Source organism: Halomonas sp. 72 (assembly GCF_052379785.1).
GTDB lineage: Bacteria > Pseudomonadota > Gammaproteobacteria > Pseudomonadales > Halomonadaceae > Vreelandella > Vreelandella citrativorans.
Map to the genome: position 1 here is coordinate 1 of NZ_JBQSYY010000024.1, position 48,304 is coordinate 48,304.

37 protein-coding genes are annotated in these 48,304 nt (G+C 56.7%); 21 read left to right on the forward strand and 16 right to left on the reverse strand.

Annotation, left to right across the window (positions count from 1 at the left end; translation table 11 throughout):
* From ACT3T6_RS16095 to ACT3T6_RS16105, 3 genes are all read right to left on the reverse strand, one after another.
* Window positions 1-146, reverse strand: a 146-nt coding sequence (locus tag ACT3T6_RS16095) for an urease subunit gamma (protein WP_444625961.1), incomplete at its 3' end; no start/stop codon positions are given.
* A 22-nt stretch (window positions 147-168) separates the two neighbouring features.
* Entirely contained in the window at window positions 169-1,053 is an 885-nt protein-coding gene (locus ACT3T6_RS16100) for an urease accessory protein UreD (protein ID WP_087110721.1), read from the reverse strand.
* Between the two features lie 403 nt (window positions 1,054-1,456).
* A complete protein-coding gene (locus ACT3T6_RS16105) occupies window positions 1,457-1,663 on the reverse strand; it encodes a hypothetical protein (RefSeq protein ID WP_225733841.1) in 207 nt (68 codons plus the stop codon).
* Between the two features lie 213 nt (window positions 1,664-1,876).
* Here ACT3T6_RS16105 and ACT3T6_RS16110 point away from each other — a divergent pair, with 213 nt between their 5' ends.
* The 6 genes from ACT3T6_RS16110 (at window position 1,877) to ACT3T6_RS16135 (ending at window position 9,687) form a co-directional block, all read left to right on the forward strand.
* Window positions 1,877-4,048 carry a TonB-dependent receptor domain-containing protein gene (locus ACT3T6_RS16110; RefSeq protein ID WP_087110717.1) on the forward strand — a complete coding sequence of 724 codons (2,172 nt, stop codon included), beginning with the start codon at window positions 1,877-1,879 and terminating at the stop codon, window positions 4,046-4,048.
* 67 nt (window positions 4,049-4,115) lie between these two features.
* Entirely contained in the window at window positions 4,116-5,504 is a 1,389-nt protein-coding gene (locus ACT3T6_RS16115) for a PepSY-associated TM helix domain-containing protein (protein ID WP_287078315.1), read from the forward strand.
* 398 nt (window positions 5,505-5,902) lie between these two features.
* Complete coding sequence (locus ACT3T6_RS16120; RefSeq protein ID WP_087110713.1) at window positions 5,903-6,877, forward strand: metal ABC transporter solute-binding protein, Zn/Mn family; 975 nt, start codon at window positions 5,903-5,905, stop codon at window positions 6,875-6,877.
* Window positions 6,878-6,892: 15 nt separating this feature from the next.
* Complete coding sequence (locus tag ACT3T6_RS16125; protein ID WP_087110711.1) at window positions 6,893-7,675, forward strand: metal ABC transporter ATP-binding protein; 783 nt, start codon at window positions 6,893-6,895, stop codon at window positions 7,673-7,675.
* Window positions 7,676-7,678: 3 nt separating this feature from the next.
* A complete protein-coding gene (locus ACT3T6_RS16130; protein WP_087110709.1) occupies window positions 7,679-8,770 on the forward strand; it encodes a metal ABC transporter permease in 1,092 nt (363 codons plus the stop codon).
* On the forward strand, window positions 8,767-9,687 hold the full coding sequence (locus ACT3T6_RS16135) for a metal ABC transporter permease (protein WP_087110707.1): 921 nt from the start codon (window positions 8,767-8,769) through the stop codon (window positions 9,685-9,687). The genes ACT3T6_RS16130 and ACT3T6_RS16135 overlap by 4 nt, the downstream gene beginning before the upstream one ends.
* A 63-nt stretch (window positions 9,688-9,750) precedes the next feature.
* Here the strand turns inward: ACT3T6_RS16135 and ACT3T6_RS16140 are convergent, their stop codons facing one another.
* On the reverse strand, window positions 9,751-10,368 hold the full coding sequence (locus ACT3T6_RS16140) for a TetR/AcrR family transcriptional regulator (protein ID WP_087110705.1): 618 nt from the start codon (window positions 10,366-10,368) through the stop codon (window positions 9,751-9,753).
* Between the two features lie 252 nt (window positions 10,369-10,620).
* Here ACT3T6_RS16140 and ACT3T6_RS16145 point away from each other — a divergent pair, with 252 nt between their 5' ends.
* From ACT3T6_RS16145 to ACT3T6_RS16175, 7 genes are all read left to right on the forward strand, one after another.
* A complete protein-coding gene (locus ACT3T6_RS16145; RefSeq protein WP_287076712.1) occupies window positions 10,621-12,372 on the forward strand; it encodes an ABC transporter ATP-binding protein in 1,752 nt (583 codons plus the stop codon).
* Window positions 12,373-12,374: 2 nt separating this feature from the next.
* Window positions 12,375-14,135, forward strand: coding sequence for an ABC transporter ATP-binding protein (locus ACT3T6_RS16150; RefSeq protein WP_225733845.1), 1,761 nt, complete (start codon window positions 12,375-12,377; stop codon window positions 14,133-14,135).
* Window positions 14,135-15,076, forward strand: a complete 942-nt coding sequence (locus ACT3T6_RS16155; RefSeq protein WP_087110699.1) for an ABC transporter permease — start codon at window positions 14,135-14,137, stop codon at window positions 15,074-15,076. Before ACT3T6_RS16150 ends, ACT3T6_RS16155 begins: the two co-directional genes overlap by 1 nt.
* Window positions 15,076-16,023: an iron chelate uptake ABC transporter family permease subunit gene (locus tag ACT3T6_RS16160; RefSeq protein ID WP_087110697.1), complete on the forward strand. Its 948-nt coding sequence runs from the start codon at window positions 15,076-15,078 to the stop codon at window positions 16,021-16,023. The genes ACT3T6_RS16155 and ACT3T6_RS16160 overlap by 1 nt, the downstream gene beginning before the upstream one ends.
* Window positions 16,020-16,796 (forward strand): iron ABC transporter ATP-binding protein, encoded by a 777-nt coding sequence (locus ACT3T6_RS16165; protein ID WP_087110694.1) that lies wholly within the window; start codon window positions 16,020-16,022, stop codon window positions 16,794-16,796. The genes ACT3T6_RS16160 and ACT3T6_RS16165 overlap by 4 nt, the downstream gene beginning before the upstream one ends.
* Entirely contained in the window at window positions 16,793-17,764 is a 972-nt protein-coding gene (locus ACT3T6_RS16170; protein WP_172116955.1) for a siderophore ABC transporter substrate-binding protein, read from the forward strand. Before ACT3T6_RS16165 ends, ACT3T6_RS16170 begins: the two co-directional genes overlap by 4 nt.
* Before the next feature lie 248 nt (window positions 17,765-18,012).
* Window positions 18,013-20,115 carry a TonB-dependent receptor gene (locus ACT3T6_RS16175; RefSeq protein ID WP_287076716.1) on the forward strand — a complete coding sequence of 701 codons (2,103 nt, stop codon included), beginning with the start codon at window positions 18,013-18,015 and terminating at the stop codon, window positions 20,113-20,115.
* 107 nt (window positions 20,116-20,222) lie between these two features.
* On the opposite strand, the gene urtE is transcribed toward ACT3T6_RS16175, so the two are convergent.
* The 5 genes from urtE to urtA all read right to left on the reverse strand — a co-directional run bounded on the left by urtE (window position 20,223) and on the right by urtA (window position 25,929).
* The gene (gene urtE / locus ACT3T6_RS16180) at window positions 20,223-20,930 is read right to left on the reverse strand and encodes an urea ABC transporter ATP-binding subunit UrtE (protein WP_087110689.1); all 708 of its coding nucleotides are present in this window, start codon (window positions 20,928-20,930) and stop codon (window positions 20,223-20,225) included.
* On the reverse strand, window positions 20,930-21,766 hold the full coding sequence (gene urtD, locus ACT3T6_RS16185; protein ID WP_087110687.1) for an urea ABC transporter ATP-binding protein UrtD: 837 nt from the start codon (window positions 21,764-21,766) through the stop codon (window positions 20,930-20,932). Before urtD ends, urtE begins: the two co-directional genes overlap by 1 nt.
* Window positions 21,763-22,911, reverse strand: a complete 1,149-nt coding sequence (urtC, locus tag ACT3T6_RS16190) for an urea ABC transporter permease subunit UrtC (protein ID WP_087110685.1) — start codon at window positions 22,909-22,911, stop codon at window positions 21,763-21,765. The genes urtD and urtC overlap by 4 nt, the downstream gene beginning before the upstream one ends.
* Window positions 22,912-22,914: 3 nt before the next feature.
* Window positions 22,915-24,525 (reverse strand): urea ABC transporter permease subunit UrtB, encoded by a 1,611-nt coding sequence (urtB, locus tag ACT3T6_RS16195; protein WP_087110683.1) that lies wholly within the window; start codon window positions 24,523-24,525, stop codon window positions 22,915-22,917.
* An 84-nt stretch (window positions 24,526-24,609) separates the two neighbouring features.
* On the reverse strand, window positions 24,610-25,929 hold the full coding sequence (urtA, locus tag ACT3T6_RS16200) for an urea ABC transporter substrate-binding protein (protein ID WP_140398999.1): 1,320 nt from the start codon (window positions 25,927-25,929) through the stop codon (window positions 24,610-24,612).
* A gap of 371 nt (window positions 25,930-26,300) precedes the next feature.
* Here urtA and atzF point away from each other — a divergent pair, with 371 nt between their 5' ends.
* From atzF to ACT3T6_RS16215, 3 genes are all read left to right on the forward strand, one after another.
* Window positions 26,301-28,142 (forward strand): allophanate hydrolase, encoded by a 1,842-nt coding sequence (gene atzF, locus ACT3T6_RS16205; protein WP_087110679.1) that lies wholly within the window; start codon window positions 26,301-26,303, stop codon window positions 28,140-28,142.
* Between the two features lie 14 nt (window positions 28,143-28,156).
* On the forward strand, window positions 28,157-31,789 hold the full coding sequence (uca, locus tag ACT3T6_RS16210; RefSeq protein WP_087110677.1) for an urea carboxylase: 3,633 nt from the start codon (window positions 28,157-28,159) through the stop codon (window positions 31,787-31,789).
* Window positions 31,790-31,856: 67 nt separating this feature from the next.
* Window positions 31,857-32,552: a GntR family transcriptional regulator gene (locus ACT3T6_RS16215; protein WP_087110675.1), complete on the forward strand. Its 696-nt coding sequence runs from the start codon at window positions 31,857-31,859 to the stop codon at window positions 32,550-32,552.
* A 65-nt stretch (window positions 32,553-32,617) separates the two neighbouring features.
* Here ACT3T6_RS16215 and ACT3T6_RS16220 read toward each other — a convergent pair whose 3' ends face one another.
* From ACT3T6_RS16220 to ACT3T6_RS16240, 5 genes are all read right to left on the reverse strand, one after another.
* A complete protein-coding gene (locus tag ACT3T6_RS16220) occupies window positions 32,618-34,111 on the reverse strand; it encodes a tripartite tricarboxylate transporter permease (protein ID WP_087110673.1) in 1,494 nt (497 codons plus the stop codon).
* Window positions 34,112-34,195: 84 nt separating this feature from the next.
* A complete protein-coding gene (locus ACT3T6_RS16225) occupies window positions 34,196-34,678 on the reverse strand; it encodes a tripartite tricarboxylate transporter TctB family protein (RefSeq protein WP_087110671.1) in 483 nt (160 codons plus the stop codon).
* 100 nt (window positions 34,679-34,778) lie between these two features.
* Complete coding sequence (locus ACT3T6_RS16230) at window positions 34,779-35,777, reverse strand: Bug family tripartite tricarboxylate transporter substrate binding protein (RefSeq protein ID WP_087110669.1); 999 nt, start codon at window positions 35,775-35,777, stop codon at window positions 34,779-34,781.
* Window positions 35,778-35,950: 173 nt separating this feature from the next.
* Entirely contained in the window at window positions 35,951-36,682 is a 732-nt protein-coding gene (locus ACT3T6_RS16235) for a response regulator (RefSeq protein ID WP_087110667.1), read from the reverse strand.
* Between the two features lie 26 nt (window positions 36,683-36,708).
* On the reverse strand, window positions 36,709-38,400 hold the full coding sequence (locus ACT3T6_RS16240; protein ID WP_193054193.1) for an ATP-binding protein: 1,692 nt from the start codon (window positions 38,398-38,400) through the stop codon (window positions 36,709-36,711).
* A 134-nt stretch (window positions 38,401-38,534) separates the two neighbouring features.
* On the opposite strand from ACT3T6_RS16240, the gene ACT3T6_RS16245 reads away from it, so the two are divergent.
* The 5 genes from ACT3T6_RS16245 to ACT3T6_RS16265 all read left to right on the forward strand — a co-directional run bounded on the left by ACT3T6_RS16245 (window position 38,535) and on the right by ACT3T6_RS16265 (window position 45,484).
* Window positions 38,535-39,269 carry a DUF481 domain-containing protein gene (locus ACT3T6_RS16245; protein ID WP_193054195.1) on the forward strand — a complete coding sequence of 245 codons (735 nt, stop codon included), beginning with the start codon at window positions 38,535-38,537 and terminating at the stop codon, window positions 39,267-39,269.
* A 260-nt stretch (window positions 39,270-39,529) separates the two neighbouring features.
* On the forward strand, window positions 39,530-41,086 hold the full coding sequence (locus tag ACT3T6_RS16250) for a BCCT family transporter (protein ID WP_287076724.1): 1,557 nt from the start codon (window positions 39,530-39,532) through the stop codon (window positions 41,084-41,086).
* A 395-nt stretch (window positions 41,087-41,481) separates the two neighbouring features.
* Window positions 41,482-42,477, forward strand: coding sequence for a TAXI family TRAP transporter solute-binding subunit (locus ACT3T6_RS16255; RefSeq protein ID WP_193054983.1), 996 nt, complete (start codon window positions 41,482-41,484; stop codon window positions 42,475-42,477).
* A 160-nt stretch (window positions 42,478-42,637) separates the two neighbouring features.
* Window positions 42,638-44,494 (forward strand): TRAP transporter permease, encoded by a 1,857-nt coding sequence (locus tag ACT3T6_RS16260; RefSeq protein ID WP_287076734.1) that lies wholly within the window; start codon window positions 42,638-42,640, stop codon window positions 44,492-44,494.
* A 72-nt stretch (window positions 44,495-44,566) separates the two neighbouring features.
* Window positions 44,567-45,484: a LysR substrate-binding domain-containing protein gene (locus ACT3T6_RS16265; RefSeq protein WP_193054982.1), complete on the forward strand. Its 918-nt coding sequence runs from the start codon at window positions 44,567-44,569 to the stop codon at window positions 45,482-45,484.
* A 34-nt stretch (window positions 45,485-45,518) separates the two neighbouring features.
* On the opposite strand, the gene hglS is transcribed toward ACT3T6_RS16265, so the two are convergent.
* Window positions 45,519-46,880 carry a 2-oxoadipate dioxygenase/decarboxylase HglS gene (hglS, locus tag ACT3T6_RS16270; protein ID WP_193054981.1) on the reverse strand — a complete coding sequence of 454 codons (1,362 nt, stop codon included), beginning with the start codon at window positions 46,878-46,880 and terminating at the stop codon, window positions 45,519-45,521.
* Window position 46,881: 1 nt separating this feature from the next.
* Window positions 46,882-48,304, reverse strand: a 1,423-nt coding sequence (locus ACT3T6_RS16275) for a (Fe-S)-binding protein (RefSeq protein ID WP_444625960.1), incomplete at its 5' end; no start/stop codon positions are given.

Genomic DNA, 48,304 nt, shown 5'->3' on the forward strand with positions numbered 1-48,304 from the left:
GGTATGCGTAGCCTGCATAGAGCGTTGCTTGCGAGCCAACTTTTCGTACAAAGCCTAAGCTTCAACCCTCGCGCTTTGCGCCGCTCGGCAAGCTGGGCGGCGGAAAACAGCAGCAGCTTGTCTTTATCTCTTGGGGTTAATTCCATAGGGCGCCTCCATCAGAATCGATTAAGTTAACCAAATACGTGGAATATGGGCCTCGCGCTCAATCCAGCGCGGGCGCAGCAATTGCCAGGCCTGTTCGCACAGCGCCCAGGCTTCATTTCGTGAGTCACCCAGATAGCGCAGCAATAAAACGTCCTGGCGCACCGTTACCGCCCAGCGTGGGTTATCCGGCAGGGCATTACGCAGCTCCTCAATCGCCGCTGGCGCATCACTCATTCCCACCGCCCAAAGCGTGGCCTGCACCGTAGCGCCGCCCTGCCCCCAGCGCCCCATAAAGCGCGGGTGTAACGGGTCTAACGGCTGGCGTTCTAGCCACAGCGGCTTGCCATCCAGCGTCAAACGAAAATACTGCTCAATGCGTCCTGATAAGTATGGCAACTCGCTCGCCGGGCGGCCCAAGGCCATGACTTCCCAGCCTAAACAGCGAGCACTGCCGTGAAGATCAATATGGGTACGCTGTTCGCCTTTAGAGCCATCAAAGGCAATGGTTTCCTGAGGTAGCCACTCAAGCGTTGCGCCATCGGCGACCTCAAGTTCAGTGCGCTGGCTCCAGGCCACGCCTTGGCTATCGGCCTTATAAAGCTTATTCGCCGCCGGGGTGGTCAACAGGGCATGTGCGCCCTGCTCGACGTGAGCCTTGATGGTGAGCGCGTCGCCGCTGACCAATCCGCCGGGTGGGTGCAGTACGTAGATATGGCACGCCTCCTGGCTGCCTTCAGGATAAAACGGCCGCTGGACCCGAAGTGGCCCTTGGTGGCGTGCCTGGATTAACCGCGTGGCGCCATCGCGCTTGGCAAAACGCAGCGCCAGTGAGGCCGCCCAGTGGCGTTCCTGGTCAAAGCGGTGGCCGGAGCCCGCAAGCGGTGGGGCGAGTTCGCGCAAGGTCATGGAAGACAGTCGCATCCTTTTGAATAGGTCATAGCCTTTCAAATGCAAGGAATGCGCCAAAATGGGGAAAAGTGGACTTTTACTATCGCTGCAAAGTTTTAGCCGTCATAACCCATCAGCACTAACGGCTTTTTGCACCAAAAAAGATCATTAAAAGGGTCGGCCGCACCAAAAATAACAAGTAGTTAACCGCCCCTTGTGTGGCAAAAGACCACACGCCCAACACTTCTTATTTGGGAACTTTCCGATACTATTGGGCCATCCTCCGTCAACAGCTTGTCTGTTGCCCACCAAGGTAGATGGCTTCGTGCAGTTACAATGCTCAGCAAACAAGCTCTGGTATCGCATTGCGCTTTGTATGGCGTTTGTGGCGATGCAGCTGCTGTTAGTTGGGCCGCTGATTTCACAGTATCAGTCCGATGGGCAACATCACGCGCATCACGAAGCTAGTCATCACTCTAGCCATCAAGGCGGCGGTCATCATCAACATACTGCCCCTCAAGCAAGCCACCATCATCATGCGGGCCATGCTGAAGAAGTAGAACCGATATTCAACTGGTTCCACCAATGTGGTTACTGTGCCATCTGGCAACAGTTTCCAACGGCGCATACCTCTCTCCCTCCGATCAGCTTGCAAGCGTTTATTACGCATGACCAGCTGCTGACGCAACCGACACAGGCTATAAAGTCCTGTGATAACTACCCCCACGCGCTAACGCGCGCCCCGCCCTTTTTTCGGATCGTATAACGCCACATCGTCAGCCTTTTTAGCCTGAAGTTTGCTTCTGGCTGGCGGCTGTCTACACCAAAAAAAGGGATCATCATGCCGCATCTAACTATTGGGCATGGCGTCGTTACGCCTGCCCGCTTAAAAAACCGTTTTCAACGACACGTACTGACATTAAGCGTCGCTGCCGCATCGAGCGTTGTTGCTCAAGGCGTATGGGCACAGGCGCCTGCCGCTCACCACGAGCATCATCATGCGTTAAACACGATGGTCGTGACCGCTGTACCGCTAAGCTCACCGCTCACGGTGGAAACCGACCCGCGTATACCGCGGCAACCGGCCCCTGCCAGCGACGGCGCCGACTACCTTCAGACCATCCCCGGGTTCTCTGCCATTCGTAACGGTGGCACCAACGGTGATCCGGTGTTCCGTGGCATGTTTGGCTCACGTCTTCGCGTGCTGACCAATGGCAGCCAAATGCTAGGCGCCTGCCCGGCAAGAATGGATGCGCCTACGTCTTATATCTCACCTGAAAATTACGACAGCCTCACCGTCACCAAAGGGCCGCAGTCCGTTCTGTGGGGCCCCGGCGCTTCAGCGGCAACGGTGCGCTTTGACCGCGGCCCGGAGGAGTTCGATGAAGCCGGTGTGCGAGTGGATGGCAGCGTCATGCTGGGTACCTATGGGCGCTTTGATCGCCGCATTGATGCCGCTTTAGGCAATAAAGACGGCTACCTGCGCATTACCGGCAATCAATCCGAAGCTAATGACTATCAGGATGGCGATGGCAACGCCGTGCCCTCGTTATGGGATAAGTGGAACGGTGACATAGCGCTTGGATGGACACCCGACAACGATACCTGGCTTGAAGTCACCGCAGGCCGAGGAAACGGCGAAGCGCGCTATGCCGGGCGAGGTATGGATGGCAGCAAATTTCTGCGCGAAACCGTGGGCATCCGTTTTCAGCGCGAGAATTTAGGTGAACACTGGAAACGTCTGGAAATGCAGGCCAACTATGCCTATGCCGACCATATTATGGATAACTTCACGCTGCGCTCACCGGGCAGCATGGACATGGGTGGTGGCATGGACATGGGCAGCGGCATGGACATGGGTGGTGGCATGGACATGGGCGGCGGCATGGACATGGGCAGCGGCATGGATATGGATGGCGGTATGGACATGAGTGACGGCATGGCCATGCGGCTAGACCGTCGCACCCGCAGCGCGCGCGTCGCATCAACGTGGGAGTGGGAAAACACCACGTGGACGGCCGGTGTCGATGTCGAGCATCAGGTACATCGCAATCTGGATGGCGAACACTGGCAGCCCGACTACGAGCAGACCCAGTTTGGCGCCTTCAGCGAAGTCACCCGTTTTATCGATGAACGTGACCGTCTTATTGGCGGCGCCCGCGTAGACCGCTACCGCGTCAGTGACGAAAGCCTGGACACAGCTACCACAGGCCTCACCCGCCGCGACACTCTGCCCAGCGCTTTTATCCGCTATGAGCAGGATTTAGCCTCAGCACCGGTCACCTGGTATGCCGGGGTCGGGCATGTGGAGCGCTTTCCCGATTACTGGGAATTGAGCTCTAGTCAGGCAGGCCCGGCCGGTAGTTTGAATGCCTTTGACGGTGTTCAACCCGAAAAAACCACCCAGTTGGATATAGGCGCGCAGTATAACGACCAGCGCTTAAGCGCATGGGTGTCCGGGTATGCAGGATACGTTAACGATTTCATCTTGTTTGATTACAACACCGCGGGCATGGGCGGTACTCAGATCGATAACATTGATGCTCAGATTGCGGGTGCCGAAGTGGGCGCTAGCTATCAACTAACCGACAACTGGGTAAGCAATGCCTCGCTGGCCTATGCCTGGGGGCGAAATGCCAACGACGATGAGGCATTACCACAGATCCCACCGCTGGAAGCCAAGGTCGGCCTGACCTATGCACACGATGACTACTCTGTGGGTGGCCTATGGCGTGGTGTTGCGGCACAAAACCGTATTGCGCTCGAAAAAGGCAATGTCGTCGGCCAGGATCTGGAATCGTCGTCAGGCTTCGGGGTGTTCTCGCTTAACGGTGCCTATCAAGCAAGCAACCACCTAACGCTAAGTGTGGGGGTGGATAACGTTTTCGATACCACCTACACCGAACACTTGAATCTGGCGGGTAATGCAGCCTTTGGCTATCCCGCTGATTTGGATCGCGGCATTAATGAGCCTGGCCGCATGGTGTGGGCACGGGCCGACTTCAGCTTCTGATTCATTCAGGTGCTCAGTAGAGCACCTGTTTACCCTTACCGCTTAAAACCACCAGGCTAGATGCCTGGTGGTCTGGAGAGACTTCATATCGACCACGTCACCCCCACAAGAAGGTAAACGCAAGACCTTCGACCTGTATCGCGCCGTTTGGCGCTGGCACTTTTACGCCGGCCTTTTGGTTCTGCCGTTCATGATCACCCTGGCAATTACTGGGGGCCTTTATCTTTTCAAGGACGAACTGGATGCACTCATACACGCTGATGTGAAGCGCGTAGCCGTTCAAGAGGCGACGCTCCCTCCCTCTACGCTGGTAAGCGCAGCCCTTACGGCTCACCCTGGCACTGCCGTAAAATTCACCGACCCCGCCACGCCGAAAAGCTCGGCGGAGATCACAGTGAATACTGCCTCGGGCGAGCGGTTAGCCGTTTACGTCAATCCGTATACTGCCAATGTGCTGGGGGCGCTGGATGACCGCGGCACGGTGATGTGGACCGTTCGCTATCTGCACAGTTTGAAATACTTTGGACCTACAGCGCGCAAACTGATTGAAATAGCCGGCGGCTGGGCAACCCTGCTAGTGCTCACCGGCATTTACCTCTGGTGGCCACGGCGTAAAGGCAAAGGCGGCGTGATTAGCGTGCGCGGCAAGCCAAAAAGCCGCGTGTTCTGGCGTGATCTGCATGCCGTGCTGGGTATTTTTGTCGGTGGGTTTATCGTCTTTCTGGCGATCACCGGAATGCCTTGGTCGGGCGTGTGGGGCGCGCAGGTTAATCAGTGGGCTAACGGTAACAATTTCGGCTACCCCTCTGGTGTGCGCGTTGAAGTGCCCATGTCGGAAGCGCGTTTAAACGCGCAAAGCCCGACAAACTGGTCACTCGAACAGGCACAAATTCCAGAATCCACACAGGGACCAGGCCAGGCAACGAGCATTGGCCTTGACGGCGCTGTCGCCATCTTCGATGAGCTGGGATTGCATCATGGCTATGCGGTCAGCCTGCCCACCACAGAGACCGGCGTGTACACCGGATCAGTCTATCCTAATGACCTTAGCCAACAGCGCGTGGTGCATCTTGATCAGTACAGCGGCGAGCGCTTGATCGACATGAGCTACTCCGATTACGGGCCCCTGGGTCGCTGGTTGGAATTTGGTATCAACGTGCATATGGGCCAGCAGTTTGGTCTGGCCAACCAACTGCTCTTTTTGACCGTGTGCGTGGCGATTATCCTGCTGGCGGTATCGGCCGCAGTAATGTGGTGGAAGCGCCGCCCCTCACGCGCAATGGGCGTACCGCCACTACCGGCAGACAAACGCGTTTTCCGGGGTCTGATTGCCATTCTGGCGATAGGCGGATTGATTTTCCCGCTGGTAGGCGCGTCGTTGATCGTCATGCTGCTGCTTGATTGGCTGATTGTGCGCCCGCTCCAGGAGCGGAGGCTGGTTAACCAGCCAAGGTAACACCTCAGTTTCTATCACTCCCTCTTTCTGGCCCCCTTGGGGCCAGAAGCTCAGGTTTATCTAAATCTCAATTTACGCCTCTCGCTCTATCTTTCCCGCTACTCACACGCGCCACAGAATAGCCACTATCGGTATGCCTTCAAGTATCGAACGATGCCAGCGCAAGACCCGTTGATGCCTTGGCCAACTAAAGCGATACATTAATAGCGCATTTGCGCTTATTGCCTCATAAACTCATGCCTATTTCAGTCTACCTCAGCACGTTTATCCGCTTGACATTAAATTATTTGCGCCACAAACTTAGCCGAGGCTATACTTGTTTCCACAGCGCAAAATGATTACACGGAGTAACACTGCTTCGTCTACTATCTACCTCATGTCGAGTCTGGAGCTTAATAATGGCAACAAAACATGCTGTGATTCTATTGGGAATGCTGCCTTTCAGTACCTTGGCAGCGGCTGATGAAACGCCCCTCAACGTGGTGGCAACCATTGGCATGATTGCCGATGTGGCACAGGAGGTAGGCGGCGAATGCGTTAGCGTCCAGGCCATGATGGGCCCCGGGATCGACCCGCATCTTTTCCAGGCCAGCGCCAGCGATGTTTCGCTGTTGCGCGGCGCCGAACAGATTCTTTACTCGGGCTACGCCCTGGAAGGCCAGCTGGGTTCGGTGCTGGAAAATTTCTCTTCGCGCACCCCGACGCTTGCTGTCGCGCCCTCTTCGATCGACCCTTCATCGCTGATTACCGCGCAGGATATCTACGGCATCGATCCGCACCTGTGGATGGATGTTTCGCTTTGGGCGCAAACGCTGCCGACGCTAAGCGATACCTTTATTGAAGCGCGCCCCGACTGCGCGGATACTATTGAGGCCAACACCGAACGATACCAGACCGAACTGTTGGCGCTCCACAAGTGGGTCAAGGAGAGTATCGCGACCATTCCCGAGAGTCAGCGCGTGCTGGTGACCGCCCACGATGCGTTTAGCTACTATGGGCGCGCCTACGATATCGACGTTGAAGGTATTCAAGGCATCAGCACCGAAACCGAAACCGGCATTGCCGATATCCGCAACATGGCGACGAGTGTGGTAGAGCGCGACGTACCGGCGGTGTTCGTTGAAAGCACCATCAATCCGCGCACCGTCCAGGCGGTGATCGACGCGGCCAAGCAGCGTGGCCATGACGTTGTGGTTGGCGGCGAGCTTTATTCCGACGCCATGGGCGATGACGGTACCGTCGACGGCACCTATATGGGTATGATCTACCGTAATACCCAGCATATCGTTAACGCACTCGGCGGCACACTTTCCCCACTGCCCGATGAGCTCAACGACTGGGCAAGCGAGTGGCAGCTCGACCAACAGGGATAAAAGGGCATACTCTCGATGGTAACATCTGCAAGTGCCGAGCCCGCTCTCAGCATCAACAATTTGACCGTGAGCTATCACAACCAGCCCGTGCTTTGGGATATCAATCTCGATATCCCGGCGGGCGTGATGGCGGGAATTGTCGGCCCCAACGGCGCAGGCAAAAGCACGCTGATCAAAAGCCTTTTAGGGCTGGTGCCATCGCTTTCCGGCGAGGTGCTGGTGCACGGCAAGCCTTATGCCGCCCAGCGCAAGCGAGTGGGCTACGTGCCCCAGCGCTCGAGCGTGGATTGGGACTTTCCCACCACCGCGCTCGATGTGGTGACCATGGGCCTTTACGGGCGCCTTGGCTGGTTCAAGCGCCCCGGGCGCCGAGAACGTAAAGAGGCGATGGACGCGCTCGACATGGTCAGCATGAGCGAGCTTGCCCACCGCCAGATCAGCCAGCTTTCCGGCGGCCAGCAACAACGCGTGTTTCTGGCCCGCGCACTGGTGCAACAGGCCGACGTTTACTTTCTGGACGAACCCATGGCCGGGGTCGATGCCACCACCGAACGGGCGATCATCGATATACTGCGCCGCCTGCGTGATGCGGGAAAGACGCTTATCGTCGTCCACCACGATCTGCAAACTGTCGGTACCTACTTCGACTGGCTATTGCTACTGAACGTGCGCGTGATTGCCAGTGGCGACGCCAAAGACGTTTTCAAGATCGACAACCTCCGCCAGGCCTACGGCGGCCAGATCGCGCTGCTGGGTGACCACGAGTCATTAACGTTTCCCGCCTCAAAAGTGACCTGACCCATGCAGTGGCTCGAACTTCTATCGGATTATACCTTTCAAAACGTGGTGATCGGCGCCTCGCTTCTGGGCCTGATCAGCGGCCCCTTGGGCTGCTTTGCGGTGCTGCGCCGTCAAAGCCTGCTGGGCGACGCCATCTCCCACGCGGCTCTTCCGGGAATATGCCTGAGCTTCATCATTACCGGCAGCCGCGATATTGGCGGCATCATGATCGGCTCGCTTGCTACCGGCTCTCTTGCCGCGCTGATCATGCTGCTGCTCACCCGCAAAAGCCGCCTGAAAACCGATGCGGGGCTAGGCGTTTGCCTGAGCCTCTTCTTTGCCGTTGGTATCGTGCTGCTCACCTACATTCAAGGCACCAGCAACGCCGCCCAGGGCGGGCTTGAGGCCTTTTTATTCGGCCAGGCCGCCGCCACGCTGCGCTCGGATCTGTGGGTGATGGGTGGCGTGACGCTGGTAACGCTTTCGCTGCTCGCCGCCTTCTGGAAGCAGGCCAAGCTGGTCACGTTCGACGCCGAGTACGCCCGAACGCTTGGCATGCCCGCCACGGCCATCGAGGCGACACTGACCGCCATGGTCGCACTGGCGGTGGTGGTCGGCTTGCAGATGGTCGGCGTCATTTTGATGGCGGCGATGATCGTTGCCCCGGCGGCGGCCGCGCGCCAGTGGAGCCGCCACCTGGGCACCATGCTTGCCATCGCGGCGGGCGTGGGTATCGTCAGCGGAGTCTCCGGCGCGACGATCAGCACGCTGTCGCGCGGGCTTGCTACCGGCCCGCTGATCGTACTAACCGCCACGGCCATCGTGCTGCTGTCGCTGGCGCTGGCGCCAGGGCGCGGGCTTTTATGGGGCATCATGAAACACTACCTCCAGAAAGCCGAGCTTCAAAAACGCCAGCTTCTCTACACGCTATATAAACACCCGGCCCGGCCTGCATCACGGCGTTTATCGCTGAGCGCACGGCTCACCCTTGCCCTGTTAAAACGCCAAGGCTACCTGACCCGCTCACAAGGTGAAGCGGACTGGGGGCTGACGACAACAGGGCAGGCAAAAGCGCGCCAGGTGGTCGCCACGTTCGAGGAGGTCGCGCCATGATCGCAGAGCTTCTCAACAGTACCGCGCTTCCCATCATTCTGGTCGGCGCCATGGTGGGTATCGCCTCATCAGCGGTGGGCACGTTTTTGGTGCTGCGCGGCAACAGCATGCTGTCGGATGCCATCAGCCATTCGATCGTGTTCGGCATCGTGATCGTCTGGATACTGACCAAGCAGCAGAGCGGGCCGGTGCAGCTCATCGGCGCCGCGCTGACCGGGCTTTTGACAGTATTTCTCACCGAGGCGCTGGCCAATACCAAGCGGGTGAAGCAGGACGCCGCCATCGGACTGGTGTTCCCAGCACTCTTCTCCATTGGCGTGTTACTACTCAATATCTACGCCCACGACGTGCATATCGACACCCACACCGTGCTGTTGGGTGAAATCGGGTTTGTCTGGCTGGATACCGTCGAGCTTTTCGGCCTGCCGATTCCCCAGGCGCTGGTCTCGATGAGCGTAATGACGCTGCTCAACTACGCGTTTATCGGGCTCTTCTATAAAGAGCTGAAGCTCGCCACCTTCGATCCCGCGCTGGCCAAAACCTTTGGCTTCATGCCGACGATCCTGTTCTATGTACTTTTGATGCTGACCAGCTCCACCGCCGTGGCGGCCTTCGACGCCGTGGGGGCGGTGCTGTTCATCGCCTTTGCCATTGTTCCCGCCTCCGCCGCCTATTTGCTGACTGACCGCCTGTGGATGATGTTCATTTTCGGCGCGCTGATCTCGATCGCCTCGAGCATTTCCGGCTATTTCCTCGCGGTGCATTTCAACGTCTCCATCGGTGGCATGATGGCGGTAATGACCGGCGTATTTCTGATACTGGCCTTTTTGGGCGGGCCGCGCTACGGGCTGATTACCCAAATGCTGAAGCGCCGCCGGGCGCGGCAGGCGCCGATGGAGCCGCCTTCATTGTTTTGAAAGGCTAAACGCCAGACCAGGGCGCCACTTGCAACGACGAAGACGCACGCTTTTATAAAGGCCCTATCCACGTGAGCGCTCGTTCAGTATTACTAGCGCACCAGTAATAAGCGCTCGCATACCTTCCTCTAATTCCGCCTCCATTTCGGCCTCCTCCAGGCCGCGGCTCGCCCCCTCGACAGGCTCTTTCCCCACTACCGAATAAATCGTATCGGCGACGGAAAAGCATTGAAAAGCTATAGTCGCCAGAAGCCAGCGAGCTTGCTCCTGGGAGATATCATAAACCTCAGCAATATGGTTTTGATGTGCACGAATTTTTTCAATCATGGGCTGAGTGGCAGCCAAGCGACGGATCACATAGGGCGTTAATCCTGGGTGAGCTTTGACAAACTCGCTTATCGATGCGGCAAAAGTGGATAGATACTCTTTCAATTCCCCGGGCGCATCATTGGAAGCTCGTGGAATATTCCAACGTTGAAATATTTCTTCGGCCACTAAGCATTTCAGCGCCTTTAAATTGGGCACATGCTTATAAAGCGCCATATGGCTGATGCCTAGCGCGCTGGCCACCCCGACAAAGGTGATGTTGGGTAGGCCGATTTCGATACCCGCATTCGCAATACGCTCAAGCGTGATGGTAGGCGGCCGCCCGCGTGCTTTAACTGGCTGTTGCGTGGTCATATTGCATCCTTAATCGCTGACGTTCCTTATCTAGCCACTCACTCACTTTAGGGTCAATTAGTTGATTGGCATGCAATTATATTAATTAGTTTATTGCCATGAAACTAATTATCTATTAGCCTATTTAAACGCGACTAATTCTCGTTACAAACTACTGCTATGAAGGTTCGATAATCCCCTATGGCCGAGTCATAACGCTTCATGAGCACGCACGATACATCGAGATCCCAAGGTAAGAGCCCCATCAGCCAAGTGTTGGCCCCTATACGCACACGGCTTTTTGCCGCGGCAATGCTGGCGGGCATCGGCACGATATTAACGATGGTGCCGCTTGCCGGTATGGCACATATCGCCAAGATTCTTGTGTCTGATCCAGGCGCCGCCTGGGAGTTATCAACCGCCAGCATGCGTGAAATCGGCTGGGTGGTAGCAGCCAGCATCGTGAGCCTCTTTGTCGGCATGGGGTGCATGTTTCTCGGCGAGCTGGTAGCGCACCTGGCGGATAACAAACTCACCTACCAGCTACGCTTGGCTGTTATGCGACGCTTGTCCCAAGCACCGCTTGGCTGGTTTACCAGCCGCGCATCCGGCGACGTAAAACAGGCGATGCAAGACGATATTGCGACGCTGCACAGCCTGACCGCGCACTTTTACACGGCGGTAGGACGCGCGTTTGGCGCCTTACTGATCTCGGTGGTCTACCTGATCATGCTGGATTGGAAAATCGCCGTTATTACGTTACTGCCTCTTCCCGGTTTCTTTCTTTTCCTGCGCCGACTCATGCAAGCCAGCAAAGCCAATATGGGTGAGTTTATTGCCCAGCTTGAGCGCATGAATAACGCCATTAATGAATTTGTCTGCGGCATTCCCGTCGTCAAGGCCTTCGGTACGACCGGACAAGCCTATCGTGGCTACCAAGCAGCAGTGGATAGCTTTGCCCATGCATTTGAGCAATTTACCCGCCCTCTGGTCGCTTCTATGGCACATGTTCATGCGATGGTGACAACGGTGACGATATTGGGACTGGCGCTCACGGTTGGCATATTTTGCGTCGCCAACGGCTGGTCAGAACCGGTCGATCTGTTGCCATTCATTCTAGTAGCCCCCGGTATCTGTGCTCCGTTACTGCTGCTGCATACCTTGCTGCACGACTTAGGCAGTGCCGTTGGCGCCGCCCAACGCGTCATGGCACTGCTTGAAACGCCGGTATTGCCATCAATCCCCTCCAGTGAGTGCCAGCTCCCCAACGATCATGAAGTTCGCTTTGAAAATGTCAGTTACGTCTATAACAATGCCCAAAACGGGCTATCGAACCTGCACTTTACTCTTGCACCTGGCAGCGTTACGGCGATTGTTGGCCCTTCGGGGGCAGGCAAATCCACCCTGGCACGCCTGATGCTGCGCTTTTTTGACCCCACCCATGGGCGCATTACGTTAGGCGGGGTGGATCTGCGCCATCTTGAGATGTCAACGCTCTACCAGCGGATTGGTTTTGTTCTGCAGGACGTGCGTCTGATCCATGCCAGCATTCGAGACAACATTGCGTTGGGCCGCCCTTCGGCCAGCCAACAGGAAATCGAGGATGCCGCTCGCGCGGCGAATATTCACGAACGTATCGCCGCACTCCCTAACGGCTATCGATCGATGGTTGGCGAGGATATTCAACTGTCAGGTGGCGAGCAACAGCGCGTCAGTATTGCCCGCGCCATGTTACTTGATCCGCCTCTATTGGTGCTGGACGAGCCGACAGCAGCGGTTGACGCCAGCAATGAGCTGGCCATCCAGCAGGCTCTGTCGCGTTTAACCCGGGGGCGGACGCTTGTGATTATTTCGCATCACCTAAAGTCGATCATCCACGCCGACCATATTCTGGTACTCGATGGCGGCACGGTTGCTGAGCAAGGCAATCACGACCAGCTACTGGCCAGCAATGACCTTTATGCTCGCCTTTGGGCACTGGAAGAGAAAACAAACTCACTGGAATCGAAGGTGGCAGCGTGCTGAAAATGCTCAATCAACTGCTTGGCGAAGACACCGCGCTCTTGCGTCGCTATCTCGGTCTGGTCACTGTCTATGGTGTGCTAAGCGGTCTGACCATCTTGGCCCTTATCCCTCTTCTCTATTACCTCCTGATTGGCCAACTCAGTGTGGCCACCACATGGCTAGTAGTGCTGCTTTTCGGCATCCTAATCTGTTGGGGAGTGCGATGGCACGTGGAGCAGGCAGGCGTCCGTGTCGGCGTCGCCATCTTGCAGTCGGGCCGCCATCGCCTTGGCGAACACGTGATCCATCTGCCGGTTGGCTGGTTTACCGCGACAAATACCGCGCGCCTTAGCCATGTAACCACGCAGGGTATGATGGCGGTGGCCCAGCTTCCTGCTCACGTCTTTACACCGGTGATCAGCGGGCTTGTCACGCCTATCGTTCTCCTTGCCGCGCTATTGGTGTTGCATGCACCGCTGGGCATTGCGGCGCTGGTCGCGCTGCCGCTACTTTTGGGGGTTTTATTACTCACCGCCAAGCTTGCCCAGCATGCCGACAGGGCCTTCCAGCAACACTTTTCTGATACCAGTCAGCGCATGGTCGAGTTCGCCAGTGCCCAGACAGTCTTACGCGCCTTTAGTGGGAACAACCACAGCACACGCTTCTTAGAACAGGCCATGGAACAACAGCACCGCTCGGGAACAAGGCTGGCTTGCCTATCGGCACTTTCGGCGCTGCTCAATGCCTGGGCAGTGCAGACAGTCTTTGCCGTGCTGCTGATCGTCACAACCCTGTGGATCAATACGCTTTTGGAAGGATCACTGACGGCAGCGAGCATTATAAGCGTCATCATTGCGCTGGTACTGGTAAGCCGGTTCGTCGAACCGCTGCTGGACATCGCTCAACACAGCGACATTTTGCGTAGTGCAAGGGGGCAACTCGAAGAGATCCAGGCGATTTTCGACGCTGCCCCCCTAACCGAGCCAACGGTCCCTCAGCCACCGCGCGATGCCTCCATCGAATTGAGAGCCGTCCGCTTTCGCTATGCGCCGCATGAGCCCGACGTGCTCAACGGGGTTAGCCTATCTATCACGCCCGGTAGCATGACCGCATTGATCGGTGAGTCAGGTTCAGGCAAGACCACTCTGGCGCGCCTGGTCGCGAGATTTTTCGATGCAGATCACGGTAGTGTGCTCGTCGGCGGCGTGGACGTCCGCGATATGTCTAGTACCCAGCTGGCGGATCACGTCAGCCAGATCTTCCAGGAGAGCTACCTGTTTGCCGGCAGCATTGCTGACAATATTCGCTTTGGCCATCCCGACGCCAGCGATGCCGACCTGATGGACGCCGTGCGTCTGGCCGGTGTCATCGAGATCGTCGAACGCCTGCCCCAAGGATTGGACACACCAGTGGGCGAGGGAGGCGCCCGCCTTTCCGGCGGCGAACGGCAGCGTATCGCCATCGCCCGAGCACTCATTAAGAATGCGCCCATTCTGCTGGTGGATGAAGCGACTGCCGCACTGGATGCGGAAAATCAAGCCATCATTACCCAGGCGCTGGTGCGACTGAGAGGCCAACGTACGCTATTGGTGATCGCCCACCAACTCTCTACGGTGAGCATGGCTGATCAGATCATCGTGCTAGATGACGGACGCATCATTGAGCAAGGCGCGCCCGATGAACTGCTCGCTCAGCAGGGGCGATACGCCACGTTTCTTGACCAACGCCAAACCACCAAAGGGTGGCGCATCACCCCGGATAAAACGGGAGAAACCTCACAGTGATGCGCGTGTATCTGCCTCTCCTGTTTGTATTGCTGTGCGGGATGTCATTACTGACAGGCGCGCGGCAGATAAGCGGGTACCAACTTATCACCCTGTCAGATGATGCTTGGTTGACGTTGACGGCCAGCCGACTGCCGCGCCTGATCACGGTGTCCTTGACCGGAGTGGGCCTCGCGATTTGCGGTGTGATTTTGCAGCATATCGTGCGCAATAAGTTCGTGGAGCCCGCCACCTCGGGTGGGCTTGATGCCGCCAAACTGGGCATTCTCGTATCGCTGTCTCTAATGCCTACGGCTGGCGCTGGATCACGAATGCTTGCAGCCCTGCTCTTCTGCTTCGCTGCGAATGTTGTCTTTATCGCTATCGTTCGCCGCATCAAGTTCACCAACACGGTACTGGTTCCCGTCATCGGTTTGATGTACGGCGGCGTGCTAAGCGCCCTAGCCGAGTTCTACGCCTACCGCCATAACATCCTGCAAAGCATGCAGGGCTGGCTGCTGGGAGATTTTTCAAAGATCGTCCAGGGCCATTACGAAATCATCTACCTAATCCTGCCGGTCGTTGTGCTCGCCTACGTCTACGCTCATCGCTTCACGGTGCTGGGCATGGGCGAAGACATGGCGACGAGTTTAGGCGTGAACTATCTCGTCACCTCCGCCATTGGGCTGATGCTGGTGGCCATTACTGTCTCGGTCACGGTCATCGCGGTGGGCGCCATCCCCTTTGTCGGATTAGTGGTTCCCAATCTGGTAGCGCTCTACTACGGCGATAACCTGGCTCGCACCCTACCCGCCGTAGCACTGTCGGGGGCAACACTGCTGCTGGTCTGCGACATTGCGGGACGCCTGCTGATCTATCCCTTTGAAGTGCCCATCGGCTTAACGTCGGCTTGTGTCGGAGGCGTGCTGTTTCTGATCCTGATTGTCAGGAGGGCACAGTGATGACTATCAAAGCTCGCCACACCGTTTGGGCGGCCGTGATCGCTCTTGCGCTCGCTTTTGTCTTTGTACGCTCCGGTTTCGACTTCGAGTATGTGATACCGAAACGACTTGAGCGCTTGGCCACCATGGTGATCGGTGGCATTTGTGTCGCCTGGTCCGCCATTACGTTTCAGAGCCTTACCGGTAACCGGATATTAACGCCTGCCATCATGGGCTATGAGGCCGTCTATCTGCTGTTTCAGGCCCTGTTGATGCTGGTGCTGGGCACCCACAGTCTGATGGTGCTCGGCGAGCATGGCAACGCCGCACTCTCGGTCCTGCTGATGCTTGGCTACTCCTGGACGCTGCATCGATGGCTGTTTAGAGACGGCAGAGACAATGTCTATTTCCTGCTGCTGGTAGGACTGGTACTGACAATGGTCATTACCACTTTCACACAGTTCGTTCAGCTCAAAATGAGTCCAGGCGAGTTTTCCATTCTGATGGGTTACAGCCAAGCCGCTTTCGGTAACGCCAGCACCACACAACTGCTATACGCCACACTGATCGTGGCCGCGATTTGTCTGGTGGGACTGAAAAGCCTCCCAATGCTAGATGTGCTCTTGCTGGGCAGAGAGCAGGCCATGTCACTTGGCATCGATTATCGACGCTGCGTGCAACACCAGCTCTTTCTGATCGCCTCGCTGGTGGCTGTATCGACCAGCCTGCTTGGCCCCACGGCGTTCATGGGCATTTTCGTGGCCAATACGGCCTATGCGCTTGCAGGCACTTACCGTCATCGGGTCACGCTACCGGTGGGTTGTGCCCTCGCCATCGCCCTTTTCATCCTCGCCCAACTGCTGGTCGAACATCTCTTCAACTACACAACCACCGTCGGCATCCTCGTCAACCTCGTATGTGGGGCTTACTTCCTGTCGCTGATGGTGCGTACGCGAGGCGCAGCATGATCACGGTTCAAGACCTTCATAAAACCTACGGCGACCGTTCGGTGCTATCGGCGATCAATCTCTGCTTTCCATCAGGTCAGTTGACGTCCCTGGTGGGCCCCAACGGCGCGGGTAAGACGACGCTTCTGATGATGCTCGCGAGACTACTTAAGCCCTCTCGGGGGGATATTCGACTCGACGGCTCCCAGGTAACGCGCATTCCCATCAGCGAGTATGCCAGGCAGGTGGCCACGCTACGCCAGACGCCTGAGTTCAACCTACGCCTGACCGTCGAGGAGTTGGTCGCCTTTGGCCGCTTTCCCTATAGCCGTGGCACACTCACTCGGCACGACCATCGTGTGATTGACGACGCCCTGTCGTTTCTATCGCTGACGGCACTACGCGGTGCTTATCTGAACGAGCTCAGCGGCGGCCAACGCCAGATGGCGTTCCTGGCCATGACCATTGCACAGCAAACCGATTACCTGCTGCTCGACGAGCCACTGAATAACCTCGATATCAAACATGCCGTTCAGATCATGCAGGCTCTTCGCCGTCTCTGCGACGAGCATGGACGAACGGTCATCCTGGTCGTTCATGACATCAACTTTGCCGCCAACTACTCCGATTACATCGTCGCCATGAAGGATGGGGAAGTGCACTGCGATGGCAACGTCACCGACGTCATCACCGAACGGCGCTTGAGTGAGCTTTACGGACTGAAGTTCGACATCGCCCATAACGAACGCGGTTATCTATGTAATTACTTCAAGCCCTCAGGAAACCTGGAATGAAACGATCTCTAAACAACCGCTTGGCACGCCTTCTCCCACTCGCCTTGGTGGCGTTGCTACAAGGGTGCGATCAGCCCTCAGCCAACAATATGTCCGCACAGGAGGCCATAACACCGATCACGATTCACCACGCGCTGGGAAGCACCGTGATCGATCACCGTCCACACCGGGTAGCGGCATTAGACATGAATGAAGTCGATTTTCTGGATCAGTTGGACGTTCCGGTGGTGGGCATGCCAAAGGACTTTATTCCCCATTTTCTGGAGAAGTATCGAGACGACCCGACGATTGAAGATCTGGGCGCTATCGTACGCCCTAACCTTGAGCGAGTGCATCGCGCTAACCCTGACCTCATTCTTATGACGTCGTTACAGGCCAACGACTATAACGAGCTGACTCAGATCGCACCCACGCTGCACTTTGACGTGGATTACCGCAACAGTCAGACCAACCACATTGACGTTGTCATGGATCATCTCATGGATCTTGGGCAGATCTTTGGCAAACAGAAATTGGCCCGTCAGCGGGCAGCCGAGCTGGTTCATACCGTCGAGGAGGTCCGGCGTGTTACCCAAGGCCGCCCTGAGAAAGCCCTTATCCTGCTGCATAATAATGGGGCCTTCCACTCCTTTGGCGTGCAGTCACGCTACGGCTTCATCTTCACTGAATTCGGCGTTGCCCCCGCCGCTCCCGACATCGATACCGGCCTGCACGGCCAGCCGGTTTCTAGCGAATTCATCCAGCAGGCCGACCCCGACATCATCTATGTCGTGGATCGTACTGCCGTAATGGAGCACCGGCCCACCATGAGTACCGACAGCCTGGCCAACCCCCTATTACGCCAAACTAACGCCTGGCGAAATGACCGGGTGGTCTTTGTCGACCCCGAAGCCTGGTATGTCACCGCCGCCAGCGTCAGCGCTCTGGCGATCATCGCGGATGACATTATCGACGGCTACCGGCACTAGCAGACCATAGCACTAAAGCACTAAAGCACCTAAAAAAACGCTTTCATCGACTGCTTCAATGCGCCTTTTAACAGGCGCTCAATTGAAGCGGTGTAGTTCCTCTGTGTTTAAAAATGGAGATCGACATGCCCTTACATTGCCACCACCGTCCCCTACAGCCGACGAGAGCACTACATTGCGCCTCTTGCTCAAACCCTTTATCGCTCGTCAGGAGCGCATTTCTGCTCGCTCTGAGCGCGAGTGCTGTCATGCTGCTGTCTTCACAAGCTCTCGCACAGGCCCAGGAGACCGAGACCCGCAGTACTACTGCCCTAGCACCCATCACCGTACACGGAGAAGCGACATCCGTTAACGATACGTATGCCGGCGGCCAAGTCACCTACAGCAACCGGGCGGGCTTCCTGGGGAAAAGAGACTTCATGGAGACGCCTTTCAATGCCATCAGCTATACGGATCGCTTTATCCAGGATCAACGAGCTCAGAGTATTACCGATGTAATTGCAGCGACGGATCCGAGTGTCTTCAGCAACGGCGTCACCAGTGCCTGGAGCGAAACCTATTCGATCCGTGGTTTTGACGCCAGCACACGTGACGTCACGTTCGGTGGTCTGGCCGGGATGGCCCCCTACTACCGTACGTCTCCAGAAATGTTCGAGCGTATCGAGGTGCTCAAGGGGCCTTCGGCACTACTCAACGGGATGCCGCCAGGTGGCTCCGTTGGCGGTGCCATTAACCTGGTTCCCAAACGGGCTGGCGATGAACCGTTGACGCGTTTCACCACCACGTATATGTCCGACGCCCAGATTGGCGGGCACCTTGATGTCGGCCGACGCCTGGGTGACGACCAGCAGTTTGGCGTTCGCGTTAACGGCGTATACCGCGACGGCGAGGGGGCTGTGGATAACCAGACACCAAAGGTTCAAATGGGCTCTCTGGGGTTGGACTGGCGCGGTGATCACGCTCGACTATCAGCCGACTTGTACAGTGCGGACGACCATATTGATGGACCCGCTCGAGGTATCAACCTGGCCCCCGGCCTGGCAGTTCCGACGCCTCCCGCCCCCGATACACTGATCAACCCGGACTGGGCCTTTGCCGACACGCGCGACAAGGGGGCCATATTGCGTGGCGAATTCGACTTTACCGACGAGATCATGGGGTACGCGTCAATAGGTCAAAGCGAAACCAATTACACCTACAACGGTGCCATGTCAGCCCAGGTGCTTGATGATCAAGGCAACTATCGCACAAGCGTTGGTCAGCTTGCCTTCGATGTCGAAAAAACATCGGCGGAAGTCGGGGTTCGCGGTCACTTCCAGACCGGCGCTGTCAGTCACGACATCAGCGTCAATGCCACCCATTATGAGCACGAGCAGCACGATTACGGGCGCAGAAGCGTTCCCGATGCGGACTGGATCACCAACCTATACAATCCGCAATGGGGCCCCGCCGCTGATTTCATTACACCGCACATCATGCATACAGAGCTACGCTTGAACAGCTACGGTTTGGCAGACACGCTCTCGTTTGCCGATGATCGCATACAGCTGACGCTCGGCGCCCGACGCCAGGAAGTGGTGAGCGACACCTACAGCGTGATGACCGGCACACGTATCTCCCGCTATGATGAAAGCGCGGTCACACCCGCCGCAGCACTACTTTTCAAAGCGACCGACCAGGTATCGCTCTACGCCAACTATATCGAGGGGCTCAGCCAGGGGGCCACGGCACCTATGACTGCCGCCAACGCTGGTGAGGTGTTCGAGCCTTACAAGACCAAACAGAGCGAGGTTGGCGTGAAACTTGATCTGGGTGATTTTTCACACACGCTTAGCCTGTATGAAATAAAGCGGCCCAGCAGCTACACCGACCTGGCAACCAATATCTTCTCGGTTGGGGGCGAGCAGCGGAACCGAGGAGTGGAGTGGAGTTTCTTCGGCAGTCCTCTCAGCAACCTGCGCCTGATGGGGGGCATCGCTTATGTAAACCCAGAAATCACGCGCGCCGCGAGCGATGAAGAACAAGGCAATCAGGCAACCGGCGTACCAGACCTGCAAGCCAAGCTAGGCACTGAATGGGATCTATCCGTAGCACCAGGGCTGACACTGACCGCTAATGCCACCGCGATGTCAGAGCAGTACATTAATAGTGACAACTCCCTATCAGTACCCGGACACACTATTTATGACGTTGGAGCACGCTACGCCTCTAACCTTTCCGGCTATCCACTCACACTGCGTGCCACTGTTAACAATGTGACCGATAAAACGTACTGGGCAATGCCACAACTCTCAAGCCTCGCATTAGGCGCCCCCCGCACCTTTATGTTTTCGGCCTCACTGGACTTCTAGACGACTGTAACAAGCGGTGCTAATGCCATAACACCGAATATTTTTCACTACTAACTCCGTAAAACCTCCCCACCTACGCTCGCCGAGCGGGCGTAGGTGTGGATAACTTAAACCGTTAGGTGCTGCTTGATCAGCTCGTTGGAAAGCTCGCTGATATCACCTTTGGCCACCGGGCGGCCGCGGTCCATTATCACAAAGCGGTCGGCGTATTTGCGCGCAAAGGGCAGCTTCTGCTCGACCAGCAGCACCGTTAGGGCGTCTTCGGCAATCAGCTGGCGAATCACCTGGCCAATTTGCGCGACGATATTGGGCTGAATGCCCTCCCCCGGCTCATCCAGAATCAAGAGTTTGGGCTCGATTACCAGCGCTCGGCCAATGGCAAGCTGCTGCTGTTGCCCGCCGGATAAGTCACCGCCGCGGCGGTGCTTCATCTCCTTGAGCACTGGAAACAGTTCATAGATACGCTCGGGGATTTTTTTCAGCTTGTCACTGCGTGCAGCAAGGCCGGTACGCAGATTCTCTTCTACGGTGAGTAGCGGGAAAATCTGCCGCCCTTGCGGTACAAAGCCAATGCCCAGCCGTGAACGTGCTTCCACGGCTTTTTGGGTTAACTCAACCGCTTCGCTGCTCGACTGGTAGCGCAACTGGCCACTTTTTACCGCCACTTCACCCATGATGGCTTTCATCAGCGTGGTTTTACCCACTCCGTTGCGGCCCATCACGCAGGTGCACTGGCCAGCGGGTACGTCCAGGTCCAGATCCCAAAGTGTATGGCTTTCCCCATAAAACTGGTTGAGCTTTTCAATTGCCAGCATCAGGCAGCCTCCTCATCGTCAGCACCCAGGTACACTTCGACTACGTTGGGGTCGCTTGAGACCTGATCCATGCTGCCTTCGGCCAACACACTGCCTTGGTGAAGCACGGTCACTTTGCGGGCAATTGAGCGCACAAAGCCCATATCGTGTTCCACGACGACCACCGACTGCTTACCCGCCAAACCGGTCAGCAGTTCGGCTGTACGCTCCATTTCCTGCTCGGTCATACCGGCGACCGGCTCATCCACCAGCAGTAACCGTGGGCGCTGCATTAACAGCATGCCGATTTCCAACCACTGTTTCTGACCATGAGAGAGAATGCCCGCAGGCTGAAAGCGCAACTGAGTCAAACCAATGGTCTCCAGCACTTCGTCGATGCGGTCTTTGATCTCACCGGTCATACGCGCAGTCAGGGTGGGAAAGATCCGTTTGTCGGCGGCCATGGCCAGCTCCAGGTTTTCGAACACGCTCAGTACTTCAAACACCGTGGGCTTTTGAAACTTGCGCCCGATCCCGAGGCTGGCAATTTCCGGCTCGTTCATATTGAGCAGGTTATGACGGCTGCCAAACCATACGCTGCCCTCAGTGGGCCGCGTCTTGCCGGTGATAATATCCATCATGGTGGTCTTTCCCGCCCCGTTGGGGCCAATAATGCAACGCAGCTCGCCGTCGTCGATGGTCAAATTCAGCTTGTTGATCGCTTTAAAGCCATCAAAGCTCACCGTGACGTCTTCCATATACAGAATCGGGCCGTGGCGTACGTCCACCGGGGAGGCGGCTGGCGCTATAAAGTCAAATACCCGGTCGCGGGTTTTGAATGACTGCAGCAAGCTCATGCAATAGCCTCCTTGGTGCCTGCGTTATCGGATTCAACAGCGCGACGGCGCTTGCGCAACAGCCCCGCCACGCCCTTGGGCAGCAGTACCGTGACGAGTACAAACATTGCGCCCAAAGCAAACAGCCACGCATCAGGCATGACACCGGTGAAAATAGTTTTGGCATAGTTGACTAGAATTGCGCCGATCACCGCGCCGTACAGCGTGGCCCGACCACCCAGCGCCACCCATAGCACGATCTCAATCGAGAACAGCGGCGAGAATTCGCTAGGGTTGATGATGCCCACCTGAGGTACGTAAAGCGCGCCTGCCAGGCCCGCGAGCATCGCGGACACCACAAACACGAAGAGTTGAAAGCGCTCTACCCGGTAGCCGATAAAGCGCGTGCGCGCCTCGGCGTCGCGAGTGGCCACGCACACACGCCCCAGCTTGCTGGTCACGATCGCCCGACAGAGGATATAACCCAGCGCCAGCGCCACGCCGGTGGCCAGAAAAAGTCCCAGACGAGTATCGTTGCTGCGCAGGTTGAAGCCCAAAAGTTCGCGGAAGTCGGTCAGCCCGTTATTGCCGCCAAAGCCCATCTCATTGCGGAAAAATGCCAGCATCAGCGCAAAGGTCAACGCCTGGGTAATGATCGAGAGATAAACCCCCGTCACCCGCGAGCGAAACGCCAAAAAGCCGAACACCAGCGCCAGCATACCCGGCGCCAGCAGCACCATGGCAAAGGCGAACCAAGCCATATCAAAGCCCTGCCAGTACCAGGGCAGACTTTCCCAGTTTAGGAACACCATGAAGTCCGGCAGCACCGGGTGGCCGTAAGTGCCCCGGTCACCAATCTGGCGCATCAGGTACATGCCCATGGCGTAACCGCCAATCGCAAAAAACGCCCCGTGGCCCAGGCTAAGAATGCCGAGATATCCCCACACCAGATCAACCGCCACGGCCAGCAGCGCGTAGCTTAGGTACTTGCCAAACAGGTTCACCGTGTAGGCGTTCACATGCAGCGGGCTGCCTTGAGGCAGTGCCACGTGGAGTACCGTCACGACCAGCAGCGCGGTGAACAGTACTCCTAAAAAGACCTGTGTGGCACGCTCACCAAACGGGCGGGTTAGCCAAAACTGGCTTGAAGGTAGTTGTGACATCATGGGTTAGCCCTCCGCAGCCCGGCCCTTCTGCGGGAAGAGTCCACGCGGGCGTTTTTGAATAAACAGAATGATAAAGACCAGCACGATAATCTTGGCGAGTACCGCGCCCGCCCAGGGTTCCAGCACCTGATTGATCACCCCCAATGACAGCCCGGCCACGAGCGTCCCCCAGAGATTGCCCACACCGCCGAACACCACCACCATGAACGAGTCGATGATGTAGTTCTGGCCGAGGTTCGGGCCGACATTGGTAAGCTGGGAAAGCGCCACGCCGGCAAGGCCGGCTACACCAGAGCCGAGTGCAAAGGTCAGGATATCCACACGGGTCGCGCGAATTCCCATGGAGCGTGCCATAGCGCGGTTCTGGGTCACGGCACGTACTTCAAGGCCCAGGCGGGTGCGGCGCATGATCAGCATCAAACCGGCAAACACCACCAGCGCAAAACCCAGTACCACCATGCGGTTTATGGTCAGCGACAGCGCGTCATTGATAATGAGCGACCCGCTCATCCACTCCGGAGTAATTACCGTGCGGTTGAGCGGCGAGATCACCGTACGCACCAGCTGCTGCAGGATCAGACTGATACCGAAGGTGGCGAGGAGCGTCTCCAGCGGGCGGCCTTTCAAAAACTGAATCACGCTGCGCTCAATGGCAACCCCCACCAATGCGGCGACCAGAAAACCTGCCGGAATAGAGAGAATCAACGCCAGCCCCGGCTGGCCGGGCAACAGCTGTTGCATCATCCAGGTAGTGTAGGCGCCCAGCATCATCAGCTCACCGTGGGCCATGTTGATGACGCCCATCACGCCAAAGGTAATCGCAAGACCAATGGCGGCCAGTACCAGCACTGACCCCAGGCTCAAGCCAAAGTAGAGCGTTTCAACCCCACGGTTGATTTTCAGGTTCTGTTCCACGCTGGCAAGCGCGGCGCGGGCGGCATCCGCAGCTACGGTGTCGTCGCCATTGGCCGCACGACTTAGCGCAACTCTAGCGCGTGGATGAAGGCTTCCGGTTAGCGCTTCGATACCCGCCATTTCACCCTGCTCAGCACGGTAAATGGCGACCGCTTGGCTCAGCCGATAACGTACCTGGCTATCCTTTTCTTCCAGAATGAGCGCATTGATGGGTTCAAGCAGCTCACCATCGACTTCACCCAGCAAACGTTCGGCAGAGATACGGCGGCGATCCAGATTGGGCGAGTAAAGGTCCACCACAGCAATCGCGCTGCGCAGCTGGTTTCGCAGGGCGTTATTGATGCCCACGCGGTCCAGGTCGCGGCGTGACATCTCACCCAGCGGTTCATTCGTCAAGGCGTCGGCCACCGGCCACTCTCGGCCACTGTTATCGAGTACGACAACAAACTGACCATCGTCGGCACGCTGCAAGCGGCCATCCAGCAGAGCCTGCAGCCAATCACGGGCGCGCTCGTCGTCGCTTTGCAATATGGCGGTAATCGCCTCGCCTTTATCGCGGTAGGAATCGACATCCAGCGCCTCAAGAAGCTCAAGCGCGGCGTCATTATCAGAAGTATCGGGGCCTGTCTGTGCCTGTACGTTGAGTGTTATGCCCAACAACACAGCGCACAAAAACCCCCAGGAAAGGAAACGCCTCATGGGGTTGTTCCTTTGGTGGTCAAGGTGGAGAGTTAGCGTGCTCCCTTGCCGCCCGATCAGGCGGGCGGCAAGGGGTGGCCAGTATTATTCGGCGAGCGCCGCTTCGGCTTCTTCAGTAGCGGTGCTGCCACCGCATGAGCCGTTCACAACGTTGAAGTTGCCGCACTCCATGGGCTTGCGCCAATCGGCAATCAGGTCGCGCGAGCCGGGCAAGTAGTCGGACCAGGCATCGCCGGCAACGGTTGAGGGCGTTTGCCAGACGATATCGAACTGGCCATTGTCCTGCACTTCGCCAATCAGTACCGGCTTAGTGATGTGGTGGTTGGGCATCATCGCCGCATAGCCACCCGAGAGATTGGGCACACTCACGCCGATAATGGCATCCTTCACCGCGCCTACATCGGTGGTACCCGCTTTACGCACCGCCTCGGCCCACATGTTGAAACCGATGTAATGGGCTTCCATTGGGTCGTTGGTGACCGCTTCTTCATTACCGGTGTGCTCAATCCAGGCGTCGATAAAGTCGTAGTTGTCATCGGTATCCACGCTCATGAAGTAGTTCCAGGCAGCCAGATGGCCAACGAGCGGCGCAGTGTCGATACCGGAAAGCTCCTGCTCACCTACCGAAAACGCAATCACTGGAATATCAGCGGCATCAATACCCTGGTTGGCAAGCTCGCGGTAGAACGGCACGTTGGCGTCGCCGTTGATGGTCGAGATCACCGCGGTAGACTTGCCCTCTTCACCGAAGCGACGAATCTCGGAGACGATGTTCTGCCAGTCGGAGTGGCCGAAGGGCGTGTAGTTGACCATGATGTCGTCGCCTGCCACGCCGTGCTCATCTTTCAGAAACGCTTCGAGAATGCGGTTGGTGGTGCGCGGATAGACATAGTCGGTACCCACCAGAGCAAAGCGCTCAATGCCGACTTCGTTAATCAAATACTCGACAGCGGGAATCGCCTGTTGGTTGGGCGCGGCACCGGTATAGAAGACGTTTGCAGACGACTCTTCTCCCTCGTACTGCACCGGGTAGAACAACAGACCATTGAGTTCTTCAAACACCGGCAGCACCGCTTTACGTGATACCGATGTCCAGTTGCCGAACACCACGTCTACCTCATACTGGGCCAGCAGCTCGCGGGCGCGTTCGGCAAACAGCGGCCAGTTGGAGGCCGGGTCCACTACCACGGCTTCCAGCTGACGACCCAGCAGACCACCGGCTTCGTTCTGCTGCTGGATCAGCATTTCAACAGTGTCTTTTAACGTCGACTCACTGATAGCCATGGTGCCAGAAAGGGAGTGAAGGATACCCACTTTGATAGGGTCATCATTGGCTGACGCATGAAACGATACCGAAAGGGCCAGTGCAGAAAGACCCAGCAGTGCCTGTTTTTTCAAGTTCATGTTTCGCATCCCCAAGCTGCAAGCGGGCAGCTAGATATTTGTCATTAATCAGGTGTACTCAATTGCCTGAAAGCGCCTGTAACTCGTCCTGCACATTGCACGATGCGTTCCACACTTTAAAAAAACATAAAAAATTCAACCATATAAAAAGTATACAAGTTGTTTTACAGGAGTTTTCCATCTTTGATTCAGGGTCTTAAAGCACTTCATTGGTGCTAAAGCGGTCTGATTCGCACGATAAAAGTGCATAAAAACTGTCCATTTTTATCCTTTTATCGCCAAGCTTCTGTTTTTAAAACATTTAGCATTTTCTTGGCCTGTGGTTTGCAAAATGACTTGTATACAAGACCATGGATAACCAAGGGCCAAACATGATGACCACACGCGGCTGGACACTCGAACAATGGCGGCAGGCATATAACGAGGGCGCAACCCCGGGAGCCTTACTCGGTGAATTGATCACGCAACTGGCCAAACTTGATAGTGCCGACAATACCTGGATTTCACTTCTCGACCAGGAGGGGCTGGCTCATGCCCTGGCAGCACTTCAAACACGTCTGGACGAGGCAGACGGCAAGATAGACAAGTTGCCGCTTTACGGCATTCCGTTTGCGGCGAAAGACAACATTGATGCCACCGGGTTTGCCACCACGGCGGGCTGCCCGGCCTACGCCTATCAACCCACCCGTGACGCTGCTCTGATTGACAAGCTGCGCGCCGCGGGCGCAGTACTCATCGGCAAGACCAATCTGGATCAGTTTGCCACCGGCCTGGTGGGTACCCGCTCGCCGTTTGGTGCCGTGGCCAATAGCTTCAATCCTGAAGTGGTGAGCGGCGGCTCGAGTTCTGGGTCGGCGTCCGTGGTGGCACGCGGGCTAGTGCCATTCTCACTGGGTACCGACACGGCAGGCTCCGGTCGCGTGCCCGCTGGCTTAAATAACCTGGTCGGGCTTAAACCCACCAAAGGCCTGTTCAGCATTGATGGTGTAGTACCGGCGTGCCGCTCGCTGGACTGCGTCTCCATCTTCTCGTTGACTGTCAATGATGCCGGGCAGATCGCCGAGCTAATGGCCGGCTTCGAGCCTGCCGACGCTTTCTCACGCAAGGCGCCAAGCGCCCTCCCCCTGGATGCCCCGGCCATACGCCGTCCTGGCCCGCTAGCCAGGCTTGCCATTCCCCAGTCGCCCCAGTTCTTCGGCGACGTGGTGGCTGAAAAGGCATGGCAAACGGCCGTGGAAAAATGGCAAAAGCTTGAAGGGGTAACGCTCGTCGAACTTGATTTTGCCCCCATGCTTGAACTGGCCGCCCTGCTTTATGAAGGGCCGTGGGTAGCAGAGCGCCACGCCGCCGTGGAAACCTTCATGGCCGAACATGCCCAGAACATGAATGACGTGGTGCGCGGCATTATTAGTAACGCGGGTAAATACAGCGCCACCGATACGTTCAAGGCGCAATACCGCAAGGAAGAGCTGGTTAGGGTGATCGATAATCTTTTGGATGATATCGATGGCCTGTTAGTCCCCACCGCCCCTACCGCGCCCACTATCGAAGCGGTTAATGCTGACCCGTTAACGCTCAATAGCCAGCTCGGCACCTATACCAACTTCGTTAACCTGGCCGATTTTTGCGCATTGGCGGTACCCGCCGGGTTCCGCGACGATGGACTGCCTTTTGGCGTTACCCTGGTGAGCGGCGCCTGGAAGGATCGGGAACTGCAGACCCTGGCCAGCCGCTGGCTAAATGCCCACCCGACGCCGCTGGGTGCCACTGACCAGGCACGCCCGCCGGAAACCGTTCATACCACCCTTGCCGTCCCCACCGTTCAGGTCGCTGTGGTAGGCGCTCATCTTTCCGGCATGCCGCTGAATACCCAACTGACCGAGCGCCATGCCTGGCGCGTGGCGTCCACGACAACGTCCGCCAATTACCGCTTGTTTGCCCTGCCCAACACCGTACCGCCCAAGCCCGGCCTGCAGCGCGTTCACGAAAACGGTGCCGCCATCATTGTTGAAGTATGGGAAATGGCCGCGTCGGAATTTGGCTCGTTTGTCGACCTGATCCCCGCGCCGCTGGGTATCGGCAGTGTCGAGCTTGCCGACGGCCGCTGGATCAACGGCTTTATCTGCGAAGGGCATGGAATCACAGATGCTCAGGATGTCACCGAGTTTGGTGGCTGGCGTGCCTACATCAAGGCGCAAACCTCCCACGCATAACGAGGCTACGACCCATGTTCAATAAAGTATTAGTTGCCAATCGCGGTGAAATCGCCGTACGTACCAACCGCACCTTAAAGGCGCTCAGTGTCGGCAGCGTTGCTGTCTATTCCCATGAAGACCGCCACAGCCTGCATGTGGAAAGCGCCAGCGAAGCCGTGACCCTTACAGGCAATGGCGCCAGCGAAACTTACCTGGATAAACGCCAGATTCTGGATGCCGCCCGAAAGACCGGTGCGCAGGCCATTATCCCCGGCTACGGCTTTCTGTCTGAAAATGCCGACTTCGCCGAAACCTGTGAGCGTGAGGGCATCGTCTTTATCGGCCCCACGCCCACACAGATGCGCGAGTTCGGGTTAAAGCACCGTGCCCGTGAGCTGGCCGAAGCAGCAGGCGTGCCGCTAGCCCCAGGCAGTGGGCTGCTCGACAGCGTGGAAGAGGCACTGACCACCGCTGAACGCCTGGGTTACCCGGTCATGCTCAAAAGCACCGCAGGCGGCGGCGGAATCGGACTGACCCGCTGCAATAGTGCCAAAGAGCTGCAAGACGCCTTTGAAACCGTTCAACGCCAGGGCAAAAATTTCTTTAACGACAGCGGCGTCTTTCTTGAGCGCTTTATCGCCCGTGCCCGCCACGTGGAAGTCCAGATTATCGGCGATGGCCACGGCAACGTAGTGGCATTAGGTGAGCGTGACTGCTCACTGCAACGCCGCAATCAGAAAGTCGTGGAAGAGACGCCGGCCCCCAGCCTGCCCACGGCCACCCGTCAAAGGATGCTGGATGCGGCCGTGGCGCTGGGTGAATCGGTCAACTACCGTTCAGCGGGTACCGTTGAGTACATCTACGACGCCGAGCGTGATGAGTTCTACTTTCTGGAGGTCAACACCCGACTGCAGGTAGAGCACCCAATCACCGAAGCCGTGACCGGCCTTGACCTGATCGAATGGATGCTCAAGATCGCCGCGGGCGACCACCTGGACCTGGCTAATTTTACGCTCAGCTTGAGCGGTGCGGCCATGGAAGTGCGCATCTATGCCGAAAACCCGTTAAAGGATTTTCAGCCCTCGCCCGGTGAATTAACCGACGTACACTGGCCCGGTGATGGCGTGCGTATCGACACCTGGGTCGAAAATGGCAGCCAGGTATCCGCTCACTACGACCCCATGATCGCCAAGCTGATCGTGCATGGTAACGACCGCGCGGATGCTCTGGCCAAGCTGCGTAAAGCACTGGATGAAACCCGCCTGATGGGTATTGCCACCAACCTTGACTACTTGCGTCAGGTGGTCGCCCAAGCGAGTTTTGCCGAAGGCAAGGTCTCGACCCGCGCTTTGGAAAGCTTTCACTTTCAACCCTGCGTTGCCGAGGTAGTCTATCCAGGTACTTACACCACGGTGCAAGACTTCCCGGGACGGGTCGGCTACTGGAACATCGGCGTGCCGCCCAGCGGCCCGATGGATGACTTCGCCTTTCGCATCGCCAACCGGATTGTCGGCAACCACCCAGAGGCTGCCGGGCTGGAAGCCACGCTGATAGGTCCAAGCCTTACGTTTCATCAGGCGACCGTCGTGGCGCTGACCGGCGCCGTCACCGACGCCACACTCGACGATACTCCGGTGGATTTCTGGACGCCTATCCACGTCACCGCCGGCCAAACGCTCGTGGTGGGCAAAGCCAACCGAGGGTGTCGCACTTACCTTGCTGTGCGTGGTGGATTTGATGTACCAGTGTATCTTGGCAGCCGCGCTACCTTTGCCCTTGGCCAGTTTGGCGGTCACGGCGGGCGACCGCTGCGCCCAGGCGATCTGCTCGGCATCAGCCAGCCGGGGTTACCTGCCTGCACCACGCCAGCGCCCACCCACGACCCTGCCCCCGTTGACCCGGCGCTCATCCCGAATTACCCGAGCCACTGGGAAATAGGCGTGCTCTACGGCCCGCACGGCGCGCCCGACTTCTTTACCGAAGACTCCATCGAGCACTTCTTTCAACAGGACTGGGAAGTCCATTACAACTCCAACCGGTTGGGCATTCGCCTGAATGGCCCTAAACCTGAATTCAGCCGGGCAGATGGCGGTGAAGCGGGGCTACACCCTTCAAATATTCATGACTGCGAATATGCGATCGGCTCGATTAACTTCACGGGTGATATGCCAGTTATTCTGACCCGAGATGGCCCCAGCTTGGGTGGGTTTGTCTGCCCGGTTACCATCGCCAAGGCCGAGCTGTGGAAAGTGGGTCAGGTCAAACCCGGCGATACTATCCGCTTTGTCGCCATCGACAACGCCACCGCCGTCAAGCTCGCAGAACGCCAGGAGCTGGCCGTCAAGTACCTGTCCGCGCCACCTGCCGTGACCCTAAACAGCGCCGACCTGGCGCCGTTCAACGGCCTCTCCGCCACTGTGTTGGCCCACCTTGAGGCGATGCAGGAGCGCCCGGAAGTTACCTACCGTCAGGCAGGCGATCAGTACATTTTGCTGGAATACGGTCCTAATGTGCTGGATTTAGGCGCGCGTATGCGCCTCCACGCACTGATGGAGGCGATTGCCGATATCCAGCCGCGTGGTCTGCTTGAGCTTTCCCCCGGCGTGCGTTCGCTTCAACTGCGCTACGACCCGCTGACGCTGACCCAGCAGGCATTGATGACCTACCTGCTCGACCTGGAAGCCACCCTGCCACCGACCGACGAGCTGAAGGTGCGCAGCCGGGTGATTCATCTTCCCATGGCGTTTGAAGATAGCGCGACGCTGGAAGCGGTGGAAAAGTATCGTCAATCGGTGCGCGACACCGCCCCTTGGCTGCCTAACAACGTCGATTTCATGCAGCGCATCAATGGCCTCGCCAACCGTGACGAGGTCAAGGATGTGCTCTATTCGGCGCGTTATTTAGTGTTGGGGCTAGGCGATGTGTATTTGGGAGCGCCCTGCGCCGTGCCCTTGGACCCTCGACATCGGCTGCTGACCTCCAAATACAACCCGGCGCGCACCTATACTGCCGAAGGCACCGTCGGCATCGGCGGCATTTATATGTGTATTTACGGCATGGACTCGCCCGGTGGCTATCAGCTGGTGGGGCGCACTCTGCCCATCTGGAACAAGCATCTAAAAAACAAACAGTTTTCAGAAGGCGCTCCCTGGCTACTGCGCTTTTTCGATCAAGTGTGCTACTACCCGGTCAGCGAGGATGAACTGGATAACCTGCGCGATCAGTTTAGGGCGGGTAAGCTAGCTATCGAGATCGAGGAAGATACGTTTGACCTGAAATCACACCAGGCATTTTTAGATGTCAACCAGCAGGCCATCGCCGAATTTCGCGCCCTTCAACAGGATGCCTACGCGAAAGAGGTGGCGCTATGGCGTGAAAGCGAAGAGAAGGCTCTGGACCGTTTGGCCAAAGCACCGCCCCCCGCAGAGGCGGATGACCTGGCTGGCTATGGCGAGCTGATCAGTGCCGAGATTGCGGGCAATATCTGGAAGTGCCTTGTGCAACCCGGCGATAACGTCATCAAAGGCGATCCGTTAGTGATTGTTGAAGCCATGAAGATGGAATTTGAAGTCATGGCGACACACTCTGGCACAATAAGCGCTATGCACGTCACCACGGGCCGAGCGGTAACGCCAGGGGAGCCGCTGCTGAGTATTGAAGTTTAAGGCATTCACATTGCTGCTGGCGTGCCGCCGCATCATGCGGCGGCCTCTCTCAATAAGGCCTATTGCCATGGCGTTGCGTAAATCATCCATCGCTGACCGTGTCTACGATGCGTTGAAAGACGATATTTTCGAGTTTCGCCTTCTTCCCGGCGATAAATTTAGCGAAGGCGATATCGGTGACCGGCTGGAGGCAAGCCGAACCCCGGTGCGCCAAGCGCTTTTTCAGCTCCAGCGAGAGGGGTATGTCGATGTGCTCTTTCGCAGCGGCTGGCAGGTGAAGCCGCTGGACTTCCAGAAGATCGCTGAACTCTACGACCTACGCATTACTCTGGAACAGGCGGCCGTTCACAAGCTTTGTGCCCTGCCTGAAAAGCCGCTGGTGCTGCGAACTTTACGCGATATCTGGAATCCCGCCAGCCACGCTGATCGGGCGGTGGGCAGTACGGTTCGTGCACTGGATGAAAGTTTCCATGGCGATTTAGTGGTGGCCGCTGGCAATCAGGAGATGAGCCGTATTCATCGTGAAATTACCGAGCGCCTGCGCGTCATTCGACGCTTGGACTTCACCCGCGATGACCGGGTTGATGCCACCTATCGCGAACACGCCGCCATTCTGACGGCTCTTGACGAAAACGATGCTCAGCTCGCCGCCCAACGCCTGGGGTCGCATATCCGAAGCAGCCATGGCGCCGTTCAGGAAATCACCATGGAGCGCCTTCGTGAAGCTGCCGAAGAGCAGCGCCAACGCAGCGCTAGCGCTTAAAAAAAGCGCCCTAGGTTAACCCAGGGCGCTTATCAGCCACGCGTCCAATGTTGAGACGATACCGTCTACTCGGCAATAGCGCGCTTGCGACGCTTCTTCAGCAGCGGCAGACCCAGCGACAGCAGGGCAATCAGCAGCAGAGAGAGCGAGATTGGCTTATCAATAAACGTCATCCAGTCACCGCCAGAGATCTGCAGCGCACGGCGCATGGATTCTTCCATGATATTGCCCAGAATCAACGCCAGGATCAGCGGCGCCGCCGGGAAGCCAAACAGACGCATGCCCAAGCCCAACAGGCCAAAGCCCAACAGCAGCAACAGATCAAACACGCTAAAGCTCATGCCATACACGCCGATCATGCAGAAAATCAGAATCAGTGAGAGCAGCAGCGGCTTGGGCAGGTCGAGGATTTTGGCAATCAGCGGGATCAGCGGCAGGTTCAAGACCAGCAGGAAGATGTTGCCGATATACATACTGGCTACCACACCCCAGAACACATCCGGGCGTTGCTCAAGCATCATCGGGCCTGGTGTAACGCCCATCACCAGTAGCGCACCCAGCAGTACCGCCGTGGTGCCCGAGCCCGGTACACCCAAGGTTAAAAGCGGTACAAACGAGCCGGTACACGCCGCGTTGTTGGCTGCTTCCGGCGCCGCAACGCCTTTAATATTACCCTTACCGAAGGTGTCACCGTCTTTGGCAAGACGCTTTTCCATGCTGTAGCCCAGAAACGAGCCAATCGTCGCCCCCGCGCCCGGCAGTACGCCAGTAAAGAACCCAAGTACAGAGCTACGGCTGACAGGGCCTGCAATCTCTTTTACTTCACTTCGAGTGAGTTTTAACGAACCAATGGCATTACGCGGGGCTTCTTTACCGCCACCGCCGCGCAGCAGCATGTAGAACACTTCGGCTAACGCAAAGATACCCAATGCCACGACCAGGAAGTCGATGCCATCCAGCAGTTGAATAGAGCCAAAGGTAAAGCGCTCGGTACCGGTTTGCAGGTCGATGCCCACAATCGAGATGATCACCCCGACCACAGCGGCGATGAGGCCTTTGATCAGCGACTTATCCGACAATGAGACCACGGCGGTTAAGCCCAGCACCATTAATGCAAAGTACTCAGCAGGGCCAAAGCTGACCGCTACCTTGGAGAGCAAGGGCGCGACCAGCATCAAGAAGATAACCGAGATGGTCCCCCCCACAAACGAGGAGTAGGCGGCAATGGCCAGCGCTTTACCCGCCATGCCTTTTTTGGCCATTGGGTAGCCATCAAAAGACGTGGCGACCGTACCTGCAACGCCCGGGGCATTGAGCAGGATAGAGGAGGTGGAACCACCGAAAATGGCGCCATAGTACACCCCTGCCATTAGGATCAAGCCGGATGAAGGCTCCATGGCAAAGGTGATAGGAATCATTAAAGCCAGCGCGCTGATCGGCCCAAGGCCGGGCAGCATGCCGATAATCGTACCGGCAAACACACCGGCAAATACGTAAGCGATATTGATAGGCTCAAGCGCGATGCCGAAGCCGTACATCAAATTATTTAAGGCATCCATGGGATCTACTCTCTTAAAAACTAGCTTAAAAACCAGCTTAAAAACCAGCCCAGAAACGGCGCAGGAGGCATTAGCAAGTCGGCGTTAGAAAGGGATAACACCGGTCGGCAAGTAAACGTCCATCACCTGTGTCATCGTCAGATACAGCGCCAGCACCACCCCTAGCGATGTCACCAGATTGACCACATGACGACGATAGCCGTAGTAAGCCGTTAACCCCGTGCACAAAAGCGTTGAGGCCAGTACAAACCCCAATGGCACCAGCAGTAGCGCATACGCGGCAATGGCCAGTGACGTAACAATCACGCGTCCCCATGGCGTCATCAGCAGCGGGCCTTGTTGCGCGTCGTGATCAATCTCATCGGCACCGGCAAGCGGTGAGGGTTTCTCGAAAAACAGAAACACGGAGAGAATCAGCAGCGAAAAGCCGAGCACTTTAGGGAACAGGTCAGAGTCGACCGGCCGCGGCAAGGGAAAGGTAGGGATTTGCCATGCCATGGCGATATACGCAGCCGCCACTAATGCCAACACCAGCGCTAACCACTGATTGGTATTTAATTTCGTCATTGGAGTTTCTCCGAGGAGCACGTACCTAATCGTCACGAACAGGCATTCCCGGCGGCACAACGAGGCCACCGGGATAACACGCTATAGCACTATAGGTTATTTATTGACGCAGTAGGCCCAATTCGCTTAACACGCCGCTGAACTGCGCTTGCTGCTCATCAAGGAAGACACCGGACTCTTCACTGTTCTGGTAGGCATCGATCCAGCCCAACTGGTCGCGAGCTTCCTGCCAACCATCAGTTTCGAGCATTTCGGCAAACAGGTCCTGATAGTAGGTCACTGCTTCTTCCGGCATATCCGGGGTGCCCATTATGCCGCGCCAAATATCGAAAGTGTAATCCACACCCTGCTCTTGATAAGTCGGCACTTCGGCCAGACCGCCACCCAGGCGCTCCGGTGAAGAGACACCTAGCGCACGGATCTGGCTGCCTTCACCCAGCTGCCCCACCGACTCACCGGCACCGGTAATCACCGCTTCAATATGACCGCCCATCAGGTTGGTCATGGCATCGCCGCCGCCGGAGAACGGAATGTAGTTGACACTTGAAGCCTCAAGGCCCGCTGCGGATGCCAGACCCGCAATAGAGATATGGTCCATGGAGCCAGGCGCACTGCCGCCGCCTACACTTAAGCCAGGATTTTCCTTGAGTGCATCAAACAGGTCGTTGATCGTCTCGTACTCAGAGTCTGCCGACACCAGTACAATGGAGTAGTCAGTAATCAGGCGAGCAACCGGCGTGAAATCAGTGTGGTCATAGCGTGAGGCACCGGCCAGAGGCACCAGAATGATCGGCGGGCTGGTGGCAAACAGCTTGTGCGGATTGCCGCTATCACGAGCGATTTGCGCCCAAGCCACGGCACCGCCGCCGCCTGGTACGTTGATAGCAGCATAGTTCTCGTCAGCAAGCCCTTCTTGCTGAATAACGCGCGATACAGTGCGTACCAGCGTATCCCAGCCGCCACCCGGATTGGCGGGTGCCACGAACTCAACCGATTTGCTCGGTGTCCACTCTTGTGCCTGAACAGAGGTCGTCATGCCTGCCAGGGCAGCCATCGGTAGAGCGATCACGGCTAAGCGCTTCAAGGAAAGTACGGTCATTTGGCGTTCTCCACATATAAATGTTGTTGTGTGGTCCACTGTTATTATGTCGTGGTTACGCCGCGAACGTTAGAAGCGCCGGGCCTTTACGACAAGCTTGTGAACATAAAAAACAAAATGTTCTTTGTGGGCATTTTGTTCATTTTGTTCACAGAGCACGCCAACCAGCTAACCTAAAGCGACTTGAGCCAGCTATGGGCTGCCTCAAGCAGTTGATAGCGCCGCTCTGGCCGCCCCACATCGCCGTAGCCAAGTTCAGCACTGACTCTTTGTTCAGCCACCAAAAACTCCAGGTAACGTCGAGCGGTTGAGCGGCTAGCACCCATAATGCGGGCAACCTGCATGGCGGTTAGCGGCGCCGCCTCGGCGGCCATGGCCTCCCCCACTCGGCGCAGCGTTAGCCGGTCGATGCCTTTGGGCAGCGCGCTGGACGTCGGGCGCGGCGCCTCGCCTGGCTGCAGTCTTTTAAACACGTGATCCAGCTCGTCCTGGTTCATCTCATTACGCCCTGAAAGCGCCTCGCGCTCACGACGAAAACGCGCCAGCATCTGCCCCATGCGGGCAGCTTCAATCGGTTTGATCAGATAATCAAATACGCCCCCACGCAGCGCCTCGCTGATGGTTTCTACCTCACGGGCAGCGGTGACCATCACAATATCCACATGGGTATAGTCACGCCTGATCGCCCATAGAAGCTCCAGCCCTTCCACATCAGGCAGATAGGCGTCCAGCAATACCAGGTGGATAGCGGCAGCCTGTTCCGCCATTAACGCCTTGGCTTCGCTACCGTTACGGGCAACGCCTGCGATATAAAAGCCTTCGTCCTGTTCAACAAACGCTTTATGAATATCGGCAATGCGAAAATCATCTTCGACAATCAGAATGCCGTATTGAGCTGCAGGCATGCTCACTCCTCTTACGGTCGTCATTATTATGGTGAGTCGTGCGTATCAGGTTCAGCGCATAGCGAGCGGTCCAGCACCGCAATAAAGCAGGCTCCGCCCAGTTCGCTCTCCTCAAGCGTGATGGCTCCGCCATGCTGGCGACACAACCTTGCCACCAGCGCCAGGCCGATACCGCTGTGCTTGCCCGTTTTGGTAGAAAAGCCTTCCTCGAATATCGATTCAGCATGTTCAGGGAGCACGCCTGGGCCATTATCCTCTACTTCGAGCAGCAATTGCTCCCCCAGGTCGGTGAAAAACAGCCGCACGCTGGGCATACTGCTATTGGGGCCATTAAGCGCGGCATGGCAGGCATTATCCAGTAGATTACCGACCACGCTCATCATGACTTCTTGTCCAGTGGGCGTTAGTGGGCAGGAGAGCGAGCTCTGCTCGTCGATCTCAAGCGTTACGCCCAGCTCGCGCGCCCTGGTAAGCTTACCCAGCAACGTGCCGCTGAGCACTGTGTCGGCAACATGGCGCATCAAAAAACTCATTTGCGCCTGAGTCCGCTCGGTTTCCTGATGAATCAGCGCCAGCGCTTCATCGATGCGCTCAAGCTGGAGAAGCCCTGAAATGGTATAGAGCTTATTGGAGAACTCATGCGCCTGGGCGCGCAGCATATCCACATCGCGGCTTGCCTGGGTAAGCGCTTGGGAAAGGTCGACAATTTCGCGGCGGCTACGAAACGTGGCCACTGCCCCTTCGATTTCACCCTCATGCAGAATGGGCACCCGATTGACGATGGCCGGGTGATCGCCCAGCCACATCTGCTGGTCAAACTCCTGCTCACCGTGCTTCAGCACTTCCAGTAAACGGGTATTAGGCACCACGTCCTGAATCGGCAGCCCCAGTATGACGTGCTCATCGGGCAGGTTAAGAAAGCGTTTGGCCTGCTGGTTGACCAGCGTGATGTGGCCATCCCGATTAACCGCCAGAATACCCTCGTGAATGGACTGCAGAATCGCTTCTTTTTCCATCGCCAAGCGGGCGATTTCATAAGGTTCCAGACCCAGAATGACCTTTTTAAGGTGCTGGGAAAGCCAGTATGCCCCGGCAAACCCCAGCACAATCATCAGCCCGACCAGTGCCCAACCAAAGCTTGTGTAACGGGCAACATCCATCTCGACCCGATCCATCATAAAGCCGACGGAAACGAGCCCGATAATATTGCCCTCGTCATCCCAAACGGGTGTTTTTCCGCGCATGGCGGTGCCTAACGTGCCGGTCGCCTCGGACACGTAGGACTGCCCATAAATCAGCGCCTGGTCGTTATCGCCGCCCACCATCGCCTCGCCAAGGCGCTCAGGCACGGGGTGTGAATAGCGGATCGACTGCGCATTACCCACGACTACATAGCGCGCTCCGGTTTCTATACGCACCCGTTCTGCTAGTGGCTGAATAATCATCGCCGGGTCGGGCGTGGCAAAGGCGCTAACGATTTGGGGCATACCGGCCACTGTTTTCGCCACCGCCAACGCCCGCTCGCCCATTTGATGGCTGATGATATCGGCCTTACGATGATTGAGATATGCCCCCTGAGCCAGTAGCATGCCGGTCAGCAGTAACCCCACCAGCAACATCACTTGCAAACGAAAACTGCGCTTATACCAACGCCGTTTAGTACGCGTACGGCGCCAGCGCTGTAATTCAGCTAAGGTACGGGGGCGAGAATTAGTCATGGTGGAACTCAAAGTGCGCGACAGCGTCATTATGACATGCGCGGTAAGGGGGCGTTAATCGCCATCTTTTATGTCATTAAGGGAGGCGCTGGGTGTTCAGCATATTTAAACGCGTTATTTCGTCGAGCAGTTACCTGTTTGCCAGTACTGCTTTTTTAAGCGTTGTGCTTGTCAGTCCCGCGGTTGCTAACCCTTTTTATGCACCTCCGCCGCCTACCGACGACGCGCCGATTTTTAGCGGCGACGCTGAACTTGGCTTTACGCACCTTTCTGGCAACACCAATAGCCAGACGCTAATTGGCAAAACTCGCCTGACCTGGCTAACCGGCAATTTTATTCATTCGCTACGCGGCGAGGTGCGGAACGTGAGTAAGGATGGCGAAACCAGCGCCGAACAATATTTGCTCGCTGCCCGCGAACGCTACGATTTTAAAGGCCCGCACTATGTATTTGGATTTGCCCGCTGGGAGAAAGATCGCTTTGCGGGCTACGACCAGCAGCTTTCCATGATCGGCGGGTATGGGCGTCAGCTGTTAGAAGGCTCGCGCCATTCACTCTCGCTTGAGGCCGGTCCTGGTTACCGTAATGACCGCCTGCGGGAAGCTGAGAATGAACAGCTCGCGGTTGCCTATACCGCCCTGGTCTATCACTGGGGGTTTTCGGACTACGCCGATATTGATCAGGAAATGTCGGTGGAATATACCGATAAAAACACCACAGGCAGGTCGCTAACCGCACTCACCGCACGGCTCAACTCTCGCATGTCGTTACGCTTGTCGCATGAGGTTAAGCACAACTCTCAACCGCCGGATGATGCCAGCGAACGTACCGATAACACCACCAGCGCCTCGTTGCTGTACCACTGGTAGCAAAAGCGACGATAGGTTGTGCATGGCCCGCCAATAGAAGCACCGTCGCTATTTTTGCAGTGCTTCAATAGGGTGCATTGGCCTGTTTTCCAGCCCCCATCTTAAGCCTCCCGCCTAATCGCGTTCGACTTTGGTCTAGTAGCACGATATACTAGCGCCAGTTTCCTGTCCTCGCGCCATTCAATGAATGGCGCTTTTTTTTTGCTGCGCTTTCCGCATTTGCGCTGTTTCCTCATGTTCCACCCAAGGTGTTCTTATTGATGAACCAACCAACCTCCGGTGCTGAAAGCCATAAGCACCCATCGCTTGGCGATCCCATCGTACTCACGCTAAGCATCGGATTTATCGTGCTTTTTCTAGCACTTTCCTTTTACGACCTGGACCTTGTCGCCGACTCGATCAGCCAGGGTTTTGCCTGGAGCGCGCTGACCTTCGGCACCTACTTCCAGTTTCTGATGCTGTTGACGTTCTTTATCGCCATCGGACTTGTGCTGACCCCGGCCGGCAACGCCAAGATCGGCAACCTGGATAAACCGGAGCTGAGTACCTTCAAGTGGCTTTCGATTATCCTGTGTACGCTACTGGGCGGTGGGGGCGTCTTTTTCGCCGCCGGTGAGCCGATCTATCACTTCGTGAACGTGCCGCCTACCTTCGACACCGACCCGGGCGTGGCCGCCGCGGTGCCCGGAGCGCTCGCGCAGTCGTTCACCCACTGGGGCTTCGTCGGCTGGGCGATACTGGGGTCGCTCACCGCGATTGTGCTGGCCCACGCCCACTACGTGAAAGGCCAGCCGCTGCAACCGCGCACCCTGCTATACCCGTTATTCGGCGAGCGCGTGATGCGTGGTCCGCTGGGTGGCGTGGTGGATACCTGCTGCGTACTGGCGGTGGTGGCGGGTACCGTCGGGCCAGTCGGTTTTCTGGCCACCCAGGTCAGCCATGGCCTCGAGGTGCTGTTCGGGCTACCCAACACCTTCGTTACCCGACTTTTAGTTCTGGCGACCCTGGGCATGGTGTACGTGCTTTCCGCGGTCAGCGGTGTGCACAAGGGCATGCAGCTCTTGAGCCGCTTCAATGTCATGCTGGCGCTGGGCATCGGCGCGGTCATCTTTTTGTTCGGGCCGACACTGTTTCTGTTCAACAGCTACTTTGCCGGCATGGGCACATATCTGGACGACTTCTTCAAGATGGTCACCACCACCGCGGAAACCGCACCGGCGGATTGGATGCAGTGGTGGATCGTGTTCTTCTACGCCTGGTTCATCGCCTTTGCGCCCTTGATGGCGATCTTCGTGGCGCGTATCTCCCGCGGGCGCACCATTCGCGAGATGATCCTGGCCGTGGCGGTCATCGCCCCCATCGCCACCACGGTCTGGTTCACGCTGCTGGGCGGCTCGGGCATTTACTACCAGCTGACCGGCGTGATCGATCTGACCGATGCGCTGACGAACTTTCAGTTTGACATCGCCACGCTCGCCTTGGCCCAGGCATTGCCCGGCGGCACCTGGATGGCGCTGGCGATCCTGCTGCTGACGACCATCTTCGTGGCCACCACCGGCGACTCCATGAGTTACTCCATTGCCATGGTCGGTGCTGGCCACGACGAGCCCAGCCCCTTTCTACGCGCCTTCTGGGGCGTGATCATGACAATCATGGCTGCGGTGCTGCTGGCCATGCGTGAAGGACAGATCGCCGCGCTGCAGCAGTTCATCGTGATTACCGCCGTGCCGGTATCGCTGATTCTGCTGCCCTCACTCTGGGATGGCCCCAAGGCAGCGTTTGCCATGGCGCGTGAGCAGGGGATTATTGACGGCTAGTTTCATAGCAAACCCTGCTTATCCGACAAAAATATGCATGGTCTTATATAAGGGCCATGCATTCCCTCACTGAATACGAAGAATGCCAAGTAATCTTAACGTTTACCACGATCAGCTCACACCTTTCCCTAATATGTATGTGGCTTATATAATCTAATTTCACCTACCTGACATTTTTCTAATTAGCTGGCAAGCCATTTTCACTCTTACTATGAAAAAAAGGAATGCGTACGCAACTTAATTTCTTTTGTCTGCTGCCCCAGGTATGTGAACAATAGCCAGTCTATTTTCGCCCACGTTTTCGTTTAGTCGCTCTTCACTCATTAATCGAAGATTCGACTTGGCAATGGGGCGTCACTTAACTATTAAAAATAATTTCATTAGCAGGAGTTAATATGAAATCCCCACTGTCCAAGGTTTGCTGTGGCTTAAGCGTCAGTCTTTTACTAGCGGGATGTAGTAGCGACAGTAAGCCTAATATCGCTATTGGGCCTCCTGCCAGTACAACGCAAGGCGTTTCCCAGCTGCTCTTTGATGCCTACGGTATAGGCAGCGAAAAATACAGCACGTATCAAGAAGGCTTTGGCGCTGCACTTGATGGCGTACAAGACGGCAACATTGATATTTCGATTGGCATTCTTGGTTTGCCCTCAGGCAGCATTGAAAACCTGCAAGCCTCGAGTGGTGATGCGCGATTATTGAGCTTAAGTGATGAGGCAATTGATTACATCGAAGCCAATAGTGCCTATAAACGTTTCACCATTCCGGCAGGCAGCTACGACTTTCAGGATGAGGATGTAGAAACCATCACGGCCTATGCTGTTTTGGTCGGCAATACTCAGACTATTAATGAAGAACTAGGCTATGAGCTGGCGCGTTTGATGCATGAGCATGCTGAAGAGAACACACACGCTCAATCGGCATTCATGACCCTGGAAAATGCCTTAAACGGCTCTGATGGTTTGCCTATTCATCCTGGCGCCAAACGCTATTATGAAGAGCAAGGGCTGACTGTCGATAATCCCGTAGCCGAACTGGGCGATATTGAGCCTAAAAGTGAATTCGTCCTGGGTACCGGTAGCCAAGGCGGTACTTACTACCCGCTGGGTGGCGAGATGGCGACAATCTGGAACCGTTACCTGGATGGCCAGAACTTCACCAACATCGAAACCGGAGCCTCAATCGAGAATCTGGTGAGCATCCGCGACAATAGTATGGATCTTGGGATGACGGTGCACGCGCCCGCTCAAGATGCTGTTGAAGGCCGTGGGGAGTTCGACGGTGGCGCTATCGGTAATGTCGCATTTATCGGCCATATCTATCCAGAAGTCATCCAGATTGTCACTCGCGAGCGCTCCAAGATTGAAAGCTTGAGCGATCTGACTGATTAATTTGTGCCCCCTTCCCGCCGCTGGGTAAACCAGCGGCGTCATCCGCATGAGGCTTAATCGTGGATAAAAAAAAACTCCTGACGAAGCATCTCTATTAGAGAAATATGATCGTGAGTCTCAGATACGCTCGCCGCTGCAATTAGGCAAATGGGCATGGCTCATTACGTTAATGGGCGTATCACTCACTTGCTTCCACCTTTACACAGCTTATTTCGGTACGCTTCCTTCACAGCAGCAAGGTGCTGTTCACCTTGGCATGGCTCTTGGGATGATCTTCATCCTCTTTCCTGCCACACGTGGCGCCAGACCTCGCCGCGGCGTTCCCTGGTACGATATCGTACTGGCTTTTGCAGCAACCTTTGCAGCCTATTATAAAATCATTTTTTACGAAGAGGTGTTGCGCGCCCGTATTACCGGCTACTCAACATTTGATCTCACCATAGCCGTTCTGGGTGTACTGTTTGTTCTTGAAGCGACCCGCCGTACAGTCGGCATGCCTATTGTTATCATGGCAGCGATAGCGATTTTGTATGCGCTATTTGGCAACCTGATTCCGAGCCCTTTACTCTCCCATCCGGGTTTTGCACTTGAGCAGATCTCGCCGTATTTATGGTTTAGAGAAAGCGGTGTGTTTGGCACTCCTCTGCAAATATCGGCGCGCTTTATCTTCCTGTTCTTATTCTTCGGCGTTGTGTTAATGCATACCGGCGTAGGTCGGTTTTTTAATGATTTGGCTTTTGCCGCCACCGGCCGTTTTACCGGCGGAGCAGGTAAAGCAGCCGTCATGGCTAGCTCACTACAAGGCATGATTTCCGGCAGCTCGATTGGTAATACCGTAGCTTCTGGCTCGTTCACTATTCCCATGATGAAGAATGCACGTTTCAAGCCTGAAGTAGCAGGCGCCATTGAAGCCTCTGCCTCCACTGGTGGACAGATCATGCCGCCGCTAATGGGGGCTGCCGCCTTCATTATGGTGGAATACGTGGGTGTCTCTTACCGGGAGATCATGTTCGCCGCGCTAATCCCTGCCATCCTCTATTTCACCGGTATTTTTATTGGCGTTCACTTTGAAGCCAAGCGTCACCGTATCCTGGGGCTTCCCAAAGACCAGCTGCCCAGCAAGCGTAAACTGCTGCTGGAAAAAGGCTATATGCTGCTGCCGCTGCTCGTTATTGTAACCACGATCAGCATTGGGTTTACGGCTCAGCGAGCGGCGTTACTGGGCATCGCTTGCGCCTTTGCGGTGAGCTTTATACGTAAAGATACTCGGTCTTCATTGAAAGGTATTTTAAATATCTTCGAACAAGGGGCTCGCGTGGCTTTACCGGTCATTGCCGCCGTAGCTTGTGCGGGCATAATTGCAGGCGTAGTGGGCATGACTGGCATGGGTGCGAAATTCGCAGCCGGTATTATCAGTTTAGCTGATGGCGTATTGATACTCGCCCTACTGTTCACCATGATCGCCTGTATCGTTCTGGGCATGGGGCTACCCACCACGGCCAACTATGTGGTTACCGCTACTATTGCGGCACCAGCACTCATCAACGAGTTTGGCCTTCCACCCATGGCGGTGCACCTGTTCGTGTTTTATTTCGGCATCATCGCTGATATCACCCCGCCAGTGTGTTTGGCTGCCTTTGCTGGCGCAGGTATCGCTCAAGCTAACCCGATGAAAACCGGCTTTACTGCCGTTAAACTAGCCATTGGGGCCTTTATTATCCCCTACGCGTTTATCTATAACCCAATGCTGGTATTGGTAGACCCTACACCGCTTGGGTTGATCAGTGCGTTGGCCTTCTCACTATTAGGCATCATGGGAGTCAGCAGCGCATTACTGGGTTACTTTATTCGCGACTCCCGCGTATGGGAGCGTCTAGTACTCTTGGCCGCCGGGCTTGCCATGGTGGTGCCTGAGCTAATGACCAGCGGCTTGGGTTTGATTGCCATGGCAGCCATTGGTTGGTGGCAATCACGTCGTAAGGATATTTTCCAGGATGCTCAGCCACTCGCTTCATGAGTTATGATCACCTCTACATCACCCCGGCGTTTGACCACCGGGGTGATTCACAGGTTATCAGGAGCATCCCCTTTGGCCTCACGCAACCTTCCTTCAACCGCCGCTATGCAGTGCTTTGAGGCGGCGGCGCGCCATATGAGCTTTACTCGGGCGGCCGATGAGCTAAGTCTGACCCAAAGTGCCGTCAGCAAGCAGGTCGCCCACCTTGAATCAACGTTGCAACATAAGCTGTTTCGCCGCGTAAGGCGCACGCTTGTGCTCACGCCAGAGGGCGCCATCTTTTTAAGCGACGTGCGCAAGGTACTCGCCCAGATTGAGATGTCGACCCACACCATCATGACCTATAGCGGCAACAGTGAAGTACTTAAAGTGGCCACCCTGCCAAGCTTTGGCAGCCGCTGGCTAGCGGACAAGCTGCCCCCCTTTTTAGCCGCCAATCCGGGCATTAGCCTGGAATTTCATGACCGAGTGGAAGACTTTGATCTTGAGCAACAGGATATTGATATTGCGTTGTTTTACGGTCACGGTAGTTGGCCTAACCTTGCCTGCCATAAGCTGGTGAATGAGGAGATGGTCGCGGTTGCCGCCCCATCACTTCTGGCTCGGCACCCCATCCATACTGCGAGCGACTTGGCCCAGTTGCCACTACTTCACCTATCTACCCGCCCGGATGCCTGGCACCACTGGTTTGCAGGTCAAGAGATCACCACTGATCGCAGCTACCACGGTACCCGCTTTGAAACCTTTCCCATGCTGGTACGCACCGCCATGGCCGGCGGCGGCGTTGCCTTAGTGCCTCACTTTACCGTGGATGAAGAACTGGCCGCCGAACGCCTTGTGCTCGCCTGGCCGCATCGGTTGTACAGCGAAAGTGCGTATTATCTTGTCTACCCTGAACACTTGGGTGAGCTGGGTAAAGTACGCCGGTTTGTGGAGCATATAACGGCGAGTGCCGAATGCTGCGTATCAACCACTCAGGCCACCGATTAGGCAGCCTGAGCATCACCGCAGACTGAAAAGCGGATTACATCGCTAATGACGCCAGCACGCGCTGTTTGGAAGCCTGTTCCCGCTCGGCATACAGCGCCAACTCATCGGTCACCAGGGCACCAAGGGCCTCTTCAAACGCTTCGCGGTTGGCATTGCCCGCATAGGCTGCGTTTTCGCCGCCGCCCAAGTTTGATTGGAAGATACCCGCCGCACTGACCGGCAAGAAGTCTTCATAGGTAATCGGCTGGGCTTCCACCAGGCCTTTGGTAATTAGGGCGTCCATATCGGTACGGGCATCGCCTGTAGCAACTTTTCCGGCTTCTGTGAGGTGATAGTGGAAGTAGGCCAGACCTTCGCGGCGCATTGCCTCATCACTATCCGGCATGGCGGCAAAGACCTTATCCATAACTGCTTGGTGAGCGTTGTTATCCAGCCCGGCTGTTTGCTTGCGGCCTTCGTTAAGCAGCTGATCATAAAGCGCGCGCCCTTTTGGCGTTAATGCCATACCGCGCTGCTCAATTTCACCAAAGCGGGCGGTATGCGTGCCCTGGGTATCGCCTGCAAAGCGGATCGATTCCTCTAACGCTTTAAAGCTTGTCTGACGCAGCAAAATGGGCGCTTCACGGCGCGGCGGGCCTTCGATGACGGCCTTCGGGTTCATACCGACGCTTGGCATGCGGCGCTGCACTTCATCGATATCCAAAGTACGCGGCGTTAAATGGTTGATATGCGGCCCACGAAAACACACTACATCGGCGATCAGACGGTGTTCATCGCTCAGCGCTTGATAGGTATCCAGATCCACCGTGGCATCCTGGTGCCAACGAAACGTTTCCAAGGCCTCTGTAACAAACTGATCCGCCTCCTCAGAGGTTAGTCCGCCCTGGGTTTCAAAGCGCTCAACCAGCTCACGTGCCGTGGGGGTGAAAATATCCCGCTTGGCCAGGATCTCTTCGGCACGCTGGCGCAGCGTCTCACTCTCAATGAGTTCTAAGCGCAGCAGCGAGGTAAAAACACGGAATGGGTTGCAGGCCAGCGCGTCATCCTCAACAGGGCGAAACGCTGTGGAGTGAACCGGCACCCCTGCTTCAGAAAGGTCGTAATAGCCCACCGGATACATGCCCATCACGGCGAACAGGCGGCGCAGCATGGATAGCTCTTCAGCTGAGCCCACGCGAATCGCTCCGTGGCGCTCTACGCTCAAGCGTGTCAGCTCGCCCTGGGCCTCCAGACGGCGGCGTAGCTCTGGCTGCTGGCTAAGCGTCTCCTGATTCACCTGCTCAACCAACTTTAGCAACGTGCCGTATTGGGGGACTTCCGTTTGGTACATCGCCGACATGGCGCTGGAGAAACGGTCTCGAATAGCATTGGTGGCTAAAAACACGGACTGGGTCATTTCACAGCTCTCTATGCATGTTGTTACGGTGAAAAGGAATACTCGATTTCAGCTGCACTAATAGTGCTTGAAGAGGGTGTTGTAAGCTTATATGCGAAAAACGCTTCACCTGGCTGCGGCACGAATACCCCGTGGCCAGTAGCCTGTCGGTATCTTCCTCTGCCTCGACCTGGGGTTGCCAGGATTGGGCGTAAATCGTTTTGGATGTTTCGGCGTTGCGCGTTTCATGGCCGTAGGTGCCGGACATTCCACAGCAGCCGGTATTGACCAACTCCAACGGCAGGCCAAACGCGGCAAATACTTGCTGCCATGCCTTCGGGCTTCCGGGGGCGTTGGTTTTTTCGGTGCAGTGCGAAAGCAGCTTAAAGCTGGAGGCATTGGGCGCTAGCTGTCGGGGTGCCAGGGTGGGCAGCCGGATAGCCAGCCACTCCTGCAGCATCAATACCTCGGGCACGGCGTCGGGTCCCAGCGCTTTTACGTACTCCTGGCGGTAGGTCAGGGTCATCGCCGGGTCGATCCCCACCATGGGCACCTCAAACTCGCGTAACGCCCGCAAGCGTTTCGCCTGCTTTTCGGCCGTACGCTCAAACGCGCCCAAAAAGCCCTGGACGTGTAGCGGTTTGCCGTTGGCGCTATAGGGCATCACCAACACGCGCAGGTTGAGCCGTGAGAGCAGTTCGACCACGTCCATGACCAGTTTGGCTTCAAAATGGGTGGTGAACGCATCCTGAACCACAATCACGCTATTGGCGCGTTGCTGGTCGGTGAGCAGAGCAAGCGCGGTGGGCGTGGCTTCCGCTACGCCCCAGGCACGTAGCTGCTTTTTCACGCTGGCGCGGGAGAGCAATGGCGAGTCGCTCATGCCCACACTGCGGCGCATCAGCGTTTCCACCCAGCGCTGGCCCATCACGGCGTTATACAGCGGTGCTGCCCTGGCAAGCGTGGGCAGCATGAACTCTGTGCTGCCTATCACGTAGTCGCGCAGGGGGCGTAAATAGCGTCCGTGATAGACCTCTAAAAACTGCGAACGGAACTGCGGCACGTTGACCTTAATGGGGCACTGGCCCGCGCAGGACTTGCACGCCAGGCAGCCGGCCATGGCGTCGTAGACCTGATGAGAGTAGTCATGATGCTGCTGGCGGCTGAACGTATTCGCCAGGCGTTTTGGAAAGTGTTTAACAAAGCCCCATCGGCCTTCCGCCTTTTTCTTGCGCGACTCCTCGACCACGTCGATGCCCGCCTGGGACTGCAGGCGCAGCCATTCACGCATCAGGCTGGCGCGCCCCTTGGGCGAGTGAATGCGGTTGCGGGTCGCCTTCCACGACGGGCACATGGGGTCGTCCACGTCGTAGTTGTAGCAGGCGCCGTTACCGTTGCAGTACACCGCTGCGTCATAGGCCTGCCAGGCGCGCTCATCAATGGTA

What these genes read in the sequence shown, in the direction of transcription:
- ACT3T6_RS16100 (WP_087110721.1), bottom strand. Translation starts at nt 1,053, where the DNA reads ATGACCTTGCGCGAACTCGCCCCACCGCTTGCGGGCTCCGGCCACCGC.
- ACT3T6_RS16105 (WP_225733841.1), bottom strand. Translation starts at nt 1,663, where the DNA reads ATGCGCCGTTGGAAACTGTTGCCAGATGGCACAGTAACCACATTGGTG.
- ACT3T6_RS16110 (WP_087110717.1), top strand. Translation starts at nt 1,877, where the DNA reads ATGCCGCATCTAACTATTGGGCATGGCGTCGTTACGCCTGCCCGCTTA.
- ACT3T6_RS16120 (WP_087110713.1), top strand. Translation starts at nt 5,903, where the DNA reads ATGGCAACAAAACATGCTGTGATTCTATTGGGAATGCTGCCTTTCAGT.
- ACT3T6_RS16125 (WP_087110711.1), top strand. Translation starts at nt 6,893, where the DNA reads ATGGTAACATCTGCAAGTGCCGAGCCCGCTCTCAGCATCAACAATTTG.
- ACT3T6_RS16130 (WP_087110709.1), top strand. Translation starts at nt 7,679, where the DNA reads ATGCAGTGGCTCGAACTTCTATCGGATTATACCTTTCAAAACGTGGTG.
- ACT3T6_RS16135 (WP_087110707.1), top strand. Translation starts at nt 8,767, where the DNA reads ATGATCGCAGAGCTTCTCAACAGTACCGCGCTTCCCATCATTCTGGTC.
- ACT3T6_RS16140 (WP_087110705.1), bottom strand. Translation starts at nt 10,368, where the DNA reads ATGACCACGCAACAGCCAGTTAAAGCACGCGGGCGGCCGCCTACCATC.
- ACT3T6_RS16150 (WP_225733845.1), top strand. Translation starts at nt 12,375, where the DNA reads ATGCTCAATCAACTGCTTGGCGAAGACACCGCGCTCTTGCGTCGCTAT.
- ACT3T6_RS16155 (WP_087110699.1), top strand. Translation starts at nt 14,135, where the DNA reads ATGCGCGTGTATCTGCCTCTCCTGTTTGTATTGCTGTGCGGGATGTCA.
- ACT3T6_RS16160 (WP_087110697.1), top strand. Translation starts at nt 15,076, where the DNA reads ATGACTATCAAAGCTCGCCACACCGTTTGGGCGGCCGTGATCGCTCTT.
- ACT3T6_RS16165 (WP_087110694.1), top strand. Translation starts at nt 16,020, where the DNA reads ATGATCACGGTTCAAGACCTTCATAAAACCTACGGCGACCGTTCGGTG.
- ACT3T6_RS16170 (WP_172116955.1), top strand. Translation starts at nt 16,793, where the DNA reads ATGAAACGATCTCTAAACAACCGCTTGGCACGCCTTCTCCCACTCGCC.
- ACT3T6_RS16175 (WP_287076716.1), top strand. Translation starts at nt 18,013, where the DNA reads ATGCTGCTGTCTTCACAAGCTCTCGCACAGGCCCAGGAGACCGAGACC.
- urtE (WP_087110689.1), bottom strand. Translation starts at nt 20,930, where the DNA reads ATGCTGGCAATTGAAAAGCTCAACCAGTTTTATGGGGAAAGCCATACA.
- urtD (WP_087110687.1), bottom strand. Translation starts at nt 21,766, where the DNA reads ATGAGCTTGCTGCAGTCATTCAAAACCCGCGACCGGGTATTTGACTTT.
- urtC (WP_087110685.1), bottom strand. Translation starts at nt 22,911, where the DNA reads ATGATGTCACAACTACCTTCAAGCCAGTTTTGGCTAACCCGCCCGTTT.
- urtB (WP_087110683.1), bottom strand. Translation starts at nt 24,525, where the DNA reads ATGAGGCGTTTCCTTTCCTGGGGGTTTTTGTGCGCTGTGTTGTTGGGC.
- urtA (WP_140398999.1), bottom strand. Translation starts at nt 25,929, where the DNA reads ATGAACTTGAAAAAACAGGCACTGCTGGGTCTTTCTGCACTGGCCCTT.
- atzF (WP_087110679.1), top strand. Translation starts at nt 26,301, where the DNA reads ATGATGACCACACGCGGCTGGACACTCGAACAATGGCGGCAGGCATAT.
- uca (WP_087110677.1), top strand. Translation starts at nt 28,157, where the DNA reads ATGTTCAATAAAGTATTAGTTGCCAATCGCGGTGAAATCGCCGTACGT.
- ACT3T6_RS16215 (WP_087110675.1), top strand. Translation starts at nt 31,857, where the DNA reads ATGGCGTTGCGTAAATCATCCATCGCTGACCGTGTCTACGATGCGTTG.
- ACT3T6_RS16220 (WP_087110673.1), bottom strand. Translation starts at nt 34,111, where the DNA reads ATGGATGCCTTAAATAATTTGATGTACGGCTTCGGCATCGCGCTTGAG.
- ACT3T6_RS16225 (WP_087110671.1), bottom strand. Translation starts at nt 34,678, where the DNA reads ATGACGAAATTAAATACCAATCAGTGGTTAGCGCTGGTGTTGGCATTA.
- ACT3T6_RS16230 (WP_087110669.1), bottom strand. Translation starts at nt 35,777, where the DNA reads ATGACCGTACTTTCCTTGAAGCGCTTAGCCGTGATCGCTCTACCGATG.
- ACT3T6_RS16235 (WP_087110667.1), bottom strand. Translation starts at nt 36,682, where the DNA reads ATGCCTGCAGCTCAATACGGCATTCTGATTGTCGAAGATGATTTTCGC.
- ACT3T6_RS16240 (WP_193054193.1), bottom strand. Translation starts at nt 38,400, where the DNA reads ATGACTAATTCTCGCCCCCGTACCTTAGCTGAATTACAGCGCTGGCGC.
- ACT3T6_RS16250 (WP_287076724.1), top strand. Translation starts at nt 39,530, where the DNA reads ATGAACCAACCAACCTCCGGTGCTGAAAGCCATAAGCACCCATCGCTT.
- ACT3T6_RS16255 (WP_193054983.1), top strand. Translation starts at nt 41,482, where the DNA reads ATGAAATCCCCACTGTCCAAGGTTTGCTGTGGCTTAAGCGTCAGTCTT.
- hglS (WP_193054981.1), bottom strand. Translation starts at nt 46,880, where the DNA reads ATGACCCAGTCCGTGTTTTTAGCCACCAATGCTATTCGAGACCGTTTC.